Source organism: Nonomuraea sp. NPDC049625, assembly GCF_040675285.1.
GTDB lineage: Bacteria > Actinomycetota > Actinomycetes > Streptosporangiales > Streptosporangiaceae > Nonomuraea > Nonomuraea angiospora_A.
On the sequence record NZ_JBFAOQ010000011.1, the window covers coordinates 56,100 to 113,770 of the forward strand.

Sequence of the window (57,671 nt, forward strand, 5' to 3'; positions counted from 1 at the left end):
GGCCGAGGCCATGGTCTGCAACAGCCGGCGGCACGGGTTACGCGGCATCGTCATCCGGCCCTTCAACGTGGCGGGCGCGCGGCAGTCGCGGGCGGGCGGGTTCGTGATGCCCACGTTCGTGCAGCAGGCCCTGGCCGGGCGGCCGATCACGGTGTTCGCGGGCGGGGAGCAGGTCAGGGCGTTCATCGCGGCCAGTGACCTGACGGCGTTCCTCATCGGCTTCATGGACGCGGCGCTGGACGGCGACGACGTCATCATCAACGTCGGCAACCCGGCCAACGCCGTCACCGTCATGGAGCTCGCCGAACGCGTCAAGGCCCTGCTCGGCAGCCCGTCCCCCATCGTCGGCGTGGACGGCCGGACCGTGCACGGGCCGCACTACGCCGAGGCGGAGTCCTTCCACAAGATCCCGGCGCTCAGGACGGCCACCGACCTGGGCTGGCGGCCCCGCGTCACCCTCGACGAGCTCATCATGGCCACCGCCGACTACTATCGCGCCCGCGAGGACCGAAGGGCAGTGAATGCGCCGCTTTGACCGCGTCCTGGTGATCTCCCCCCACGCCGACGACGAGGTCCTGGGCTGTGCCGGCCTGATGGCCGCGCAGGCCGAGCTCGGTGCCGAGGTGCACGTCCTGTACCTGGCGGTGGACGGCATGCGCCACTACGGGCTGGCCGGCGCCACGACCTACCGGCAGCGGCTGGACGAGATCGAGGCCGTGCGGGGCCTGCTCGGCTTCACCTTCGAGATCGCGTACGGGGACCGCGGGCTGACCGAGCGGCTCGACACGCTGCCGCGCCGGGAGCTGGTGGACCTGTTCGAGCACGCCCTGAACGAGCGGCGGCCCGACCTGCTGCTCCTGCCCAGCTTCGCCGACTACGACCAGGACCACTGCGCGGTCTTCGACGCCGGGTTCGCCGCCGCCCGGCCGATCGCGCAGCAGTTCGGCAAGTGGCTGGTGCCGAACGTCTTCATGTACGAGATGTCGAAGATCCAGTGGGCGTCCGAGCCGATGCCCCGCTCGACGGCTTACTGCGATATATCCGCCTATATGGGCGCGAAGCTTGAGGCATTGCGGGCGTACGAGAGCCAGCACCGGCCCTCACCGCACATCAGGAGCGAGGATTCGGTGACGGCGCTGGCCACGTTACGCGGAGCGGAGATCGGCGTCACCCGCGCTGAGGCGTTCGGGGTGCTGAGGGAGGTCCTGTGAAGACGTTCGCGTTCGCCACCGGGATGGAGTTCGCCGCGCCGGCGGTGGACGTGCTGGTGGCGCAGGGCACCCCGCCGTCGCTGCTGATCGGCTACCCGCCCGCGCTGCAGCACCGCTCCGGGTTCGCGCCGCTGCGGGAGGCGTCCGAGAAGCACGGCATCCCGCTGCTGGAGACGGCCGACATCAACGACGGGCAGGCGTACGAGCTGGTCAAGGACATGGACCTGTTCGTGATCGCGGGATGGTCGCAGCTGGTGCGCGAGCCTCTGCTGTCGGCGTGCCCCCTGGGGTCCATCGGGCTGCATCCCACGCGGCTGCCCGAGGGGCGGGGGCGGGCCGCGCTGCCGTGGACGATCATCAAGCGGCTGGAGACGAGCGCGGTCAGCCTGTTCTTCCTGGACGAGGGGGCCGACACCGGGGACCTGATCGCGCAGCGGGAGTTCACGGTCAGCCGGCGCGACGACGTCGGCGCCGTCTACCGCAAGGTCACCGAGATCAACGTGGACCTGCTGGCGACGTACATCCCGCTGCTGCTGGAGGGCCGCGTGGTGGCGCGCCCGCAGGGGCCCGGCGGGTCGTGGTGGGAGAAGCGGCGGCCCGAGGACGGGCTGATCGACTGGTCCCGGCCCGCCTCCGACCTCTACGACTGGGTACGCGCGCTGGCCCCGCCCTATCCGGGGGCGTTCACGTCCGTCTCCGGGCGGCGGCTGTACGTCCACAGCGCAGATCTCATTGGGGCAGACCTCATTGAGCTCAGCGGCACGGAACCGGCCGGGACCGTGCTCGCCCCCGTGTGGTCGACGGGTGTCGGCGGGGTGCTGGTGGCCTGCGGGTCGGGGCTGCTGGTGGTACGCGACGTGCGGTGGGAGGGCGGCGACCGGCGCGACGCCCTGGACCTCGTCGAGTCGGGCGAGCTCACGGTTGGCGCATGCCTGGGGACGTGAACCGGGGCGTGCGGCTGAGCGGGGCCGTGATGGCGCATCCCCAGCGCAGGGAGGCGGCCGCGCGGCTGGCCGGGGGCGTGCTCGACGTCGTCACCGACCCCGATCCGGGCGGCCGGCCCTCGGCGTTCCGCACCTCGCTGCTGGCGTGGTCGAGCATCCCCGGCGACTCCACCCACCACTTCCTCCTGCACGACGACATGGTGCTCTCCAGCACGTTCTTCCAACGGGCCGAGCGCGCCGCCCGCGCCATGCCGCACGCCGCGCTCGCCCTGTTCGCGTTCTGGAACTCGCGCAACGGCGCCGCCGTACGCCAGGGGGCGCTGGCCGGGGCCCGGTGGGTGGCGGGGGCGGGCGAGTACACTCCGGTGGCCGCCCTGCTGCTGCCCAAGGAGGTCGCCGAGGGGTACGTGGAGTGGGCCGCGGGCCGGGGCGACACGTGGCCCGACGACGTGCTCATGGGGCGGTACCTGCGGCAGGCCGGGGTGCCGGTGTTCGTGGCGGTGCCCAGCCTGGCCGAGCACGAGGACCTGGCGAGCCTGGTGGACAACGACTTCCAGGGGGTGCGCCGCTCGCCGTGCTTCTTCACCGACGACCCGCTGGCGGGGCTGGGCGAGGACGCCGTGCTGGACGATCTGCCGGTGATCCCGTTCTTCAAGCGGGGCGTCGCGCAGTGCGCCGTACGGGTGCCGGGGTCGGGGCGGTGGCGGGACCTGCGGTGCGAGGACTATCTGGCCGGCCTGGGGATCGACGCGGGCGCGCTGGTGGCGCGGGCGGGCGCGGGGGCGCATGAGGCGCTGTGGCTGACGGCGTACACGATGGGGGTCGTGCATCGGGGCCGTGAGCTGGGAGACGCTCGGATCGTGGACGAAGGTCGAGGGCCGGGGGACGCTCGGGTCGTGGACGAGGCGCTGGCCACGATGGGGCCGGGCGGGTTGTGCCACGAGCTCTCGGGGCGGGAGCTGGGGCGGCTGTCGGCGGAGCTGCACGAGGTGGCGCGGGCGGGCCTGGAGGCGGGCCTGCACGACGCGGCGCGGCAGGGCCCGGAGGCGAGCCTGGGAACGGGCCCGGCGGACCGCCCGCCGCGCGCCGTACCTTCGCCGTCCCTGACGGATCACCCGCCGCGCGTCGTGACCCCGCCGTCCCCTGTCCCCTTGATCGCGACCCTGGGACCGTCTGCGACGGTGGCCGTGAGCGGTGCCGAGACGTTCGTCCGGGAGCACCTGGCGCACGCGCTCGCCGACCGGGGCCTCCGTCTCGCCGCCGGGGACTCCGGTGTACCGGTGGTGCACGTGTGCGCCCTCGGTTGGTCCCCCGACGCCGACCCGGAGGAGGAGCTGCGGCTCGCGCGGGCGGCCTTCGCGGGCGGGCGGAGCGGGGTGCTGCTCAGCTCGGTCCACGTCTACCCGCAGCGGAAGTGGGTGGACGAGGAGACACCCGCGTCGCCCGCCGCCACGCCGTTGTCGCGGGCCCTGCTGCAGGTGGAGGCGGCCGCGCCGGGAGCGGTGGTGCTGCGGCTGGGCGAGCCGTACGGGCCCGGCATGCCGCAGGGCGGGCCGGTGGCGGACCTGGTGCTACGGTCGTCGCTCAACCGTCCCGCGCCTGTCTCCGGACGTCCGGTGCAGCTGGTGCACGTACAGGACGTCGCCGGGGCGGTGCTGTCCGCGCTGGAACGGGGGGTTGCGGGGCGCGTGTACAACATCGCCGGCCGGAAGCGGCTGCGCATGGGTGAGCTGGCCGAGGCGGTGTCCAAGGCGGTGCGACCGATGGACGTCGAGACGTCCGACGAGCCGCCCGGGCCGCTGGTGAACGTCGAGCGGGCGGAGGTCGAGCTGGGGTGGCGAGAGGGTGTGACGCCGGACTACGGGCTGCACACGTTCGCGCAGTGGCTGGCCTACGAAAGCGACCGCCCTTAGGCGGGGATCGCTCCGCCGGGCAAGTGGTCCACCGCCAAGCGGACCATGGCGCCCTCGATCACCGAAGACGAACTCGGCGCCGTAGCGAGGCGGCCGGCCGCTGGTCCCCGGCACCCGCGCTGGAGCAAGCTGACCTCGTCATTCAACCTCTGACCCTTGTGTTCGTCCGAGTCCCCTGATCAGTCGGGTCACGTGGGCCGCCGCGTCGGTGGGATCGAGTGGTTCGTGTTCCACGAGCAGCCGGTACCAGAACGGTCCGAAGATCAGGTCCGTCGCGTGGCCGATGTCCAGGCCGGGGTCGAGTTCGCCGCGTTCGATGCCGCGTTCCAGGAGGTGGGCCACGATCGCGCGGCGGCTGTTCACCCAGGCGCGGAACGGTTCGCGGAAGTCCTCGTCGAGTTGGGCTTCGGCCATCAGCCCGCGCAGCGTGCGGACGCGCAGTGGATGCTTCACCACCCGATAGAGCTCGGTGACGAAAACGGTGAGATCGCTCTGCACCGATCCGGTGTCGGGCTCGGGCATCCGCCGGTCGACGATCTGGGTATAGGCCTCCATCACCAGCTCGGGCCGGGAGCGCCACCACCGGTAGATGGTGCTTTTGGCGACCCCGGAACGCGCGGCGATCTTCTCGATGGTCAGGGTCTGGTAGCCGTGCTCCTCCAGCAGTTCGGCGGCGGCGGTCAGTACCGCCTGGTGGGCCTCGGGGCTGCGGGTGCGCCCGCCCCTGCGCTCGGTTGACATGCAGATCACCGTAGCCTACTTTTCAATCGAAACGAAACGTAGCGATTCGATTGGAACCCCATGAGCCGTGTCGTCATCTCGCACGAATACGCCAGCTCCCCCGACCAGGCGTGGTACGACCACCTGGCCGCCGAACTGAGCCCCCACGACGTGCGGGTCCCGCAGATGCCCGACCCTCAGGCGCCACAGCCCGAACCCTGGCTCAAGGCCGTGACCGCCGAGGTGAACGACCCCCGCGACACCGTCCTGGTCGGGCACAGCTTGGGCGGCGTCAACCTGCTCCGCCTGCTACAGCAGCACGACGTCGGCCGCGAGGGCCCCTACGCCGGCGTCGTGCTGGTCGCCTCCATGGCCCACGAGGTCGGCTACGACCAGCTCGCCCCGTTCTTCCAGGATGGCTTCGACTGGGACCGCATCCGGCGCGCCGCCGGGCAGTTCCGGGTGCTGGTCGCCATCGACGACCCGGTGCTCACGCCCGACCCCCTCGAGCATGTGCGGCTGTTCGCCGAACACCTGGGCGCCAAGGCCCTGGTCACCCCCGATGGCGTCCACTTCAGCCGCCTCCAGGATCGGCGCGAGCTGCACGAGGCCGTCACCCTGGTCACCGACCTGCTGCCATGATCGTCCTGGTCACCCGACGGGTGCGGGCGGGCAGAGAGCAGGAGTTCGAGGCCTTCCTCGAACGCGTCCGCTCCTTGGCCGCCGCGCACGGCAGCCAGGGCATGACGGTCATCCCCCCGTCCGAGGGAGGCGGCGAGTACGCGATCGTCTACCGCTTCGCCGATGCCGAGCAACTGGCCGCCTGGAGATCCTCACCCGACCGCGCCGCCCTGATCGCCGAGTCGGCCGACCTGGTCGACTCGCCGCCCCTCGAACGCGACCTGACCGGTCTCGACGGCTGGTTCGCACCCACCGACGGCCAGGTCGTACGCCCGCCCGCCCGCTGGAAGACCTGGCTCATCACCCTCACGGCCCTCTACATCCTGCTGCTCACCATCACCACCATCGCCGAACCGCTCCTGTCCCCGCTCACACCACCGCTGCGGTTCGCGCTGCTCCTGCCCGTCCTCACCGCACTCATGACCTGGATCGTCATGCCAAGACTCAGCCGTCTCCTGGCCTCCTGGCTGTACGACTGAGCTTGGCGGACTACTCCTCGCTCCAGCCGGCCCGGAGACGATGTCGAGGGTGGCGGCCACGTCGGCCGGCACGACCGGTTGCCGGCAGTGAACCCTGGTGACCAGGGTGCCCGTTCCGCAGAGCGGCCGCTCGTCGACAGGCTTGGCGACGGTGGTCGGCGCCTGCTCTACGACAGCGACCGCCAGCGGAGGGCGCCGTCGGGTGCTGCGCCGATGAGCCGTCCTGCGGTGGCGGCCAGGATGGTGTGCCCTTCGGCGGGGCCCAGGTCGCTCCAACCGGCCTCATGCCGCTCGGCCGTCCGCACGAGGATCCGGTCGGCCGAGACGGCGAACAGCCGGCCGTTCATCGCGGTCAGGCTCACCGCGCCGGCGGCCGGGCCGACGCTCCTCCAGTCGTGGACGCCGAGCCGCCTGATGGGCAGGTGCCACAGCTCGTCCCCGGAGGTGACGGCGAACAGCCCTTCGTCCACGACGGCCAGGGCGATGGTGCCCTCTGGCGCCCGGCTGACGTCCCGCCACGGCATCGGGGCCGGCACGGGGTCGCGGTAACGGATGGTGCCGTCGGGGGCGACCCCGTACAGCCCGGCGGGCGGGCCGCCGTGCGCCTCCCGGGGTGCGGCGAGCGCGATCGCGTCGGTCGCGTCGATCGTCTGCCACGGGAGGTTCTGGCCGCATACGTCCCTAACGGCGAGCGTTCCGTCCGGGCACGCGGCGTAGAGGCGGTTCTCACAGCAAACGAGCGCCAGTACGACTGCGGCACTGCCCGGCTCGACCGCCGCGCTGGACGGTGGCACGGCTGCGGCACCGCCCGGCTCGACGGCCGCCGACAGGGCGACCTCATCGGACGGCGACGCGCCGACGTCGGAGGCCGGCGGCGCGGCTTTGACCGCCGCGAGAGGCGACAGGGCCCCGGCCGCCCGCGACGCGAGGGCCGACGCCCGCTCCGGCGGCGCGTCGGCGAGGGCCGCAGGTGGAGCAGGAGCCGAGGGTGGCGAAGCGGCCGCGATGGCCACCGGCGGGGTGGGGCCGATGGGGTCCCAGGTGGGGGTGGTGGGTGGGTGGGAGAGGCGGTTGAGGATGTTGCGGGTGATGGTGGCCAGGGTCGGGTCGTCGAGGGTGTTGCCCCAGTTGATGGTGCCGGCGTTGAAGACGGTGCCCGACCCGAGGCGGTGGAGGCCCATCGTGGCGGCCCCGCCCTTGCCGTAGCGGCGCCAGTGGGACAGGTCGGCCGTGGCGAGGACGACGAAGGACGGGGGCGTGCCGTCACGACCGGTCGCCCGGGGGACGCCGGCCACCCATTCCAGGTCGGCCGCGTCCGTCTCGTAGCCGATCGCGCCTCTCCCGAACGTGTCACCATCCGCGAGCCCCGTTCCCTCGAAGACCCAGTGGCCGGCGAATCTGGCGGTGTAGGACTCCTGAGACATGACGCGCGAGTCCACCCAGCAGCCGGCGCCGTTCCTGAAGGAGAGGCCGGTGAGGGTGTTCTCGGGCCGGTTGACGGGGTCGCTCGGCCACTCGACCGTGACCCTGCCGGGGTCGGTGGCGGCCATGGGGTCGGCGGTGGCGTCGCGGTAGCAGACCATGGTACGGAGGTCGTCCTCGAAGCGGACCTGCCACCAGCAGGTGTTGCCGGAGAATATGGCGATATTTCCGCCACGGCGGGCAAATGCCTCCGCCGCGTCCCGCATCTCCCACGACCAGTACTCGTCATGGCCGTTGATGACCAGGAGCCGGTAGCGGGAGAGGAGGTCGAGGCCGCCGTGCAGGTCCAGGCCCGAGCAGTAGTCGACGGTGTAGCCCGCCGGGCCGAGCCAGCGGAGCAGGCCGAGCTCCCACTCCTCGATCTGCGGCCCCGCGCCCGGCCGGTCGAAGGTGACCTTGACGGCGCGGTCGGGCTGCTCCGACTGGTAGAGGCCCTCGCCGGGGACGCCGGGCCGGTTGTACGCCTCCCAGGTGGGGAACGGGATCGACACGAGGATGGGCGAAGCGGGCACGGAGCTACGTACGACGAAATATGCGCTGGTGTCGCGGTAAATGGCTCGGTAGAGGGAGCTGGGCCAGTCGTCGCCTACCTTCAGGGTCCAGGAAGGGCCGCCGGAGGAGAGGTCCTCCATGACGACCCGGCCCGACGGCACGTCCTCCACCACGATCGGGCCACCGCCCGCGTCGAGGAGCCGGAAGCGGAGCTCCTCTCCCTGCGCGCACGACGTCGCCTCCGCGTACAGGCTCATGTACGGGCCGCCTCCACGATCAGGCCTTCCAGGTCCAACAGGTACTGTTCGATGCCCGGCGGGGGCAGCAGGGCGGTGTCGGCGTAGCAGGAGACCTCCATGTGGCCCGGCTCGCCGCCGACGTGCAGGCGGAAGTCGCAGATGTTGCGGTCCATCGCGTCCGTCCTGACCACCTCGGTCTTGCCCTCCAGGGCGGCCACCTGGCCGTCCTCCTGGACGAGCCGCTGGTCGTTGAAGCAGCCGAACGACCGGATCCCCGGCCCCACCCGGCTGACCGCCTCCTCCATCGCGTACGGGTCGTACTGCGCCTGCCGGTACGCCCGCAGCGCCGCCCCCCACGCCTGGCGCACCAGCGCGTCGAAGGACTCCGTACGCAGGTCCAGCACCACCAGCGCCTCCTGCGAGACCGTGGACACCACGTCGCGCCGCCCGGCCGCGAAGCGGTTGTTCACGATCACCCGCATCCCGCAGAACCGCTGCCCGGTCAGCCCTCCGGCCACCCGCATCGCCCCCGCGAGCAGCACCGTCGAGGAGCTGACCCGGTTGCGGGCGGCGACCTCCTGCGCGGCGGCGGCCAGCGCGGGCGAGCGCATCGTGGCCTCCACGAAACGCGGCTCCCCCGGTACGTGCGAGGACGGCGGCACGGGGTCCATCCGGGCGTACTCCTCCAGCCAGAACCCGATCGCCTCCCCCGACACCCGCTGCCCCTCGGGCGAGTGCTGCCAGGCGGCGAGCTCCCCAGGCGTGGCGCTGCGCAGGGGCGGCAGGGAGTCCCGGAGCAGGAGCAGGCGGAAGTCCTTGACCACGATTTCGGCCGCGTGGCCGTCGGCGGCGAGATGGCAGAGGACCAGGACGATGTGCCGGACATATCCCCCGGCCACCACGAACGCCACCCGCAGCGGCCACTCCTCCCAGTACGCGAACGGCTCGGCCGCCAGCCGCTCGCCCACCTGCTCGGCCAGAACCGAGCTCACTTCCTCGACAGGAACCGGGCTCACTTCCTCGGCCCGAACCGACCCGACCGGCCCCGACCCGACCGGCCCAGACTCGGTCGGCCCTGGCTCGGTCGGCCCCGTCTCGACCACCTCGTACGGGGGACACGCGGACGGCCAGACCCGCAGGAGCGGCGCGTCGCGCGGCCCCGTGAGGCGGGTGCGGAGCGACTCGTGCCGGGCGACCAGCCGTTCGAGGGCCAGCGCGGCGCGCTCCACGCTCACCGGACGTTTGGGCGCGGCGAAGACCCGGGCGATGTTGAGGTAGCGCTCCTGCGGCGCGGCGGCGACGACCGCCCGCCAGATGTCCTGCTGCCCCCAGGTCAGCGGCCCGTCCCTGGCCGGCACCTCACCGGGGTCAGCCATGGAGCCGGACGTAGTCCACCAGCGCGTCCAGGCTGTCGATGGCCGTGGGGTCGAGCTCCACCCCGAACTCGGCCTCCACCGCGTCGATCAGTCGTAAGTAGGCCAGAGAAGTGACGCCGAGATCGCTCAGCCGGGTCTGCCCGGACAGCACCTCGGCCGGATCGACCGCCCCGTCGGCGGCCTTGGCGATCATGTCGGCGAGCCGTTCGCGAAGCTCCCCATCCATCAGCACCTGGTGAACCCTCCCTCGTCGGGGAATCCGGGGCGAGTGTGTCACGCGGTGCCAGACGTCGGCAAGCGCCTATAGGTAAGGGCTTGACGCATGTGTGCATTTTTTCTAGCGTCAAGCGGCACGACGAAAAAAATTCTGGGGGTGGTTCCGTCGGCCCTTCCAGTGCCCGATCTCCTGACGTCCCGAGCCGCCACCGATCCCGACCACACCGCGCTGATCGTCGCCGGCCAGGGCAGCCTGACCCTGGCGGAGTGGGACGCGCGCTCCACCGCCGCCGCCCGCGCGCTCCCAGGACCGCTCAAGGGCGATCGGGTCGCGCTGGTCTTCGGCGCCCGCGAGTGGCTGGACTACGCGGTGAGCTGGATGGCCGTGCTGAAGGCGGGCGGCGTGGCGGTGCCGCTCTCGGACCGGCTCGCCCCGCCGGAGCTGGCGTACATGATCGAGGACTGCGGGGCGACGACGGTCGTCCACGGCGGCGGGGACCCGGCGCTCCCACCCAAGCAGGCCGTCCCCTTCAAAGAGCTCTTGTCAGGACCGGCCGTCCGCGAGGAGCCGGCGGCCCCGGATCCGCTCTCGCTCGCCCAGATCCTCTACACCTCCGGCACGACGGGCAGGCCCAAGGGTGTCGCCGCCACCCACGCGAACCTGACCTCCCCGCCCGTCCACCCCAAACGCCGCCCGTTCACCCATTCCCGGCATCTGGTGCACGCCTTCCCCATCGGCACGAACGCCGGCCAGGTGATGCTGCTCCACGCCCTCACCGCCGCCCCTGCGGTGGTGACGCTCCCGCTCTTCACCCCGGCCCGCTTCGCCGCCCTGATCGAGGAGTACGCGGCCGGCACCGTCTTCGTCGTCCCCGCGATGGCCGCCGAGCTCCTCAACGCCCGCGTGCAGGACCGCCACGACCTGTCCAGCGTGCTGCTGCTCGGCTCGGCCGCCGCCGCGCTGCCCCCGTCGATCGCCGCCGGCCTGACCGCCGCGTTCCCCAACGCGACCGTCGCGAACTACTACACCTCCACCGAGGCCGCCCCGGCGCAGACCATCATGATCTACGACGCGGACCGGCCCGGCTCGCTCGGCCGCGCGGCGGGCGGCTCCAAGCTCAGGATCGCGAACGCGGACGGCACCCCCGTGGCGCCCGGCGAGACGGGCGAGGTGTGGCTGCGCGCCGCCGCCCATCCCCGCGCCTACTACGACCGGACGAGCAACGGCGCCGGCCGGGAGGACGCGTTCCAGGACGGCTGGGTGCGCATGGGCGACCTCGGCCGCCTCGACGACGAGGGCTACCTGTACCTCGTCGACCGGGAGAGCGACGTGATCAAGTCGGGTGCGTTCAAGGTCTCGACGATCCAGGTCGAGTCGGCGCTGCACGAGCACCCGGCGGTGGCGGACGCGTCGGTGTTCGGGGTGCCGCACCCGGTGATGGGCACGGCGGTGGCCGCCGCGGTGGTGGCCACCGGACCGCTGGCGCTCAGCGACGTGCGGGCCTTCCTGAGCACCCGGCTGGCCGGGCACGAGCTGCCCACGGTGCTGCTCATCCTGGACGCCCTGCCCAGGAACGCCGCGGGCAAGGTCATCAAGCGGGAACTGCGCCGTATGGCAGAGGAGTGACGATGGTCCTGGCATCGCAGGCCCAGCACGGCATGTGGATCACCGAGATGATGCACGGCGGCGGCACGGCGTACCACATGCCGTTCGCCCTGTGGTTCGACGGCCCGCTGGACCGGGGGGCGATGCTGAAGGCGTGCGAGTCGGTGCTCGCCCGCCACCCGGTGCTGGGGTGCGCGTTCGAGGACCGCGACGGGGAGCTGCACCTGGTGCCCGCCGCCGACCGGCCGCCGGTCGCGTTCGCCGGGGCGGCGGACGCGGACGACCTGCTGCGCGAGGAGATCGCGCGGCCGTTCGACCTGGGGCGGGGGCCGCTGGCGCGGTTCACGCTGGCGGAGGTGGGGCCGTCGCGGCATCTGCTGCTGTTCGTGGGGCACCACCTGGTGTTCGACGGCATGTCGAAGGACCTGCTGGTGCGTGACCTGGCGGCGGCGTACTCGGGCGGGCCCCTGCCGCCGCTGCCCATGCCGTACGGGGCCGCCGCCACGATCCCGCCCGAGGCCACGGCGTACTGGCACGAGCACTGGCGCGACCGGCCGACGGTGGTCATCGACGGGATGGCCGGGACCGCGCGGACGACCGGCCGCGGCGAGACGGTCCTGCTCGACCTGACGGGCGAGATGTCGGGATGGGAGGGGGTCGGGGTCACGCGGTTCGAGCTGTTCCTGGCGGCCGTGCACGCCCTGCTCTTCCGGTACGGCAACGCCGAGCCGGCGGTCGCGGTCGCCATGTCCACCCGGCGGCCGGAGACCAGGGAGCACATCGGCCTGTTCGCCACCGAGTTACCCCTCTACTCCGCGCCCACGCCGGACACCACCCTCGCGGAGCTGGCCCACGACCTGCGGGCACGGCTGCGCGAGCTGAACCGCTTCCGCGACATCCCCGCGGCCAGGGCGGCGGGCGGCATCCGGCCGCGCCCCGCGCTGGCGCCGGTGTCGATCAGCTTCCGGCGGCGCGCGGCCGACGTGGTCTTCCCGGGGCTGGGCGTGATGGCCGAGTGGAAGATGTCCAATCACATGGTCAGGAACGTCCTGCACCTGCAGGCCGTGGACGGCGACGACGGGCTCCGGCTCACCCTGCACCACAGCCCCGACGTCATCGGGCGCGAGCACGTCGAGCGGGCCGGGGAGCACCTGCGGGCCGTGCTCGCCGCCGACCCCGGCCTCCGGCTCGCCGACCTGCCCCTGCCCGCCGTCACGCCGGTGCCGGCTCCCGGGCCGGTCGAGACCCCCGTACCGGGCGCCGCGGCGGAGGCGGTGGACGGCGAGCTGGTCGAGCAGGTACGCCAGATCTGGATGGAGGTCCTGCGGATCGAGGAGCTCGCCCCCGACGAGGACCTGTACGACCTCGGCGGCCACTCGCTGACCATCACCCAGATCGGCGCCCGGATCAGGAAACGGCTCGGCGTCGAGGTGCCGTTCGACGTGTTCCTCGACGATCCGACGGTCGCCGGGGTGGCGGCGGCGGTCAGCGAGCTGCGCGCATGATCTCCCTCGGCCAGGAACGGCTCTGGTTCCTGCACCGGCTCGACCCGGCCGACCCGGCCTACCGGGTGGCCGTCGTGCGGCGGATCTCCGGCCCGCTCGACGCCGACGCCCTGACCGGCGCGTTCGGCGACGTGGTGGCGCGGCACGAGTCGCTGCGCACCCGCTTCCCCGACCACGACGGGCAGCCGGTCGCGATCGTGGAGCCGCCGGGCCCCGTACCGGTCGAGCGCGTCGACCTCGACACGCCCGAGCAGGCCGCGCGGCTGCTCGAAGAGCGCGCGAACACCCCCTTCGAGCTGGGCTCCGCGCCGCCCCTGCGCGTCACGCTGGTCCGGCTCTCCCCCGGCGACCACGTTCTGTGCGTCGTGCTGCACCACATCATCGGCGACGGCTGGTCGCTGAACGTGCTCATGGACGACCTGGCCAGGTGCTACGCGGCCCGCCTGGACGGCACGCCGGCCGGGCTGCCGGAGCTGGCGACGACCTACGCCGAGTACGCCGACGCGCAGCGCGAGGCCGACGCGGACGTGGACCACTGGACGGCCAGGCTCGACGGGGCCGCGCCGCTGGACCTGCCGGCGGACCGGCCGCGCCCGGCCCGGCGGGGCAGCGCGGGCGGGGAGACCTGGTTCGACCTCGACCCCGGGCTGGTGGCCGCGCTGGCGCGGCTGGCCCGGGCGGAGCGGTGCACGCTGTTCATGGTGCTGCTGGCCGCGTACCAGGCGCTGCTGGCCCGCCACACCGGGCAGGACGACATCGTGGTCGGCACGCCCACGGCCGGGCGGAGCCGGCCGGAGCTGGAGCCGATGGTCGGGCTGTTCGCCTCGACGCTGGTGCTGCGGGGCGACCTGTCGGGCGATCCGGCGTTCACGGAGCTGCTGCGGCGCACCCGCCGGACCGTGCTGGAGGCGATGGCGCACGGCGAGACGCCCGTCGAGCGGGTGCTGTCGGCGCTCGACATCGAACGCGACCTCAGCCGCACGCCGCTGTTCCAGACCATGTTCGGGCTGCACAACGCGGCCGTCGGGTACGGCGAGGCCGCCACGTTCGCCGGGCTGACGAGCGAACCGTTCCCGCACGGGACGCCGCCCGCGATGGTGGACCTGCGCGTGGACCTGTGGCCGGACGGCGGCGGGCTGCGCGGCGCGTTCGTCTACAGCGCCGAGCTGTTCTCGCCGGGCACGGTGGAGCGGCTGGCGGCGCGGTTCCTCGCGCTGCTGGGCTCGGTCGTCCGCGGTCCCGGGGCGCGGGTGTCCGAGCTGGAGGTGCTGCCGCCCGAGGAACGCCGGCTGCTGGACTCCTGGAACGACACCGCGGCCGATGTCCCGTCCGGCACGGTCGTGGACCTGTTCCTGCGGCAGGCGGACCTGCGGCCGGACGTCGTGGCGGTGGAGTGCTCCGGGGAGGCCCGCACCTATGCCGAGGTGGCCGCCCGGGCCCGGCTGGTCGCGGCGGGGCTGCGTGCGCGCGGGGCGGGGCCGGGGTCCGTGGTGGCGGTGTGCCTGCCGCGCTCGGCCGAGCTGCCGGGGACGCTGCTGGGCGTCATGATGGCGGGGGCCGCGTACCTGCCGGTGGACCCGGCGCTGCCCGCCGGGCGCGTCGCGGCCATGCTCGCCCAGGCGGGCGTGCGGGTCGCGCTGGCCGGCCCGTCGGCACCCCTGCCCGAGCACGTCGAACGGATCGAGCCCGCGCCGGAGGCGTCCTTCGCCACATCACAGGCGGCGGCCGGTGCCCCCGCGTACGTGCTGCACACCTCGGGCTCCACCGGCACGCCCAAGGGGGTGGCGGTGCCGCACTCCGCGCTGGTCAACCTGCTGGCCGGGATCGAGCGGCTGCTCGGCTCCCGCCCGGAGGACGTGTGGCTGGGCAGCACGGCGCTGTCGTTCGACATCGCCGGGCTGGAGCTGTACCTGCCGCTGGTGACGGGCGGGCGGCTGGTGCTGGCCGGCGACGACGCCGTGCGCGACGGGGTGGCGCTGGCCCGGCTGATCGGCGCGTCAGGGGTCACCCACGTGCAGGCCACGCCGTCGGGGTGGAGCATGCTGCTGTCCGCCGGGCTGGACCCGTCGGGGCTGGTGGCGCTGGCCGGGGGCGAGGCGCTGCCGCTCGCGCTGGCCAGGCGGCTGCGCAGGCGGGTGGGGCGGCTGCTCAACATGTACGGGCCGACCGAGACCACGATCTGGTCCACCGCCTGGGAGGTGCCGCCCTCCCCCGACCGCGTGAGCATCGGGCGGCCGCTGGCGAACACCACGGTACGGGTGCTCGACCGCTCCGGCTCGCCCGCGCCCATCGGCGTCCCCGGGGAGCTGGTCATCGGTGGCGCCGGGGTGGCCCTCGGCTACCTGCGCTCGCCGGGCGAGCCGCCGGAGGCGTTCCCGGACGGGTGGTACCGGACGGGCGACCGGGTGCGGTGGCTGGCCGACGGCACGCTGGAGTTCCTGGGGCGCGGGGACGGCCAGGTCAAGCTGCGGGGGCACCGGGTCGAGCCGGGCGAGATCGAGGCAACCCTGGAGCGGCACCCGGGGGTGCGCCGGGCCGCCGTGGTGGTGCGGGGCGGCGACCTGGTCGCCTACGTGGTGCCCGCCGTCCCGGACGACCTGCTGGAGCGGGCGGCCGAGTGGCTGCCCCCGTACATGCTGCCCTCGGTCGTCGTGCCCCTGGAGGCCCTGCCGCTGACCCCCAACGGGAAGGTGGACCGGCTGGCGCTGCCCGAGCCCGCGCGGCCGGCGGCGGGCCGGGGCGGCGCGCCGGTCACCGCCAGGGAGCGGCAGGTGGCGCGGATCTTCGCCGAGGTGCTGGGCACCGGCGACCTCGGCGCGGACGACGACTTCTTCGCGCTCGGCGGCCACTCGCTGCTGGCCACCCGGGTCATCGCCCGGCTGGCGGCGGCGGGGACGGCGGCGCCGCTGCGGGAGCTGTTCACGCATCCCACGGTCGCCGGGTTCGCCGCGACGCTGGACGAGCTCGCGGGCGAGCCGGGCAGCCCCCTCGTGCCGCGCCCGGCCGGCACGCTGCCGCCGCTCTCCCCCGCCCAGGAACGCCTGTGGTTCCTGCACCGCCTGGATCCCTCCGACGCCTCGTACAACATGTACATCGTGCGCAGGCTCCGGGGCCCGCTCGACGAGGCGGCGCTGGAGCGGGCCCTGACCGGCCTGATCGCCAGGCACGAGTCGTTGCGGACCCGCTTCCCCGAGGTGGACGGGCGGCCGGTGGCCGTGGTCGAGCGGCCCGCACCCGCCAGGATCGAGCGGCTGGAAGCCCGCGACGAGGCCGAGGCCCGCGCGCTCGTCGCCGCCCGCACGAACACCCCGCTCGACCTGGGCGCCGCACCGCCGCTGCGCGTCACGCTCGTCCGGATCAGCCCGGACGACCATGTGCTCTGCGTCGTCCTGCACCACATCGTGGCCGACGGCTGGTCGATCACCGTCTTCCTGGACGACCTGGCCGCCCTGTACGCCACCGCCGAGCTCGCGCCGCTGGCCGTGCAGCACGGGGACGTCGCCGGGTGGCGGCGGGAGCAGGACCGCGGCGCGGCCCTCGACTACTGGCGCGCGCAGCTTGCCGACCCGCCCACCCTGGACCTGCGCACCGACCGGCCGCACCGCCCCGGGGCGACGCGCGGCGACTTCCACCTGCTGGAGGTGCCGGGCGAGCTGCTCACCCAGCTGGAGTCGACGGCTCGCCGGCATCGGGTGACGCTCTTCATGGTGCTGCTGGCGGCGTACCAGATCCTGCTGTCGCGGCACACGGGGCAGGACGACGTGCTGGTCGGGTCGCCGACGGCGGGCCGGGACCGGGTGGAGCTGGAGCCCCTCATCGGCTACCTCAGCACCACGCTCGTCCTGCGCGGCGACCTGTCGGGCGACCCGGCGCTGGAGGAGCTGCTGGCCAGGACGCGCAGGACCGTCCTGGACGCGATGGCCCATCACGACGTGCCGTTCGAGCAGCTGCTGGCCGAGCTGGACGTGGAACGGGACCTCGCCAGGAAGCCGATGTTCCAGACCCTGTTCACCCTGAACAGCCAGACCGCCGACGGCGAACGCGACCGCCTCGGCCCGGTGCGGATGTCGTACTTCGACGACGGGTACCGGCAGGCCAAGTTCGACCTGACCGTGGAGGCGTGGCGGTCGCCCGGGCGGCTGCGGGTGGCGTTCGGGTACGACGCGGGGTTGTTCGACGCGGAGACGGTGGCGGAGCTGGCGGAGCGGTTCGCGGTGGTACTGCGGGGGGTGGCCGACCCGGGCAACCGGCGGGTGCCCCTGTCGCGCCTGCCCGTGCTGACGCCGTCCGACGAGGCCCTGCTCGCGTCGCTGGACCGCCCTCCGGCGGGCGTGGTGGGGACCGTCGGAGGGCTCATCGCCGAGTCGGGGTCGGCGCACCCCGGCGAGGTGGCCGTGAGCTGCGGCGCCGAGGCCGTGACGTACGCCGAGCTGGAGCGGCGGGTGGCGCGGCTGGCCGGTGAGCTGGCCGGGCGGGGCGCGGGCGAAGGGGACCTGATCGGGCTCCGGACGGGCCGCTCGGTCGAGGCGGTGGTGGCCATGCTGGCGATCTGGCAGGTGGGCGCCGCCTACGTGCCCCTGGACCCCGAGTACCCGCCGGAGCGCCTGCGCACCATGGCCGCGGGGACGTCCCTCGTCGTCACGGCGGGGATCGAGCCGGGGCCGGGCTCCGCGGAACGCCGGCCGGGCCTGGCGTACGTGATCTACACCTCGGGCTCCACCGGCACCCCCAAGGGTGTCGCCGTCGAGCACGCCGGGCTGGCCGAGCGGGTCCGGTGGATGCGCTCCGCGTACGGGCTGCGTCCCGGCGACCGCGTCGTCCAGCTCGCCTCGCTGAGCTTCGACACCCACGCCGAGGAGATCTTCCCGGCGCTGGCCGCGGGCGCCACGGTCGAGCTGCTGCCCGGAGGCGGCGCCACCCTGCCCGACCTGCTCGCCCGGCGGCCCGACGTCACCGTGCTCGACCTGCCCACCGCCTACTTCCACCACCTGGTGGACCTGATCGACGAGATCCCCTGGCCGGACGGGCTCCGCCTGGTGATCCTCGGCGGCGAGCAGGTGCGCGCGCAGGCCGTGGCCCGCTGGCGCGAACGCTTCGGCGACCGGGTGCGGCTGGTCAACACGTACGGCCCCACGGAGGCGACGATCATCGCCACGTACGCGGAACTGGAGGGCGGGGACCCGCACCCGCCGATCGGCCGCCCCGTGGAGGCGACTCCCGTCCAGGTCCTCGACCGCCACGGGGCGCCCACCCCGCCGGGCGCGCCCGGTGAGCTGTACGTCGGCGGCCCCGGCGTGGCCCGCGGCTACCTCAACGCTCCCGACACGCCGTTCGTGACCCTGCCGGAGGGCCGCTACTTCCGGACGGGCGACCGGGTGCGGCTGCGGCGCGACGGCCGGTTGGAGTTCCTCGGGCGCCTGGACGCCCAGGTCAAGGTGCGCGGGTTCCGCGTCGAGCCGGGCGAGGTCGAGCACTGCCTGCTCGCCCATCCCGACGTCCGGCAGGCGGCCGTGCTCGCGCGAGAGGGCGACCTGGTGGCGTACGTGGTATCGCGTGGGGAGACCAGCGCCGGGGGCCTGGCCGAGCATGTCGCGCGGGCGCTGCCGCCGTACCTCGTGCCCGCGCACTGGGTGCTGCTCGACGCGCTGCCCCTCACTCGCAACGGCAAGCTCGACCGGGCCGCGCTCCCCGAGCCGGACGCCCCGGTCGGGAGCGACGACACGCCGCCCAGGACGGACGCCGAGGAGTTGGTGGCCGACGTCTGGGCGGAGGTGCTGGGCGCGGACAAGATCGGCGCGTTCGACGACTTCTTCGCTCTCGGCGGCCACTCGCTGCTCGCCATCCGGGTGGCCGCCCGGTTGCGCGCCCTGGCGGGGGTGGATCTGCCGATCCGCACGCTGTTCGACCGCCGTACCGTGGCGGCGCTGGCGCAGGCCGTCGAGGAGGCGCTGGTGGCCGAGGTGGCGGGGCTGTCCGACGAGCAGGTCATGAGACTGACGGAGGAAGGCCCATGACCGAGTTGACGCAGGCCCAGCGGGCGCTGCTCACCCAGCGGCTCCGCAGGCGCGGCGGATCGCGGCCGGCCATCCCCGCGCTGCCCGCCGACCGGCCCCCGCCCCTGTCGTACGCGCAGGAGCGGCTGTGGTTCATGGAGCAGTACGCCCCCGGGAACGCCGCCTACACGATCCCGCTGGTGCGACGGGTACGCGGGCCTCTCCAGCCCGACGTCCTGGCGGCGGCGCTGCGCAGGGTCTGCGAACGCCACCAGCCGCTGCGCACCCGCTTCCCCGCCGGCGCGGACGGGCAGCCAGACGTGCTGGTGTCGGACGAGACCGAGGTCCCGCTGACCGTCGCCGAGGCCGGGTCGGCGCAGGCGGCCAGGGAGCTGGTGGGGCCGTTCCTGGCGGAGCCGTTCGACCTGGTGGCGGGCCCGGTCATGAGAGCGCTGCTGGTACGGCTGGCGCCCGACGACCACGTGCTGGCGCTGGCCGTGCACCACATCGCGGCCGACGGCTGGTCGGCGAACCTCCTGCTGCGCGAGATCCTGGCGTTCTGCACCGGCGGGACCGCGCCCGAACTGCCCGTCACGTACGGGGACTTCGCCGCCTGGCAGCGCGAACGCGCGGACGGCGACGTCGGCTACTGGCGCGACCGGCTGGCCGGGCTGGAACCGCTGGAGCTGCCGGCCGACGCGCCGCGGCCGCCCGAGCTGACCTACGCCGGGGCGGCGCACCACTTCGCGATCGCCCCCGAGCTGGCCGAGCGGCTGGACCGGCTGGGCAGGGAGCATGGCGCGACGCCGTACATGGTGCTGCTGGCGGCCTTCGCGGTGCTGCTCGGGCGGTACGCGGGGCAGGACGACGTGGCGATCGGCTCGCCGGTGGCCGGGCGGTCGCTGCCCGAGCTGGACAACCTGGTCGGGTGCTTCGTCAACATGCTGGCGATGCGGGTGGACCTGTCCGGGGACCCGTCGTTCGGGGAACTGCTGGGACGGGTGCGCGAGCTGGCCACGGACGCGTACTCGCACCAGGAGGTGCCGTTCGAGCGGCTGGTGTCGGAGCTGAACGTGGCGCGGGAGCCGTCCAGGTCTCCGGTGTTCCAGGTCATCCTCGCCATGCAGAACTACGGCGGCGAGCCGGAGCCGGGGCCGCTGACGCTGGAGGGGTTCGAGCCGGGGGTGTGGGCGACCCGGTTCGACCTGGAGCTCTACACCGGGGGCGGCGGGGCGTTCCTGTTCGTCTACAACACCGCGCTGTTCTCCGCCGAGCGGATCGAGCGCATGGCCGGGCATCTGGCCACGCTGCTGGAAGGGATGGCGGCCGATCCGGCGGCGCCGGTGTCGGAGCTGGAGCTGCTGACGCCGCAGGAGCTGGACGAGCGGCGGCGCTGGAACGACACCGCCGTCGACCTCGGCCCGCCGGGACTGCTGCACGAGCCGGTCATGACCGGTGCGGAGAGCGGGGCCGTGGCGGTGCGGCATCCCGGGGGCGAGATCACGTACGGGGAGCTGCGCCGCCGGGTGCGGGCGCTGGCCGCCGAGCTCAGGACCGCCGGGGCCGGGCCGGGACAGTTGGTGGCCGTCGTGATGGAGCGGGGCTGGGAGCAGGTCGTCGCGGTGCTGGCGATCAACGCGGCCGGGGCGGCGTACCTGCCGATCGACGCCGACCTGCCCGACCGGCGGCGCTTCGAGCTGATCGAGCGCGGCGGATGCGCGATCGCCGTCACCCAGCCCTGGCTGGACCTGTCCTGGCCGGACGGCGTGACCCGGCTCGCGGTGCTCCCGGACGCGGACGCCCCGCCCTTCGACTGCCCGGCCTCCCCCGCCGACCTCGCGTACGTGATCTTCACCTCCGGCTCCACCGGCGCCCCCAAGGGGGTGATGATCGAGCACCGGGCCGCCCTGAACACCGTCCGCGACCTCAACCAGCGCTTCCGCGTCGGCCCCGCCGACCGCTTCCTCGCGCTCTCGGCCCTGAGCTTCGACCTGTCCGTGTACGACGTCTACGGCGCGGCGGCCGTCGGCGCGACCCTCGTCATGGGCGACCCGGCCGCCGACAAGGACCCCGCCGCCTGGGCCCGCCTCGTGGAGCGGGAACGCGTCACCGTCTGGAACTCCGTGCCCGCCCTCATGGAGCTCCTGGTGGACCACGCCGAGCACGAGGGCACCGACCTCGGCTCCCTGCGCCTGGTCCTGCTGTCGGGCGACTGGATCCCGCTGACGCTCCCCGACCGCATCCGCGCCCTCGCCCCGGACGCCGAGGTCATCAGCCTGGGCGGCGCCACCGAGGGGTCGATCTGGTCCATCTCGTACCCGATCGGCCGGGTGGACCCGTCCTGGACCTCCATCCCGTACGGCCGTCCCCTGGCCAACCAGACGTTCCACATCCTCGGCCCCGGGCTGCGGGACACCCCCGTCGGCGTGCCCGGCGACCTGTACATCGGCGGCGCGGGCGTGGCCACCGGCTACTGGCGCGACCCCGAGCGGACGGCCGCCTCCTTCCGCACCCACCCCCGCACCGGCGAGCGCCTCTACCGCACGGGCGACCTCGGCCGGTACGCCGCCGACGGTGTCATCGAGTTCCTCGGCCGGGCCGACGCGCAGGTCAAGATCCGCGGCTACCGGATCGAACTCGGCGAGATCGAGACCCATCTCGCCCGCCACCCCGACGTGACCGAGTGCGTGGTCACGACCGACGGGCGGGGCACGGGGGCGCAGCTCGTCGCGTACGTGGTCACGCCGCACCCGGACCCGGTGCGCCTGCGCGCCCACCTCGCCGAGACGCTGCCCGCGTACATGATCCCCGCCCGTTTCGTCGCCCTCCCGAGCCTCCCCCTCACGGCCAACGGCAAGGTGGACCGCCGCCGCCTGCCCGCTCCCTCGGCCGCTCCGGCCGGAACGCGCACCGCGCCGGAGACGGACACCGAGCGCCTGGTGAGCGCCGTCTGGGCGGAGGTGCTCGACGGGGCGGACTTCGGCATCGACGACGACTTCTTCGACGTCGGCGGGCACTCGCTGCTGGCCATCAAGGTCGTGGCGCGCCTGCGCAGGCGGCTCCCGTCGCCGGTCGCGGTGGTGGACCTGTTCAAGCATCCGACGGTGCGCGAGCTGGCGGCGTTCGCCGACGGCGGCGCCGCCGGGCCGCGCGGGCTGCTGCACGAGCTGACGCCGCGCCGCGTCCATGCCGAGCTCACGTACGTGTGCGTCCCGTACGGCGGGGGCGCCGCGGTGGCCTACCAGCCGCTGGCCGACGCGCTGCCCGCCACGCACGCGCTGTGGGCGGTCGCGATCCCCGGGCATGACGTGGGGCTGGACGAGGACCGGCTGCCCCTGGAGGAGGTGGCCGACCGGTGCGTGCGGGAGATCCTGGAGAAGGTACGGGGGCCGCTCGCGCTGTACGGGCACTGCGGGGTCGGGTCGGCGCTGACGGTCGCGATCGCGCGGCGGCTGGAGGCGGCCGGGCGGCGGCTCGAAGCGGTCTACATCGGGGCGATCTTCCCGTTCGCCCGGCCGGGGAACCGGGTGCTGGCGGCGCTGTCCCGGCTGGCGCGGCGGGAGTACCTGCGCAGCGACCGCAGCTACGCCAACTGGCTGACCTCGATGGGGCTCGACATGAGCGAGCTCGATCCGGGGCAGGCGCGGCACATCATCAGGAACATGCGCGAGGACACCGAGGCGGCGGAGGAGTATTTCACCGGGCTGTTCGAGAGCGCGGTGGAGCCGTTGCGGGCGCCGGTGATCAGTGTGGCGGGCGAGCGGGATCCGGCCACCGAGTATTTCGAGGAGCGGTATCGCGAGTGGCACTTCCTGAGTCCGACGGCCGCCGTGGTGGAGTTGGATGAGGCCGGACACTTTTTCCTGAAATATCGGGCGCAGGAGCTGGCCGAGATCGTCACCCGCACCCACCTCGCCCTGGACACGGGCGAGCCGCTCTCGGGCCCGAACTGGCGCCTGCACGACACCTCCCACCTCACCTCATCGCCCCCGGCCACAGTCCCATCCGCTCCGCCAACGGCAGCTCCGGCGGCAACCCCATCCGCACGCCCCGTCCCCGCCACTCCCCCGGCTCCGGCCCCATTCGCTCGGCCGGTCCCCGCCACCGGCCCGACCCCGGCTCGGATCCCGCCCGCAGGGCCGCTCGCGGGGCCGCAACCCAGCATGCGGCGGTTCCTGGTCGTGGCCGGGGGCCAGCTGGTGTCGATCATGGGCTCGGCGCTGACCGAGTTCGCCATTCCCCTCTGGATCTACCTCACCACCGGCTCCCTGGCCCAGTTCGCCCTGCTCGCCGTCCTCGGCCTGGTGCCGGGCATGGTGGTGGCCCCGCTGGCGGGCGCCATCGTGGACCGCAGCGACCGCCGTACCGTGATGCTCGGCGGCGACTTCGCCGCCTTCGGGACGCAGCTCCTGCTCGGCGTGCTGCTGTGGACGGGCAACCTGCAGACCTGGCACATCTACCCGCTGCTCGCGCTGCTGTCGGTGGCGCTCACGTTCCAGCGCCTCGCCTACAGCTCGGCGGTGCCGCAGCTCGTGCCCAAGCGGCACCTCGGCCACGCGAACGGCATCGTGCAGATGGCAGGGGGGATGACGCAGCTCATCGTGCCGCTGGCGGCCGCCGGGCTGATGGCGGTCGTCGGGCTCGGGGGCATCCTGGTCCTGGACGTGATCAGCTACGTGTTCGCGATCGCCGTGACGCTGCTGGTGCGCTTCCCTCGGACGATGGCCTGGCGACGCAAGGAGCCGGTCATGACGGAGCTGGTGGCCGGGTTCCGGTATTCGTGGGGGCAGCTCGGGTTCCGGCGGATGCTGCTGTTCTTCGCGGTCCTGAACGTGTTCCTGTCGCCGCTCTTCCTGATGATCTCGCCGCTGGTGCTGTCGTTCGCGGGGCTGCAGGACGTGGGGCGGATCTCGTTCCTGTCGGGGCTCGGGGTGCTGCTCGGCGGCCTGGCCATGACGGTGTGGGGCGGGCCCGGTCACGGGCGGATGCGGGCGGTGCTCTGGTGCACGCTCGCGCTGGCCGCGTTCTGCCTGGTCACGGGGTTGCGGGCGGATCTGGTGACGATCGGGGTCGGGGCGTTCGGGATGTCGTTGTGGGTGACGCTGCTCAACGGGGTCTACGCCACGATCGTGCAGGTGAAGGTGCCGCAGCGCTTCCACGGGCGGGTGTTCGCGCTGAACACGCTGATCGCCTGGTCGACGCTGCCGCTGGGGTTCGGGCTCGTGGCGCCGTACGGGGCGGCGGTGTTCGACCCGCTGCTCGCCCCGGACGGGCCGCTCGCCTCGACCGTCGGCGCGCTGATCGGGACGGGGGCGGGGCGGGGTGTGGGATTGATGTACGTCCTGTTCGCGGTCGCGATGGCGGTGCTGGCGGTCGTGGCGCTCCGGTCCCGGCTGCCGTCCCTGGTGGACGACGCCGCCGACGCCGCCCCCGACGACCTGGTCGGCCTACAGTCCCTCGAACGACGCCGCCTCTAGCGCTTCCTTGAGCGCCTGGAGGAACAGGACGGCGTCCCTGCCGTTGACCAGCCGATGGTCGTAGGCCAGCCCGATCACCGCCACCGTGCGCTCGCCTTCCCGCTGCGGCGAGGTGAGCGCGAGGGCGCACGCCTGGCCCGGGAAGACGATGGGGATGGCCATGACGATGTCGCGGTCGTGGTGCAGGGTGACGACGATGTTGCCGCCGTCGAAGTGCTCCTGCCTGAACCCGCCGCGCTGGGCCAGCCGCCGGAACCCGGCCAGTTCCCCGGCGATCTCCTCGATCCCCTTGCCGTGGGCGTCCCGGATGACCGGCACGTACAGGCCGGTGCCGAGATCGATCGTGACGCCCACGTTGGGGGCGTCGGGGACGGCGGCCGTGCCCTCGTCCATGAGGGTGGCGAAGCACAGCGGGAAGTCCTGGTGCAGGCGGGCGACGGCGGCGATGAGGAGGTCGGGCAGGCCGACGAGCTTGCGCAGGCGCTTGGTGAGGTCGCGGGCGGTTGTGGTGGCCTTGCCCACGTCCACTTTGATGGCGGTGTAGGCGGCGGGGATCGTCCGATGCGAAAGGCTCACCGTCCTTCCGACGGCCTGCTGGTTCCCGCTCAACCCCCGCACACTCCCCCCGACCGCCGCGACGGAGGCGGGCGGCACCGCGGTGGGCGAGGCAGCGGGCACGGGCGGTGGGGGCGTCTCCGCGACGGAGGCCTCCGCGGACGGCGAGGGTCCTTCGACGGTAGGCGACGCCGGCGGGCGGGGCGGAGGTGAGCCCGCTGCGGCCAGGCGCTCGACGTCGGCGCGCCGCACCACCTTCACGGGCAGGTCGCGCACCCGGGCGGGGTCGATGCCCAGCTCGTCGATGAGCGCCTGCGCGGGCGCCGTGATCAGCGGCGCTTTGGCGGGCAGGCCGTCACCGGAGACCGCCGCAAGCGCGCCCGAGGCGGGCGAGGGCACGGCCGAGGGAAGCGCGAACGAAGGCGGGGCGCACGCGGGCGTGGGCGTGGGCGAAAGCGGGGCGGGGGTGGGTGGAGGTGGGGTGGGGGGTGGTGCGGGGTGGGGGGTGATGTGGGCGATGGGCTGGCCCGGGGTGCAGTCGGCGCCCGCCGGGATCAGCTGGACCAGGATCCCGTCGTGCCCGCTGACCAGCTCCTCCACCGTCTTGGACGTCTCCACCGACGCCACCACGTCATCCCCCCGCACCGGCGCGCCATCCGCCACCAGCCATTCCAGCAGCACGTACGCCGAGTCGTTGGTGTTCAGCTTCGGCACCCGGATCTCAGCCATCCAGCCCCTCCAGCCCTTCCAGCACGGCACGGCGGATCGTGGAGTCCTGGACGAGCACCTCGCGCTCCAGGTGGGCGGCCGTGGGGATCACGCTGTCCGCCGAGCTGACCAGCCGGACCGGGCGCCGCAGGCGGCCCCAGAGGCGGGTGTGCAGGTCGGCGGCCACGTGGTCGCCCCAGGTGCCGCCCGCGCTGCCGTCCTCGGCCACGCACACCAGCGGCGCCCGCCCGAGCAGCGGCAGCAGCTCCGACGGGTCGAAGGGGTACAGGCGCGAGGGGACCATCAGGACGCCGGTCAGGTCGTGGTCGAGCAGCAGGGTTCGCATGGCGGCCAGCGCGCGGTGGGCGACCCCGCCGGGGGTGATCAGCACGTAGTCGAGATCGCCGGAGGGGATGTCGAGGCCGCCGGGTCCCCCGGTGTCGAGGCGGACCACCGCCACGTCGCCCACCAGCTCCCACGTGAACAGCTCGTCCACCTCGTACATCCGCCGCGTGTACAGCACCTTGTCCTCGAACAGCAGGCACGGCTCGCCCAGCGCCAGCATGCGGTCGAGCACGGCCCGGTTGTCGTGGAAGGGCGACATCTCGAACAGCGACAGCCCGGGGATCCCGATGAAGTGCTTCTGCGGGCTCTGGCTGTGGGTGGGGCCGTAGCCGCGGTGGCCGCCGGACGGGCACCGGATCACCAGCGGGAGGGGTACGCGGGTCCCGTACATGGTGACGGATTTGCCGGCGAAGTTGAGGATCTGGTCAAAGGCGAGTGCCACGAAGTCGGCGAACATGATCTCCACGACCGCCTTGCCGCCCGCCAGCGCCAGCCCCGAGGCCGCGCCGACGATGGCGCCCTCGCTGAGCGGGGTGGTGAGCACGCGGCCGGGGAAGCGGGCGGACAGGCCCTTGGTGATCTTGAAGGCGCCGCCGTAGGGGTCGAGGAGGTCCTCGCCCAGGACGTACACGGAGGGGTCGTCCTCGAGGAGCCCGTGCAGCGCGCGGTTGAGGTTCTCACCGACCCGCACCCTGCCCGCGGGCACCCCGCCGACCGTCACGCCGGCGTCCAGACGGATGGCGGCCGGGCGGCGACCTCGGCCGCGATCCGGTCGATCCGGGTACGGGCCTCCGCCTCGATCCCGGCGGACTGTACGGGGTGCGCGGCCTGGTAGGCGGCGTACCAGTCGAAGCGGGGGAAGTCCGGCGGCCGGGTGTCGTCGCCCTTGCTGTGGGGGCCGAGGCGATGGGTGGCGAACTCCACGACCAGCGGGAGTGACTCCGTCCGTACCCGGTCGACGAGCGGCGCCAGCTGGGTGCGGATTTCGTGAATTTCCGCGATATCCACCCGCTTGTGCGCCACGCCGAACGCCCGCGCCCGCCCCTCCACCGTGCCCGCCATCTGCAGCCCCGTCGGCGTGGACTGGGCGATGCCGTTGTGCTCGACCACGACCAGGAGCGGGAGCCGCCAGAGCTGGGCCAGGTTGAGCGCCTCGTACACGGCTCCCTCGCCCCAGGTGCCGTCGCCGATGTAGACGCACGCCAGCGCGCCCGGCTCGTGCCGCTTCAGCCGCAACGCGACCCCGGCCGCCACGGGCAGGCTCTGGCCCTGCACGCCGGTGGACAGGTAGCGGCCGCGCTTGAGGTGCTGGCTGCCGCCGACGCCGTCGCAGATCGCCCCCTTCCGGCCCATGATCTCGGCCAGCAGCCCCTCCGGGTCCTCGAACCTGGCCAGATAGTGGCCATGGCCCCGGTGGTTGCTGAAGATCCAGTCGCTCTCGCGCAGGAGCGTCCGCAGGGAGACGGGGACGTACTCCTGGCCGAGGCAGGTGTGGGTGGTGCCGTTGAGCTCGCCGCGCTCGAAGAGCGAGAGCAGCTTCAGCTCGAAGAATCGGATCAGCAGTAACAGCGCCAGGTCGTCGTCAGAGAGTTTGTCCATTGAGTCTCTCGAGCACCAGGAGAACCTCCTGAAAGGCTAACAATCCGCATATTTCCCGTCCAGGGCAGCATTCAAGCCTCGATGGATGTTCTACGTCGGCCTGGTGGTCACGGTGTCCGACGTGGTGGTCGCGGTGGCCCTGGCTCGCAGCGGCGCGAAGGCGGCCGCCAGGAGCGCCGCCCTGGAGCGGAGCGGGGTGCTGACGCTCGCGCAGATCACCGGCATGTCGGAGACCGGCACCAGGATCAACGACCAGCCGCTGATCAGGCTCGGCCTGCGCATCGAGGGCCCGGGGTTCGCGTTCGACACCCAGGACCGCGTGCTGGCCAGTGTGACGCGGCCGAGGAGAACAGGACCTACGACCTGAGCGGCCAGGCCGGACCGCTCATGGAGATCCTGCAACTCCTCAAGGCCAACGGCATCCCGCTGAACGGCATGATGGACGTGCGCTCCAAGCCGGAGCTGCGTCAGCAGATCCAGTCCGTGGTGCGCCGGGCCGCCGCCCGACCGGCGGCGGGTGCAGCCTCGCCGTCCGAGCGGTCCGCCGCCCAGCGCCTGGAGGAGCTGGAGGCGCTCCGCACGACGGGGGCGATCACGGACGACGAGTACGCCGCCAAACGCCGGCAGATCATCTCCGAGATCTGAGGGCGCCTACTTCGACAGGTAGAGGGTCTTCCAGGTGCCCGCGTACTGGCAGACGAGGGACGGCTTGGCGGACTTGGACTCCGAGCAGACCTTGAGCTCGACCTGGTAGACGTCCCGGTAGGAGAACGAGAACCGCTTCGGGGTGCGGTACGAGCAGTCGCGCACCGCGTGCTGCCGGAACGGCAGGTTGCTCCCGGAGCGGTACGTGATGCGGAAGACCGCCCAGCCGCAGGTGGCGGCGGGCCGCGTGTGGTCGTACACCTTGCCCGAGACCCGGACGACGTCGGCCGTCGGCAGGTCGGCGTGGTCCTCCCCCGTGGCCGTCAGCGTGCCCACGGCGTGGGCGGCGCGCCCCGGCGCGTAGTACGGGCCCCACGCGGCCGAGTCCGCCGCGGTCGCGGCCTGTGCGGCGGGGGCGATGGTCGTGACAGCGGCGATGGTGGCGGTGGCGGCGATGGCCAGACCGGCGAGGGTGCGGGGGATCGTCATCAGGGGCCGTCCTTTCGTGGCGAGATGACGACAATGTGCGATACGCCGATTTCAGCTGACTTGCCGCGGACCGACGTACGCTTTCAAGAGCCTTGCGGGCTCTGCCCGGCGGTGGGGCGCGGGGCACGCAGGTGGGCCCGCTGCGCCAGCTCCGCCTCGTCGACGTACGTCAGCATCGGCTGACCGGGCGCGCACAGCATGAACACGACGAACTTGGTCGGAGCGTCCGGCAAGGCGTTGCCGTCCTGGTAGTGGATCACGTCGCCGCCCGGCTCCCAGAACGTCTCACCGGCCTCGACCACCCGCTCCGGCTCACCTTCGAGCTCGAACCGTATCGCGCCCTCGATCACGTAGCCGAAGGCCGGCCCCGCGTGGCGGTGCGGAGCAAGGCCGGGGTGGCCGGGAGACCACTCGACGAGGATGGTCATCCCCGAAGCACCCTCGGGGATGAAGGGCGGCTTGATGTCCGCCAGCATCTTGAATCCGGGCTCCGCCGCCGAGTCCTTGTTCGACATGGTCACCACACCTCCATGGGCCTGTTACCCGCATACGCGCAGGTCAGGCCATCAACCGGGCAGCCTCGTCCCGACCCGACCGGTCACGGCCGACTCCGGCGGCAAGCCGCACCATTCCGCCAGGGCGGAACGCAGGCCGAGGACACGGGTGGCGGGATCCGCGGCGGTGCTCGCCCAGGCGATGTAACCGTCCGGACGGACCAGCATGGAGGGCAGGCGAGTGCTTCTCGGCGTGGCGTGCCTGACCCGCGCCGGCGGAAGCACGGCGGGCTCGTCGGCGGGGGCCAGGAGCACGAAGCGCCCGTCGCGCAGCGCCTCGTACAGCCGGCTCGCGTCGCCGGTCAGGAGGACGTCGGGGACCCGCCGCCCGACCAGCGGGTGCGCTCCCCGGGGCGCGGAGTAGGAGATCGCGAGGCCGGAGATGGCCTCCCGCAGCCGGCGGGCGGCCGGCGGGAACCGGTTCATGATGATCGGGAGCGTCGCCCGCAGGACCCTGTCACGCCGCGTACGGGCCAGGGCCGTGGTGAGCAGGCGGCCGCTGAGCCGTACGATCATGCCGCCCACCGGATGCCGTTCGGCGTGGTAGGTGTCGAGCAGGCCCTCCGGCGCCCAGCCCTGGACCGCCGCGGCGAGCTTCCAGCCGAGGTTGGCCGCGTCCTGCATGCCGGTGTTCATCCCCTGCCCGCCCGCGGGGGAATGCACGTGCGCGGCGTCGCCCGCCAGGAACACCCGGCCCACGCGGTAGCTGGGAACCTGCCGCTCGTCGCTGTGGAACCGCGTCAGCCAGCGCACGTCGTGCAGGCCGAGGTCGCCGCCCATGACGCTGCGGGTGATGTCACTCACCTCCTGGAGCGTGACCGGCGCGCTGCTGGGAAGCTGCCGCCGCCGGTCCCAGGCGATGATCCGGAAGCGCCCGTCCCCGAAGGGGGCGACGAAGCAGAAGCCCTCGGCGCCGGTGTTGAGGCCCAGTTCCCGCGTCGGGGGCCGGCTGAGGCGCACGTCGGCCAGCATCACCGAGTCCACCGCGGAACGCCCGAGGAACGGAACGCCGAGCGCGTCCCGTACGACGCTGCGCACGCCGTCGGCGCCCACCACGAACTTCGCGCGCCGGCTGTGGATGGTGCCGTCGATGCGCATGCTCACGTCCACGCCGTCGGCGTCCTGGCGGAGACCGACGACCTCGACCCCGCGCATGACCTCCAGGCCGAGCCTGGAGGCACGGTTCTCCAGCACGTGTTCGGTGTTGTACTGCGGGGTGCACAGCAGGAACGGGAACCGCGACCGCAACCGGGACAGGTCGATCTCCAGGTTGCCGAACATCGACATCGTCCCGAAGATCGCGCCCGTCTCGATCAGCTCGTCGGCCACGCCCCGGGCGTCGAGCTGTTCCAGCGTCCTGGCGTGCACGACGAACGCCCGCGACAGCTTCGACCCTCGAAGCTCCCGATCCACGATCATGCACGCGACGCCTCTCGCGGCGAGGTCGCCCGCGAGCAGCAGGCCCGTCGGGCCGGCTCCGACGATCATCACATCGGTGTCAAAGAGCGCCATCAGCGTCTCCCGTCTCCTCTGAGCGCCTTGCGACGCGATCGCCCGGGAGGAGACGGCGACTCGCTGTTATGAATGCATTCCCTTCATGGTACGACCGGGCTGTTCAGGAGCCCGGGTGGGCCGCCGCGGCGGCCCACCCGGAGAGAGGTCAGGCGGCGGCCTTGGCGGCCAGCGCCACGGTGGCCTGGCGGGTGACGCCGCTCACCGTGACGGCGACCGTCACCTGCCCCCGCCGCAGCGCCGTCAGCGTCCCCGTCGAGGGGTCGAAGTAGGCCACGTGCCACGGCTTGACGCCGTCACGGCCGCCGACGTACAGGTTGGGCGAGCCGGACCACGCCGCCGAGACCGGGTAGGCCGCGGGGACCGTACGGCTCCCCTGCTTGACCGCCGCCGTCACCGCGCCGGGCGCGCCGATCGCGACGGTCGCGGGGGCGGTGATCACGAGGTCGTCCAGGTGCGGCCGGACCTGCGTGCCGATCCAGTCGGGCGCGTCGGCGAACCAGTTCCGCCGCACGTGCTCGGCCTCGGCCGGCGACACCGGGTCGACACCCCACAGCGACCACCCGGTGAACCCGCCGTCGTCGGCCGCGGTGGCCGGGTTCTTGCCGGAGTTGCCGTTGATGAAGTACGGCACCGCGTCCACGTGCGAGGCGTGGAACGTCCCCACGTGCGCCCCGATGTACGCGGCCCCCTTGCCGGTGGTGCGCTGGAAGTCCGCCAGCCAGCCCTCCACCAGCGCCGCCTCCTTGCGGTCGCCGAGCTGGCTGCCCTTGCCGGGCGTCGGGTCGTGCGGCGGCACGTGGAACAGCACCGCGACCGAGCCCACCGACGCGTCGCCGGCGGCCTTGTCCAGCTCGGACCGGAGCATGGCCACCTGGTCGTAGCCGCCGCCGCGCAGGTTCAGGCGCGAGGTGTCCAGGGTGACGAAGCGCGTGCCCTTGTGATCGAAGGTGCTGTACGTGTCGCCGAAGACGGCCTTGAAGTTGTCGATCTTGCCGCCCATGACCTCGTGGTTGCCGGGAATGTAGTGATATTCCAGGGTTCCGCCGAGCTCCTCGTCGAGGATCTTCTTCGCCAGCGCGAAGTCCTCGGGCGACGCCTCGTCCACCAGGTCACCGTTGATCAGCAGGAAGTCCGGCTTGGCCGCCTTGATCTCCCGCAGCGTGCGGCGCGCGTTCTTGACGATGTCGCTGTCCGGGTCCCGGGCCACGAACTGCGCGTCCGACATGACGGCGAACCGCCACGGCATCCGGCCCACGTCGGCCTTGACCACCGGATCGGCGACCTTCGGCGCGGCGGGCGCGGAGATCGACGGCGGCACCTTGGCCACCAGGCCGTCGATGAGGATCTCGTTGGTGTACTTCGCGTCCGCCTTGGTCTCGGCCACGTAGAAGCGCCGCAGCTTGAGTGGGTAGTTCACGCCCGGAGGCACGGCGAACTCGACGTACTTCCATCCGGTCCACGTCATGTACGGCCCGCGCAGGATCTGCGACTGGCCGAGCGCGTCGTACAACTCCAGGCTCGGCCACTCGCCCTTGCCGGTGGAGTTGATCCAGAGTCCGAACGCCTGCGGCTGGCCGTCCACCACGATCTGCTGCGGCGGGCTGGCGTACGCGGCCCGGGTCGCGGTCGAGGTGGTGAAGTCGTACGAGAGCTTGAGCCCTCCCCCGCTCTGACCGGGCGCGGCCGACAGCGAGCCGGTGGCGCGGGCGGCGGCGAACGTCCACTTCGCCGCGTCCTCGAAGTCGGCGACCGGCTTCTCCTCGAACCCGACGGTCACCGGCACCGCCGTGCCGATCTTGCCGACCTTGGCGGTGATCAGGCCGGACCCGACGGCCTTCTTGGCCTTGACGGTGAAGTAGCCGTGCTCGGCCGCGGTGACCTCGAACAGGCTCTTGTCGTAGTCGAGCGTGAGGTCGGAGGGCTCGACGGGCGCGGAGTTGCCGTTGCGGTCGTAGCCGACCACGCCGAACGTGGCCACTCCGTCCGCCCCCGCGAGACCGAGCCGGTCGGCGGTGGCGCCGAGCCGCTGGAGCGGCTGCAGGACGGTCAGGTCGATGGTGCCCTTGGCTCCGCCGCGGGAGGCAGTGACGGTGGTCTGGCCGGGCACCAGCGCGTGGAACTTCCCGTCGCGGACGACGCCGTGCAGGGCCGGGTTGGCCCGCCACGACGGCGTGCCGGCGGCCGGGCCGTACGTCTCGTCGTATCCGGCGGCGGTCAGCCACCGGGTGAGGCCGGGGAAGACGCGGTCGGGGCGGCCACCCGCGACCGGGCCGACGCCGGGCGCCTTGGCGGGGTCGCTCGCGGTCTCCAGCCAGAAGCCCTTGAGCTTGCCGCTGCCCTCGGGCGCGTAGAGCGCGAGGCCGTTGGGCACGTGGCGCTCGCCGCCGTCGGAGGGGCTGTTCTCCACCTGGACGTCGGCGGCGCCGGGCTCGCGGGCGAGCATGGTGGAGGAGCCGCCGCCGTCGAGGTTGAGGGCGTTGGCGGCGCCGAGGTCGACCATCATGGCGGCGAGCTCGTTGAGCGTGACGCCGCGGCTGTCGACCTGGCGGCCGTCCACGGTCAGCAGGTACATCTTCCTGCCGTCGGCCGAGAACCCGACGGCGGTGCGGGGGTGCGCGGCGGGGTCGGTGGAGTTCTGCACGACCCCGTCCTTGACCAGCACCCAGTTGCCGCCCACGGCCGCCTTGACCTGGCTGCCGTCCGACGACTTCGGCTGGTACTTGACGTCCACGCGGTCGCCGGCCTTCAGCGCGGACAGGGCGGTGGCCCCGGCGTCGCGGCCCAGCAGGATCGTGGTCCCGGCGGGGATGGGGCCGGTGCCGGCGGACGTGCGTACCTCGGAGACCACCCCGTCCACCAGGACGACCTCGGCGACGGACGTGGCGCCCTCGATGGCGCGGGCCCGGTTGAACGAGCCCCACAGCGGCGTGAACAGCCCGACGCCGCCGCTCTTCACGATCTGGTTGAACTGGGTGAGCGCGATGGGCGAGCCGCCGGCCGGGGTGGCGGTGCCCTCGAAGTACATCTTGAGCACGCGGCCGAGGCCGTCACCGGTGATCGCGACCGCGTTCTCGTGGCCCGTGACGGGCGACTGCACCAGCGAGCCGTCCTGCACGCCGATGCCCTGGGCGGCGCCGGAGTTGTTGATGTCGAAGAAGTCGCCGTTGACGGCCGCGACGGCGTGCGCGCGCTTGGCGGGCCCGGACAGCGGCTCGGTCTTGGACACCTCGCCGGAGTACAGGTAGTCGGCCTTCGCGCCGCCGAGGTCGGCGGTGACCGCGTCCGCGCGCAGCCAGCCGAGCGCGTCGTAGGTGTCGAACGAGGTGAGCGAGATGCCCGGCGCCACCGGCCGGGTCCTCTTGGCCGTCTCCAGCCGCTGCCCGGCATCCTGGGCGAGCAGCGTGGACGGCGGCGGGTAGGACGACGCCTTGAGCGCGTCCTCTACGGGGGGCGCGGGATCGGCCTGCGCCGGGGCCGTGGCCAGGGCGAGGGGGCCTAACGCCAGCACCGACGCTGTGAGGATTCTGAGGGACTGCACGACCGAACTCAATCGCTCGTGGATATAACTTTCAAGACTTAAGAGTGAACTAAAAGAAAATTTCAGATCTTGTCGGCCCTCCCTCAAGGCTTGCAGGATGGTACGCGTGGATCGAGAGGCGCTCTACCGCGACCCGTATCCCGTCTACGCCCGGGCTCGCGCCGCGCCGGGGCTGACCTTCGTCGAGGAGCTGGACGCCTGGCTGGTGGCCCGGCACGCCGACGTGCGCGAGGTGCTGGGGCGCCCGGACGACTTCTCCTCCAAGGGCGCGCTGCGGCCCGACGTGATCCCGGGCCCGCGGGCGTTCGCGGAGCTGGCGGGCGCGCCCGGCGGCGCCCCGGTGGTGCTGAGCACGGACGGCGAGGCGCACGCGCGCTACCGCCGGCCGCTCACCCGCGGCCTGTCCCCGGCCAAGGTGGCGGCGGCGCTGCCGTTCGTCCGGGCGACGGCGGGCGACTTGGTCGCGTCGTTCGCCAAGGCGGGGCACGTGGAGTGGATGTCCGGGTACGCCAGGCCGCTCCCGGCCGCCGTGATCGGCCACCTGCTCGGCCTCGACCCGGCCGACGTGCCCGCCGCGATCCGGGCCGGCAACCGGGCCGAGGACCTGCTGTTCACCCCGATGTCGGAGGACGACCAGGTCGCCGCGGCCCGCGAGGTGGCCGCGCTGCGGCACCTCTTCGCGGCGCACGCGACCAGGTCGAGGACCGCCGAGAGCCTGACCGGCGAGCTGTCGCGCGGCCTGGCCCCGGGCCCCGGCGAGCCGACGCCCGAGCAGCACGACGAGATCGTGGCCAACACCCAGAACGTCATGCTGGCCGGCCACCTGACCACGACCGCCCTGCTCGGCACCGTCGTGCACCGCCTGCTGCGCGAGCGCGGCCAGTGGGAGCTGCTGTGCGAGCGGCCGGAGCTGGCGGGCGCGGCGATCGAGGAGGCGGCCCGGTACGAGGCGCCCGTGCAGGGCTTCCGCCGCACCGTCACCAGGCCGCTGGAGCTCGCGGGGACCGCGCTCGGCGAGGGCGACACGGTGTTCGTGTCGTTCGGCTCGGCCGGGCGGGACGAGGCGGTGTTCGAGCGGCCGGACGAGTTCGACATCGCGCGGGAGCCGGTGCGGCACCTGTCGTTCGGGCACGGCGTGCACGGCTGCCCGGGCGCGCTGCTGGCCCGCGAGCAGCTCAAGGTCACCCTCGAGCTGCTCGTACGCGAGCTGCCCGGTCTACGTCTCGCCGGCGAGGACGTCGTCATGGCGGCCACGTTCATCCACCGGGCCCCCGAGGAGCTCCACCTCGGCTGGTGAGTCCGGCTCCTCCGCCGAGCGCACGCCCGCGTGCAGCACCAGCGGCACGGCCAGCGCGACCGCCATGGACAGCACGGCCGTGCCCGAGTCGTTGACCAGCATGCCGACCACGCCGCTGACCAGCGCCCCGACGAGCCCGGCCCGCAGCATCGGCGCCCGCGCGAACGCCTTCGGCACGATGCCGGCGCTGATCTGCCCGGGCCGCAGCACCGCGAAGATCAGGAACGCCAGGCCGGCCAGCACGATCGGCATGAGGTTCGGGGAGAGCATGGTGTTCAGCATGGCGCCCAGCTTGCGCCCGATCATGGGCAGGAACGTTCCGTCGATCACCTGCCCCACGAACCGCCCCAGGTGGGTCTGCGAGGCGGGCGGGCGCAGGTGGTCGAGCACCGCGATGATCGACACCGCCACCCCGCCCAGCGCGCAGAACGCGGCCAGCTTCAGCACCGACACCCGCTTGCCCGCGACGAGCAGCGCGGTCACCGCGATGCCCGGCACGAACGCGATCACGCCGCCGAAGTCGCTGCCCACGCCGGGCCAGCCGGCCAGCAGCATCGCCACCACGCCGAGCCCCGTCACCCCGGCCACGGCCAGCCGCTTGCGGCCGACGCGGACGAAGTGCTCGGCGGCCACGGCGGTGACCATCAGCACGGCCGTGGCCAGCAGCGCGAACGGGATGTTCGCCAGCCCGTAGTAACGGCCGCCGACCACGGCGGTGTAGCCCATCAGGCTGTTGAACTGCAGCGTCGTCCCGGTCAGCAGGTCGCCCACGAGCACGGCGGCGGTGGTGGCCGCCACGGCCGCGGGCGGGCCCAGCGGGTGGCGCCGCCACGGACCGCCCAGCGCGACGGCCGCGATGATCGCCGTGCTCGCCAGCACCCCGCCGATCAGCGTCGGCACGGGGTACGGGCTGCGCTCCCACGGCACCAGGTTGACCGCGTACGTGGAGACGGGGATGGCGGCCAGCACGATGGCGGCCACGCCGACCGCGCCCAGCCGCCTGCGCCTGGACAGCAGGAAGTAGGCGAGGGCGTAGAAGGCGACCTGGACGATGGCGAAGGCGGTGAAGAAGACGCCGGTCGTGCCGCGTACGGCGGTGCCCTTGAGGTCGGCCCTGCGCAGGTCGTCGATCGTGGTGCGCTCGCCGAGCTGCCACGGCAGCCCGATCACGGTGGAGGGCGGGGCGATGCCCGCCGCGGTGAGGAGCGTGGGCGTGATGTCGGGCAGCACGACGATGTCCGCGCGCCGGGTGGAGTTGGCCCCCACCGACGGCCCGGCGACCTCACCGCCCGGCGCGGCCACCATGCCCGCGCGCTTCCACATCGCCACGCGCAGGTGCGGCACCGAGCCGTGGTCGCCGATCCCGGCCAGCACGATCTCGGTGTCCGGGGGCAGCTTGTCGAGCGCCGCGCCGACCTTGGCGTCGGCCTCGCGGACCAGGGCGCGCCGCCGCTCCGGCGCGAGCAGCTCGGGCTCCAGCGGCAGCTTGCCGTCCACGATGTACGGCTTCACCAGCACGTCGACGTCCACGGCCAGCATCCGGCAGCGCGACCAGTCGGCCAGCCCGGCGGGCTCGGCGGCGTACAGGTCGACCTTGCCCGTCCGGTCGGCGAGGGCCAGCGCCGCACCGGGCCCGACGGCGGCCGTGCACTGCCCGGCGGCGTGCACCGCGGTCCCGAGCGTGCCCGCGAAGGTCCCGTCGCGCAGCTGCAGCAACCCGGGGACCTCGGAGACCACGGCCCCGGACCCTTGAACGACCGGCTCGGGCGACATCCCGCACCGGCGCCCGACCGCCGACCGCACGCCCGACGCCACGGTCAGCCATCCGTCGTACGCGCAGGTCACGGTGCCCACGGCCTTGACCGACAGGGACCCGATCCCGCTCTGCCCGGCCAGCCGCCACAGGCGGGGCGTGTCCGCCGGGTCGAGATCGTCCCACATCAGCCCCGGCACCCCGATGAACGCCACCCGCCCTCCGGCGTCCTCCTGCGCCGCCTGGGACGACGCCGCCTGGGCGGGCGGGGCGGCCCACCACAGGGCGGACGACACCAGGAGCAACAGCACCCACCTCACCGACCGACCCCCGCTCTTGTTGGAAACGCCCGAAACCCTACCGGGCCGGGGGCTCAGGCGAAGGGCTTCGCGACGATCAATCGGCTCAGCGCCTCGTCGTACTCCGGGTCGAGCCAGTAGTCCGAGTGCCAGCGGGCCTCCGGCAGGGGCTCGCCGGGGGCGGGCCGGTGCGGGTCCCAGCAGAAGACGTCCACGCCGTTCGGGGCGCCGGGGGCCAGGGGGTCGACGCGGCCGAAGACGGGCCCGCCGATGGGGTCGCTCAGCCGGTAGAGGTTGTACCAGGGGACGGCGTCGCGTACGGCCGACAGCCCGGCGGTGCCGAAGTAGGCGGGGAAGAAGGCGGCGTACAGGCGGCGCAGCGGCGAGCCGTGCGTGAGCATCCTGACCCGGGCCCGCGCCTCGGGGCCGAGCTGCAGCACCAGGGCGGCGGTGATGACGCTCCCCTGGCTGTGCCCGGACAGGACCACCTCGTCCCGCTCCTGCTTGGCCAGCCGGCCCACGCGGTCGATCAGCTCGGGGATGACGCGTTCGGTGTAGCACGGCGGGGCCAGCGGGTGGATGGCGCGGGGCCAGAAGGTGGAGATGTCCCAGAGGATCCCGATCGTCCGGCGCAGCCCGGAGTCGCTGTACGTGCGGCGGCCGAGGAAGACCAGGCCCACGATGACCGCCGCCATGGCCCAGCTGCCGAGGGTGGCGAGCAGCCCCACGATCCCGCCGTCCGGGGTGAACAGGTGGAACTGGTAGATCACGGTCACCGCGGCGAACCCGGCGACGCCGATGCCGGTCAGCACGGCCAGCACGAGCCCGGCGCGGTCGGTCAGGGCGGCGAGCGCCCACTTCTCGGCCACCGCGCCGCCGTCGCGCTCGCCGTAGAGGGGTGTCAGCTCGGGGGTCAGCCGGCCGGCGTCGGACCCGCGGATCGCGTACAGGGTGACGGCCAGGCCGGCGAAACCGACGGCCAGCAGCGGCACCAGCGCGGCCGTCCACCACACCGGGTCGTCGAGGAAGAGCTTCTTGCCGACCGGCTCCGGGGAGGCGGAGGTGCCCGGGACGCCGAAGAACGTGGCGGTCCAGAACAGCAGGCCGAGCCCCAGCACGTTCGCGCTGCCCGCGGCCACCATCAGCACGAACCACGCGGCGATCCCGCCCATCGCCCGGGGCTCGCCGGAAGCGCGGTCCATCCAGGCCAGCACGCAGGTGGCGACCAGGATGAACGCCCCGATCCCGACCGTGAGCGCGAACTGGAACGTCCCCACCCCCACGCCGGGCAGCTGCCGTCCGGGCGCGCCCGGCGCCATCCCGGCCAGCGCCGCCCCGAGGGTGGCCAGGCACACCAGCGGCGCGAGCACGCGCAGCGCCCGGCACGCGAACGTGAGCCAGCCGGGGATCCGCTCGTCAGAGCCGGGGTCCAGCCGCCGGGCGATCCCCGGCAGCACGACCAGCACCACGGCGGCCAGTTCCACGGCCGCGTTCGCGACGGTCAGGGCCAGCCCCAGCGGGGTGCCCGCGAACGGCGCGGCCACGGCGACCCCGATCGAGGCGATCGCGAAGCAGACGTGCACGACCCGCAGCCGCCACACCGGCTCGTCGCCGTGCCACAGGCGCGGCCGGGCCAGCGGCAGCTCGGTGCCGCCGGCGCCGTCGGGCGGCACGGCCGTGCGCTCGTCCCGCTGCCAGGTGCGCCGGGCGATCCACCACAGCAGCGCCACGACCAGCAGCGGGACGAGCGCGGTGACCGCCAGCCGCCGGGACGGCTCGTTGCCCCACAGCGCGCCGAGCCAGTGCACCCACACGGGCGCGGTGTCGTAGGTGCAGGCCCGCCCGGCCGCGGTGCACTGCCAGCCGACGAGGTCCACGCCGGCCCGCGTGACGGCCCCGACGAGGGTGCCGGTCAGCAGCAGGGCGAACAGCCGCTGCGCCGCCTCGGTCACGTGCCGCAGGCCCGTGCCGCGCGCGGGTCTGGGGAGCATGAAGTACGACAGGTTCGCCAGCGCGAACGGCAGCAGGAGCAGCCACAGGGCGATCGTCTTACCGCCGGAGGTGAGGCCGCCCCACGCGTACGCCTCGCGATGGCGGGAGTCCGGCACGTCCGCGTGCTCGCCGTCCGGCGGCCCGTCGGTCCACCAGCGCCGGTAGAAACCGGTGGTGCCGTCGCCCGCGACGATCCAGGGGTGGGGATGGTTCAGCATGCCCTCGGGGGGTGTGCCGGAGACGCCGTGGACGCGCAGCTCGGTCACTCCCGAGCGGGTCTCGTCGAGGAATCCGTCCATGCCGACATGATCCGCCCAGGGGGCCGTCACGTACAGTCACGAGAATGTCACACGTTCCCGGTGGGGCTCACGAGACGGTGACGCCCAGAAGATGTCCGAGCCCGAACGTCACGGCGGCGGCCCCCGCGCCCAGCGCGAGCTGGCGCAGCCCGCCCAGCCACCACGGGCGCGCGGTCATGCGCGCCACCGCCGCCCCGAACCCGAACAGCGCCAGCACGCTCACGATCGTGGCGACCACCAGCCCGGACGCCCCGAACAGGAACGGCACCAGCGGCACCAGCGCCCCGGCCGCGAACGCTCCGAACGACGACGCGGCGGCCACGTACGGCGAGGGCAGGTCGTCGACGTCCACGCCCAGCTCCTCCCGGACGTGCACCCGCAGGGCCTGCTCGGGATCGGCCGACAGCCCCTCGGCCACCCTCCGCGCGAGGTCCGCGTCGAGCCCCTTCGCCCGGTACATCGCCGCCAGCTCCGCCTGTTCGCCCTCGGGATTGCGGGCCAGCTCCCGCCGCTCGACGGCGATCTCCGCCCGCATCAGCTCGGTCTGGGACTTCACCGAGGTGTACTCGCCGGCCGCCATGGAGCAGGCACCGGCGATCAGCCCCGCGACCCCGGCCACCACCGCGCCGCGCCCGGCGCCGGCCGCGCCCACGACTCCGGCGATCAGCGCGAGGTTGGACACCAGCCCGTCCATCGCCCCGAAGACGGCGGGCCGCAACCACCCACCGGTGACGTCACGGTGGCTGTGGTGCTTCTCCGGCGAATAAGGATGAGTCAGCTCAATAGTCACGAAAGTGCCTCCATTCCCAATATTTCATCTGGAAATGTAGGCACAAGTCACCAAGATCCGCAACGAAGGAGAGGCTTCCCTGAGCTGCGAAGAAGCCCGATCGCGGGCGGCGCCCGGCACCCGGGCGCCGCCGTGAACCGTCAGGCGTGGGCCGGGGCCGGCGTGGTGCGCTCCGGGGTGCGGATGAGGGTCACGCAGTCGTCGATCGCCTCTTCCAGCAGGCGGCGCAGCAGCGCGTCCGGGTCGGCGATGCAGGCCTGGACGATGCCCACCACCGACAGCTGCACCGCGTTCGGCGCCGCGTACCGGCGGAAGCCCTTCTCCGTGATCCGGGCCGCGCGGCTGAAGCGCCTGGCCTGCTCGGCCGCGTGCGGCACCTCCTCCATCGCCCGGCGGCTCCGCTCGCTGAGCTGACCCGACGGGGCTCCTTCGAGCCTGGCGAGCATCTCCTCGGCCGCCAGCACCGACACCGCCAGCGCGAGCTGGCGCTCGGCCGCCGCCACCGGCAGGGCCGTCGTGGCGCAGCGCAGCGCGATGCGGGCGTCCAGCCTCAGGTCGTCACTGGTCAGGCCGATGATGGTCGGGACGAGGTGGACGAGCTGGGCGCGGCTTTCGTCGCTGGTGTTGTCGTTGACCAGGCGGGCGAGTGCGGCCAGCAACGGGTGGGTGCAGGCCGGGTGGTCGCTCCACCGCTCTCCGGCCAGGTAGGAGGCCAGTTCCATGAAGCAGGCACCGCGTTTCGGATTGCGATGTCTGCCGCGGGACAGGACCGGCATGTGATCAAGGTGATTGTCCACGGGTGCTCCACTGCTCCACGCGATCGCCGTCCATCCAGTTTGCGCTGTCGCGATCGCCAACGCCAGTGATGTATGTTCTTCGTCCTGAATGTTCCCCCTACCCGAGCCGTCCCACCTCTATCCCGGGTGGGTTTTGGCTATCCCGGGTGGGTTTTGGCGACAAACACCGCCACCGTGCGGGCCGGGACCGTGAGCGTGCCGATGTCCGGGTCGAAGGTGGACTCCCGGACGACGGGATCCCCGGAGGCGGCCTGCACGGGGTGCAGCGTCACTGATCCCTTGGACCGCCCCGCCAATTGCTCCATCGGCTGGGCCTGCGTGGCCGGGGTGGCGTTGAAGACCACGGTGACCGACGACCAGCGCGGGTCCAGCCCGGACGTGTCCACGTGCATCGCGATCACGCCGTCCACCGCGTCGGCGAACGTCAGCCGCTCGCACACCTCGGATCCCAGCGCGAACGCCGGCGACGAGGCCCGGATCCGCAGCAGCTCCCCGAACCGGGCCCGGCACTCGCCGATCGCCGCACATCCGGGGAGCAGGGCCGGGTCCGCCAGCAGCGGCCCGGCGTAGGGCCATCTGGGCTCGTTGTCGGCCCTGGGCGGCAGCCCGCCCCCGAACCCGTTGCCCAGCGAGCAGTCCCACAGCAGCCGGTTGAACCAGTCGCCGGAGTCGAAGGAGTTGCGGTCGAGGGACTTCGAGCGCAACCGCTCGCTGCCCGCGTGCACGAACGCCGCCCCCTGCGCCAGCAGCACGGTGGCCAGCGACAGCACCTGCATGCGCACCCGGTCGGCCATCGGCGTCGGCTGCGGCAGCTTGTACACCAGCGCGTCGAACAGCGTCTCGTTGTCGTGCGCGTCCACGTACGACACCGTCTCGCCCGGCTCGGCCGCGTACCCGGCGGGTGCGCCGTTGTAGTCGATCTCCGAGCCCTTCTTCCCGGAGGGCAGTACGTAGTCGCGCAGGTTCCCGGCCAGCCCGAGCTTGATCAGGTCGGTGTAGCCGGCCAGCCGGGCCCGCTGCTGCTCGGCCGTGCCGTTGACCGGGGCGCCGTTCGGCGCGCCCGCCAGGCCCGAGCCGAACCCCTGCACGCGCGGGTCGGCCTCGAACGGGGTGCCGCCGCGCACCGCGTCACGCAGCCGGTCGGTGAACGTGCCGATGCCGGTCCCGGCCAGGTTGGCCTGCGTGGCCTGCTCGAACCTGGCCCCGTCGGCCACCTCGCCGAAGTTCCAGCCCTCGCCGTAAAGGATGATCGACCTGCCGTCCACACCGTCCCCGTCCACGGTCAGCTCGTCGAGGGCGCGGCGCACGGCGAGGAGGTTGGCCTTCGGGTGGTGGCCCATGAGGTCGAAGCGGAAGCCGTCGATCTTGTACTGGCGGGCCCAGGTGACGACCGAGTCGACCACCAGCCGGCCCATCATCGTGTGCTCGGGCGCGGTGTTGGGGCAGCACGTGGAGTCGGCGACCGCGCCGTCCGCCAGCAGGCGGTGGTAGTAGCCGGGCACGATCGGGTCGAGCACGCCGGTGGAGTGGGTGTGGTTGTAGACCACGTCCATCACCACGCGCAGCCCGGCCCCGTTGAGCGCGGCGACCATGGCGCGGAACTCCTTGATCCGCTCGTCGGGATCCGTCGCGTACGAGCCCTCGGGCACGGTGTAGTGCAGCGGGTCGTACCCCCAGTTGAAGGAGTCGGTCGCGGCCGTGCGCGCCACGCACTCCTGCTGCCGCCGCGAGTCGGGCGGCAACGCGGCGAAGTCACAGTCGGGCTCGGTCCTGTCGGCCCTGCGCTCGGGCACCGTGGCGAAGTCGAACACCGGCAGCAGGTGCACGTGCGTCAGCCCGTCCTCCGCCAGCGCCCGCAGCTCCCGCATCCCGGCGGAGTCGAGGCCGAAGGCCGCGTACGTGCCGCGCAGCCCGGCCGGGACGGTGGCGTCGGAGGCCGAGAAGTCGCGCACGTGCAGCTCGTAGATCGTCGCCCGGTGCTGGGGGACGGCCGGGGGCTTGGCGAGCCGGTCCCAGCCGGGCGGCTTGAGCGCGGGGCCGTCGAGGTCGACGAGCCTGCTGCGCCCGCCGTCCGGGGTCACGGCCAGGCCGTACGGGTCCGTGACCTCGTTCGTGCCCGAGTGGTGCGTGACCAGGAACGTGTACTCGCGGCCCCACCAGGCCGGCAGCCCGCGGATCGACCAGACGCCGGTCTCGTCGTCGCGCCGCATCGGGTGCACGCTCCGGCCGCGCCCGTGGGTGGGGCCGTACAGGGCCAGCTCGACCTTGCGGGCGGTCGGCGCCCACAGCGACAGCCTCGGGGTCACCCGTCCCCTGGGGCCGAGCGGCGCGGTGGCGGCCCCGGCGTAGAGGTCGTCGAGCACGCCGGGGAGCTGCACGCCCGTCGCCGCCGCGAGCTCGCCCGAGCCGTCCCGCGCCACGGCCAGGACCCGCTCGCGCAGCGCCTCGCGGACGAGGCCGGCGTCGCGCGGGTCCACCTTCAGCGCGGTGTACGACGCCAGGTGCGGCCACGTGCTCCGCTGATCGTCGCTCAGCGTCCCGGGCGACAGCCGGATGACCCGCTCGGCGCCGCACGCCAGGCTGTGCTGGAACGACGGGTCGACCTGCCACGCCACCGTGTCGCGGTCGATCCAGTGGGCCCTCGCCTCGCCCTCGCGGATCACGACGCTTTGCAACCCTTTCTGGAAATTTCTGAAACCGCTGGGACCGCTCCCTGACCGGAGGGCCGGCGGACGCGCGGCGGGCAGGGCTCCACCATAGGAGATCACCTGCGAAAACGTCGGGGAACACGCGGTCCGGCGGCCGATCCGCCAGATCCGTGGATCAAGGTAACAACTTGCAAAACCTTACGTACCCATCTTTCAAGGAGCGTCACCTCGGCGTAACGTCCGGCGTGTTCCCCCTCGGAAAGATGAGGAGAAGGACATGCGACGACTCTTACCCGCCGCAGCGGTCGTTGCGGCACTCGCCTTGGCGGTCTCCGCCTGCGGCGGTGGGACCCCGGCACCCCCGACCGCGACCGTCTCCGATCCGTCGAAGGTCAGCGGCGAGATCACGTGGTGGGACACGACGCGGCCGGACAGCGAGGGGCCGACGTTCCAGGCGTTGATCAAGGCATTCGAGGCGAAATACCCGCAGGTCAAGGTCAAGTACGTGAACGTGCCCTCCGACCAGGCCCAGGGGCAGTTCCAGACCGCCGCGCAGGCGGGGGCGGGGGCGCCGGACGTGATCCGCTCGGAGGTGGCCTGGACCTCGCAGTTCGCGTCGCTGGGCTACCTGCAGCCGCTGGACGGCACGCGGGCGGTCGACAACGAGGCCGACTTCCTGCCGGGGCCGCTGAGCAGCACCAAGTACAACGGCAAGACCTACGCCGTGCCGCAGGTCACCGACACCCTCGCGCTGCTCTACAACAAGCGGCTGCTGAAGGAGGCGGGGCACGAGGAGGCGCCGAAGACGATCGCCGAGCTGAAGCAGACCGCGCTCGACGTCAAGGCCAAGACCGGCGCCGAGGGGCTGGCGCTCAACGTCGACTCCTACTTCCTGCTGCCGTTCATCTACGGCGAGGGCGGCGACCTCCTCGACGTGGCCAACAAGAAGATCGTGGTGAACTCGCCGGCGAACGTGCGGGCGATCCAGACCGTGGCCGACCTGATCAGCTCGGGCGCCGCGCCCAAACCCGCCACCACGGAGAGCTACGCCAACGCGATGACCGCCCTCAAGGAGGGCAAGGCGGCGATGATCTACAACGGGCCGTGGTCGTTGTCGGAGATCTACCAGGGCAAGGAGTTCAAGGACAAGACGAACCTGGGCATCGCGCCGGTCCCGGCCGGCTCGGTCAAGGCCGGGGCGCCGACGGGCGGGTGGAACCTGGCGATCTACGCGGGCTCGAAGAACATCCCGGCCGCCTACGAGTTCGTCCGCTTCATGACCACGGTGGAGGCCCAGGCGAAGATCGCCAAGGAGATCAGCCTGCTGCCGACCCGTACCTCCGCCTATGCCAACCCCGACGTGCAGGGCAACTCCGACGTCGTGGTCTTCAAGCCGATCATGGACACCGCCGTGCCGCGGCCCTGGATCCCCGAGGGCGGGCAGCTGTTCCAGCCGCTGCTGGAGGGCTACCAGGCGCTCGTCGGCGGCAAGTCCGCGCCCGCGGACCTGCTCAAGAAGGTCGACGAGCAGTACCGCGGGATCATGAAGGACTGGAGCTGACCGGTGGCGGTCTCGACCGGACGGGTGGCGGCCGCGGGCGAGGGGGCTCGCGGCCGCCACGACAGGCCAGGGCGGTTACGGCGCGCGCTGTCGGCCCACTGGTACGCGTGGGCGATGATCGCGCCGGTGGTGGTCGTGATGGCGGTGCTGATCGGCTGGCCGCTGGCGCGCGGGGTGTACCTGTCGCTGACGGACGCCACCGAGGCGAACATCGGCCGGACCATCGGGGTGAACGTCATCCCGGCCACCTATGAGTTCGTCGGCCTGGACAACTACCTGCGGATCCTGACCTCCGGCCTGTTCTGGGACAAGCTCGCCTGGACCGTCGTGTGGACGGTGGTCTGCGTGGGCCTGCACTACGGCATCGGCCTCGGCCTGGCCGTGATGCTCAACCGCCGGCTGCGCTTCCGCTCCGTCTACCGCGTGCTGCTGATCCTGCCCTGGGCGGTCCCCGCCTTCGTGGCCGCCTTCGTCTGGCGCTACCTGTACAACAGCGACTACGGCGTGATCAACGGCATGCTGAAGGCGGCCGGACTGCCCGCGGTGGGCTGGCTGGACGACCCGACCACGGCCAAGATCGCGGTGATCGCGGTGAACGTGTGGATCGGGGTGCCGTTCATGATGGTCGCCATGCTCGGCGGCCTGCAGTCGATCCCGGCCGAGCTGTACGAGGCGGCCGAGGTGGACGGGGCGAACGCATGGCAGCGGTTCCGGGCGATCACGCTCCCGGGGCTGCGCCAGGTGTCGTCCACGGTGATCCTGCTCGGCACGATCTGGACGTTCAACATGTTCCCGATCATCTTCCTGGTGACGCGGGGCGGCCCGGGCAGCGAGACCGAGATCCTGGTCACCTACGCCTTCCGCGAGGCCTTCACCGGCGTGCGCGACTACGCGGGCTCGGCCGCCTGGGGCGTGATCATCCTCCTCATGCTGGTGGTGCTGGCGGTCGGCTACCGCCGCACGTTGCGTAGTCAAGGAGATCCCTGGTGAGCACGACGACGCGCGGGCACGGTCGAGGGCACGGTCGAGGGCGCGGTCGAGGGCGCGGCGAGCGCGGCCCGCTGGCCTCGATCGGCCTGCACGCGGGCCTGCTGCTCGCCGTGGCCGTCTCGCTGTTCCCGGTCGTGTGGCTGGTGCTGACCTCGCTCAAGCCGCGCGACAGCTGGCTGTCGGCGGAGCTGCGGCTCTTCGACCACTCCTCGCTCGACAACTACGTCCGCGTGCTGACCGCGACCGAGTTCCCGCGGTGGCTGCTCAACAGCGTGCTCACCGCCGGTCTGACCATGCTGGCCGGGGTGTTCCTGGCGGCGACCACGGGGTACGCCGTCAGCCGGTTCCGCTTCCCCGGGCACCGCTCGGTCATGTGGCTGCTGCTGATCACCCAGATGTTCCCGGTCGCCATCCTCATCGTGCCGCTCTACAACCTGATGGCCGGGCTCGGGCTGCTCAACCAGATCCCCGGGCTGGTGATCGCGTACATGACGATCTCCGTGCCGTTCTGCGCCTGGATGATGAAGAGCTACTTCGACACCGTGCCGGTGGAGATCGACCAGGCGGCGATGGTGGACGGGCTGACCCCGTTCGGCACGTTCTGGCGGGTGGTGCTGCCGCTGGCGCGGCCGGGGATCGCGGTGACCGCGTTCTACTGCTTCATGACCGCCTGGGGCGAGGTCGGCTACGCCACCGTGTTCATGTCCCAGGAGGACAAGCGCACCCTGGGGGTCGGGTTGCAGCAGTTCGTCGGCCAGCACTGGTCCGACTGGGGGCTGATGACCGCCTCGGCCGTGCTCATCGCCATCCCGGCCGGCGCCGTCTTCCTCCTCGTCCAGCGCCACCTCATCACCGGCCTCACGGCCGGCGCGACGAAGTCCTGAGGGTGGCCTGATTCTTTCGCATAGTGGCTCACCGGCCACTGGTGAGAGTCAGGCAGCGCTGGCAATAATTGCAGACGCCGCATAAAGGCGGACGCACTGCAATGGAGGATTTGACATGCCTGTCGGGCTTCTCGCCCTGGCACTCGGGGGCTTCGGCATCGGGCTCACCGAGTTCGGGATCATCGGTCTGCTGCCCGAGGTCGCGGCGGACTTCGGCGTCAGCGAGCCGGTCGCCGGATATCTGGTCTCGGGTTACGCGCTGAGCGTGGCGGTCGGCGCCATCGCGCTCACCGCGGCCATCGCCCGGTTCGACCGCAAAAAGGTGCTGCTGGCGCTGATGGTGCTGTTCGTCGCGGGCAACCTGATCTCCGCGATCGCGCCGGTCTACCCGGTGCTGATGGCGGGCCGGGTCGTGGCGGCGCTGTGCCACGGCGCGTTCTTCGGCGTCGGCTCGGTGGTCGCCGCCGACATGGTCGCGCCTAACCGGCGGGCGGGCGCCATCGCGCTGATGTTCGGCGGGCTGACCGCGGCCAACGTGCTCGGGGTCCCGCTGGGTACGCTGCTCGGCCAGCAGCTCGGCTGGCGCTCGACGTTCTGGGCGATCACGGTCATCGGCGTGGTCGCGCTGGCCGGGATCCGGCTGCTGGTGCCGCCGACGCCGGCGCCGGCCGGGACGAGCCTGCGCGCCGAGCTGGGCGCGTTCCGCCGGCCGCAGGTCTGGGTCTCCGCCGCGGTCACCGTGCTCGCCTTCGGCGGCATGTTCGGCGCGTTCACCTACATCGCGTTCACGCTCACCGAGGTCAGCGGGTTCGCCGGCGCCACGGTGCCCTGGCTGCTGGTGCTGTTCGGGGCCGGCACGTTCGCGGGCAACTTCCTCGGCGGCAAGTTCGCCGACCGGGCGCTGAACACGTCGCTGGCCGCGATCCTGGCGCTGCTCACCGCGGTGCTCGCGATGTTCGCGCTGACCGCGCAGAGCAAGGTCATGACGATCGTCTCGCTGCTGCTGATGGGCGCGGTCGGCCTGGCCACCGCGCCCGGGCTGCAACTGCGGATCATGCGGTACGCCCAGGACGCGCCCACGATGGCCTCCGGCGCCAACATCGCGGCCTTCAACGTCGGCAACGCGCTGGGCGCCTGGCTGAGCGGGCTGGCCCTGGGGTCCGGCTTCGGGTTCGTCTCACCGCTCTGGGTCGGTGCCGCGATCACCCTCGCCGGCCTCGCCGTCCTGGCCGCCGGCTCGGCCCTCCCGAACCGCCGGACGCCGAGCGCCGCCTGACCGCCGGACGCCACCGGACCGGCCCTCCCGGACCACCGGACACCGAGCACCGCCTGACCGCCGGACGCCAAGCACCGCCGGACGTCGCAGAGGTCATGGCGCCCACCTTACGAGGACCCGCCCCTCGGGGATCAGGGCCGACCGCTCCCACGTCCAGGTCGGCACGGTGATCATCTCGGCGGGGCCGCCGAGGGCGACGGGCGTGTCCAGGAGGACGGAGTGCGGGGTGAGCCGCAGGCCGCCCTCGGGGATGACGACGCTCTCCAGGGGCGTGCGCAGGCTTGGGCCGTCCGGCTCGTCCAGGTCGCTGGGCACCCAGGTGTCCTCACCGGCGAAGGCCGTGAACGCCAGCGCGCCGCCGGGGGCCGCGCCGGAGTGGCGCAGCGTCCCGGCGGGCAGCCAGCCGTGCTGCCCGGCCGCGTACGTGATGCCGGAGACGGACAGCTCGCCCTCCAGCAGCACGAACTCCTCCCCCGCCAGGTAGTGGCCGCGCTGGGACCGGGCCCAGCCGGGCGGGAAGCGGACGAGCGAGGACATGCCGTCCAGCCGGGCCTGGCGCACCGGCAGGTTGGAGCCCGGGACCAGGAAGTCCCGGGCGGGCAGCTCAGCGTCGAGCAGGTCGATCAGCACGTCAGCGCCCGCGCCGCCGCTTCTTGAGAATGGAGCGGACGGTCAGCGCCGCCACGATCAGCACGATCTGGCCGCCGAGCACGATGCGGTTGACGTCGACGGCGGGCCGCCAGCTGACCTCGCCGTCCTTCAGCACGTAGACGCCCGCGGGCGTGGCGCTGAAGCCGAAGCCGCCGCCGCTGCCCCCGCCCTCGCCGCTCTCCCCCTTGCCCCGGCCGTCCCCGCCGCCGCCCCCTTGGACGACCCGGGCGACCGGGATGACGACGACGTCGCCCTGCTGGACGGGCTCACCGAAGACGCGTTTGACGGTCGCGGCGTCCTTCGCCTGCTCGACCACCTTCATGATGTCCATCCCACCATCGTCAACCACAGCTCGCCCCTCTCGCCACCGGCGTGCTCCCGCGTCAGTCGAACGTCGTCGAGATCTCGTGCCAGCCGCCCGGCGCGATCTTCGCGGCCGCCTCCGGCCCCCAGGAGCCCCGCTCGTACGGCAGCGGCCGGTCCGGCAGGTCGAGCACCCGCCGGACGATCCGCCACGACTCCTCCACCAGGTCGAACCTGGCGAACCGCCGCGGGTCGCCGCTGACGGCGTCGGCCAGCACGCGCTCGTAGGCGGCCTCCATCGGCCCGAGCACCTTGGTGAAGTCGACGCTGACCGGCACCGGCCTGGTGTGCTGCTTGCCCGGCTCCTTGGCCAGCAGGTCGAAGGTGACCCCCGCGTCCGGCTGCAGCCGGAACCTGATGAGATTGGGGCCGGGGGGCGCGTCGCCGCCGTGGAACATCGTCACCGGCGGCTTGCGCAGCTCGGCGACGATCTCCAGGTCGGTGGTCGGCAGCCCCTTGCCGGAGCGGATGCACCACGGCACGCCGGCCCAGCGCCAGTTGTCGATGTAGGCACGCAGGGCGACGAACGTCTCGGTGGTGGATTCGGGCCGGACGCCGTGGGTGTCGAGGTAGCCGGAGTATTGGCCGCGTACGACGTCGGCGGGGTCGATGGCCTGCACGGCGCGCAGCACCCGCCACTTCTCGTCGAGCTGGGCGCGGGCGTCGGTGGACGGCGGCGGGTCCATGGCGAGGATGGCCAGCAGCTGCAGCAGGTGATTCTGCACCACGTCGCGGATCGTGCCGTTGGCGTCGTAGAAGGCGCCGCGGTCGCACACGTCGAAGTCCTCGGCCATGGTGATCTGGACGCTGCGGATGTGGCTGCGGTTCCAGATGGGCTCCAGCAGCGTGTTGGCGAACCGGAACACCATGAGGTCCTCGACCGGCTCCTTGGCCAGGAAGTGGTCGACCCGCCGCACGTGGTCCTCGTCGAAGTGCTTGAGCAGCTCCTCGTTGAGCTCGCGGGCCGAGGCGAGGTCGTGGCCGAACGGCTTCTCCACGACGAGCCTGGCGTCGTGGTTGAGCCCGGCCCCGGCCAGGCCCTCGGCGACCGTGGCGAACAGCGACGGCGGCACCGCGAGGTAGTGGACGAGGAAGCCCTTACCCGCCGCCTCCTCGCGGAGCGTGGCGAACGTCTCGGGGTCGCGGTAGTCGCCCGCGACCAGCCGCAGGTTTCCGGCGAGCTTGTCGAAGGCCGCGTCGCGCACGCCGCCGACGGCCTGGCGGACGTGCTCGCGCAGCCCGTCGAGGCCGAGGTCGGTCTTGGCCACGCAGATGACGGGCAGGTCGAGCCTGCTGTCGGCGGTCAGGCGGTAGAGGGCGGGCAGGATCATCTTGCGCGCGAGGTCGCCGGTGACGCCGAACAGCACCAGCGCCCCCGCCCGCTCCGCGCCCCTCCTGTGCTCGGTCCCGGACGCGTGGCGCATGTCAGACACGCCTTCCGCGCAGCTCGCGGTATTTCCGCACGAGCTGTTCGGTGGAGGCGTCGGGGAGCCCGGTGGGCGGGTCCTCAGAGGTGAGCGCGGGCGCCAGGTCGAGCGCCATCTTCTTGCCCAGCTCGACGCCCCACTGGTCGAAGGAGTCGATCCCCCAGATCGTGCCCTCGACGAACACGATGTGCTCGTAGAGCGCGACGAGCTGGCCCAGCGTCGAGGGGGTCAGCTTGGGCGCGAGGATCGTGGAGGTGGGCCGGTTGCCGGGCATCACCTTGTGCGGCACGATCTCGGGCGGCGTGCCCTCGGCGGCGATCTCCTCGGCCGTCTTGCCGAACGCCAGCGCCGAGGTCTGGGCCAGGAGGTTGGCGATGAGCTGGTCGTGCATGCCCTCGCGGTCCTCGAACGGCTCGGCGAAGCCGATGAAGTCGGCGGGCACGAGCCGGGTGCCCTGGTGGAGGAGCTGGTAGAAGGCGTGCTGCCCGTTGGTGCCCGGCTCGCCCCAGAAGATCTCGCCGGTGGCGACCGGGACGGGGGTGCCGTCGGCGCGCACGGACTTGCCGTTGGACTCCATCGTGAGCTGCTGCAGGTAGGCGGGGAAGCGGTGCAGCCGCTGGCTGTAGGGCAGCACGGCGCGGGTCTCGGCGCCGAAGAAGTCGTTATACCAGATCCCGAGCAGGCCCATCAGCACCGGCATGTTGGCCTCGAACGGGGCGCTGCGGAAGTGCTCGTCGATGAGGTGGAAGCCGGCCAGCATCTCGCGGAACCGCTCGGGGCCGATCGTGATCATCAGGGACAGGCCGATGGCGCCGTCGTAGGAGTAGCGGCCGCCGACCCAGTCCCAGAAGCCGAACATGTTGTCGGTGTCGATGCCGAACTCGGCGACCTTGGCGGCGTTGGTGGAGACGGCCACGAAGTGCTTGGACACCGCGTCCTCGCCCAGCGCCTCGACCAGCCAGCGGCGGGCGACGCGGGCGTTGGTGAGCGTCTCGAGCGTGGTGAAGGTCTTGGAGCTGACCACGAACAGCGTGGTCGCGGGGTCGAGGCCGGCGAGGTTGCCGGTGATGTCGGCCGGGTCGATGTTGGAGACGAACCTGGCCGCCACGCCCGCGTCGGCGTAGTCGCGCAGCGCCTCGTAGGCCATGGCGGGGCCGAGGTCGGAGCCGCCGATGCCGATGTTGACCACGGTCTCGATGGGCTTGCCGGTGGCGCCCTTCCACTCCTTGGACCTGACCCGGTCGGCGAAGGCGCTCATCTTCCCGAGCACGGCGTGCACGTCGGCGACCACGTCCTGCCCGTCCACGACCAGCTCGGCGGCGCGCGGCAGGCGGAGGGCGACGTGCAGGACGGCGCGGTCCTCGCTGACGTTGATGTGCTCGCCGCCGAACATCGCGGTGATCCGCTCGCGCAGCCCCGCCCGCTCGGCCAGGGCCACCAGCAGGTCGATCGTCTCGCCGGTGGCGCGCTGCTTGGCGTAGTCGAGGAAGAGATCGCCGGCGGTCACGGTCATGCGCCCGGCACGGCCCGGGTCCTCCGCGAACAGCTCCCGCAGCCGCCTGCCCGCCAGCTCCTCATGGTGCTTGCCGAGAGCCGCCCACTCCTGGCTCTGGGTGATGTCGCCGTTCACGCTTCCTCCTCGTGTCGCCAAACCGGATCACCATTGTCCCTGCCAATGGGAAACCTGCTCGTCTGACCGCCGCACCTTTGTCGTGCTCCGTTAAGACCGTGGCGTCAGCCAGCTTCGCAGATCTCCCACTGGAACCGCTTACCCACAGGGCCTCATTCCGCGCACGGCGGAGCGGAGTTTTTGGGGCTCAGTGGGATTCTCGGCCCACGTGGTCCCCGCTGGAGCCGATGAGGAAGTCGAGGTCGGCGCCGCGGTCGGCCTGGGTGACGTGCTCGACGTAGAGGCGCTCCCAGCCGCGTACGGGCCGGGCGTACCCGATCTTCACGGGCTCCCTGGCGGCCAGCTCGGCGTCGGGGATGTCCACGTCGAGCCGCCGGGCGGCCACGTCGAGCACGATCGGGTCGCCGGTGCGCACCTTCGCCAGCGGGCCGCCGGCCGCCGCCTCGGGCGCGGTGTGCAGGACGACCGTGCCGTACGCGGTGCCGCTCATGCGGGCGTCGCTGATGCGCACCATGTCGCGCACGCCCTTCTCCAGCAGCTTGGCGGGCAGCGGCAGGTTGCCCACCTCGGGCATGCCGGGGTAGCCCTTGGGGCCGCAGCCGCGCAGCACGAGCACCGAGGTCTCGTCGATGTCGAGGCCGGGCGAGTCGAGGCGGGCGTACACGTCCTCGATGCTGTCGAAGACGACGGCCCGGCCGCGGTGGCGCAGCAGCTCGGGCGAGGCGGCGGCGGGCTTGATCACCGCGCCGCCGGGGGCGAGGTTGCCGCGCAGGACGGCGATGCCGGCGTCGGGCAGCAGCGGGTCGGAGCGGCGCCTGATGACGCTCTCGTCCCAGATCTCGGCCTCGGCGAGGTGCTCGACGAGCGGGCGGCCCGTGACGGTGATCGCCTCCGGGTCGAGCAGATCCTCGACCTCCTTGAGCACGGCCGTGAGGCCGCCCGCCCGGAACAGGTCGTCCATCAGGTGGCGTCCGGCGGGCTGGAGGTCCACGAGTAACGGCACCCCGGCGCCGGTGCGGTCGAAGTCGTCCAGGCTGAGGTCCACGCCGAGCCGGCCCGCGACGGCCAGCAGGTGGACGACGGCGTTGGTGGAGCCGCCGACGGCGGCCAGGGTCACGATGGCGTTGAGGAACGCGGCCCTGGTCATGACCTGGCTGGGGCGGCGGCCCTCCAGGACGAGGTCCACGGCCAGGCGGCCGGTCTCGTGGGAGCGTTCGAGCAGGCGGCTGTCGGGGGCGGGGGTGCCCGCGGTGCCGGGGATCGTCATGCCGAGGGCCTCGGCCATGCAGGCCATGGTGGAGGCGGTGCCCATCGTGTTGCAGTGGCCGCGGCTGCGGATCATGGACGACTCGGACCGCAGGAACGCCTCGCGCGACAGCGTGCCCGCGCGTACCTCCTCGCTGAGGCGCCACACGTCGGTGCCGCAGCCGAGCGGCGCGCCGCGGAAGTGCCCCGTCAGCATGGGGCCGCCGGGCATCACGACGGCGGGCAGGTCCACGGAGGAGGCGGCCATGAGCAGCGACGGGATGGTCTTGTCGCACCCGCCGAGCAGCACCACGCCGTCGATGGGGTTGGCGCGCAGCATCTCCTCGGTGGCCATGGCGGCCAGGTTGCGCCAGAGCATGGCGGTGGGGCGCACGTTCGTCTCGCCCAGGGAGACGACCGGCAGGTTGAGCGGCACGCCGCCGGCCTCCCAGACGCCGTTGGCGACGCTCTCGGCGACCTCGTTCAGGTGGGAGTTGCAGGGGGTGAGGTCGGAGGCGGTGTTGGCGATCGCGATGTGCGGCTTGCCGCCCTCGAACGCCTCGCGGGGCAGGCCGCGCCGCATCCATGCCCGATGGATGTAGGAGTTGCGGTCGTTCCCCGAGTACCAGCGCGAACTCCTGAATGCCATATTCGGCACCTTATCCGGCGTTTGGTGGATTCAGCATGTTCTGTGGAGGAAGCAGCAGAGGATGGACCATATCGACGCGTACTGGCGGGCGGCGAACTACCTGTCCGTCGGGCAGATCTACCTGCTGGACAATCCGCTGCTGAGCGAGCCGCTGCGGCCCGAGCACATCAAGCCGCGCCTGCTCGGCCACTGGGGCACCACGCCTGGGCTGACCTTCTGCTTCGCCCACCTCAACCGGGTGATCAGGGAGCGGGACCAGGACATGATCTACATCGCCGGCCCGGGGCACGGCGGCCCCGCCGCGGTGGCGCACGCGTGGCTGGAGGGCACCTACTCGGAGCGCTATCCGGACGTCTCGCAGGACGTGGAGGGCATGCGGCGGCTGTTCCGCCAGTTCTCCTTCCCCGGCGGGATCCCGAGCCACGTGGCGCCCGAGACGCCGGGGTCGATCCACGAGGGCGGGGAGCTGGGCTATTCGCTCGCGCACGCGTACGGGGCCGCCTTCGACAACCCGGACCTGGTCGTGGCCTGCGTCATCGGCGACGGCGAGGCCGAGACGGGCCCGCTCGCGGCGAGCTGGCACTCCAACAAGTTCACCGATCGCGACCGCGACGGCATCGTGCTGCCCATCCTGCACCTGAACGGCTACAAGATCGCCAACCCCACCGTGCTCGCCCGCATCCCCGAGGAAGAGCTGCTCAAGCTCATGGAGGGCTACGGCTACCGCCCCCACGTGGTGGGGCCGGACCACGAGGAGATGGCGCGCGCCCTGGACACCGCCTTCGACCAGATGGCCGCGTACAAGCAGGGCAGGGCCGACCGGCTGCCGATGATCGTCCTGCGGACGCCGAAGGGCTGGACGGGGCCGCGCGAGGTGGACGGCAAGCAGGTCGAGGGCACCTGGCGGGCGCACCAGGTGCCGCTGGCCAACGTCCGCGAGAACGCCGCCCACCTGGGCATGCTCGAGCAGTGGATGCGCTCGTACCGGCCGGAGGAGCTGTTCGACGCCGGCGGCGGGCCCGTGCGGGAGGTCCTGGAGACCGTGCCGCGCGGCACGCGCCGGATGAGCGCCAACCCGCACACCAACGGCGGGGAGCTGCTGGAGCCGCTGCGGCTGCCGGACTTCCGCCGGCTCGCGGTCGAGGTCAAGGCGCCCGCCGGGCAGTCGAGCGAGCCGACGCGGGTGCTGGGCGGGTTCCTGCGTGACGTGATCATCGCCAACCCGCGGACGTTCCGGCTGATGGGGCCGGACGAGACCGCGTCGAACCGGCTGTCGGCGGTGTTCGAGGCCACCGACCGGGCGTGGAACGCCGAGATGCTGCCGACGGACGAGCACCTGGCCCCCGGCGGCCGGGTGATGGAGGTGCTGAGCGAGCACCTGTGCCAGGGCTGGCTGGAGGGCTACCTGCTGACCGGCAGGCACGGGCTGTTCAACTGCTACGAGGCGTTCATCCACATCGTGGACGCCATGTTCAACCAGCACGCGAAATGGCTGGAGTCATCGCGGAAGATCCCCTGGCGGCGGCCCATCGCCTCGCTCAACTACCTGCTGTCCTCGCACGTGTGGCGCCAGGACCACAACGGCTTCAGCCACCAGGACCCCGGCTTCCTCGACGTGGTGATCAACAAGAAGGCGTCCGTGGTGCGGGTCTACCTGCCGCCGGACGCCAACACGCTGCTGTCGGTCGCCGACCACTGCCTGCGCTCGCGCGACTACGTCAACGTGATCGTGGCGGGCAAGCAGCCGGTGCTGGACCTGTTCACGATGGAGGAGGCCGTCGCGCACAACACGCGCGGCCTGGGCATCCTGCCGTGGGCCTCCACCGACGAGGGCGCCGAGCCGGACGTGGTGCTGGCCTGCGCGGGCGACGTGCCCACCCAGGAGACGCTCGCCGCCGCCGCGATCCTGCGCGAGCACCTGCCCGAGCTGAAGGTACGCGTCGTCAACGTGGTCGACCTCATGCGCCTCCAGCCGCCCACGGAGCACCCGCACGGCATGTCGGACGCCGAGTTCGACGCCCTCTTCACCGCCGACAGGCCGGTCGTGTTCGACTTCCACGGCTACCCGTCGCTGATCCACCAGCTCACCTACCGCCGCCACGGCCACGCCAACATCCACGTGCGCGGCTACAAGGAGGAGGGCACCACGACGACGCCGTTCGACATGGCCATGATGAACGACATCGACCGTTTCCACCTGGTCATGGACGTCATCGACCGGGTGCCCGGGCTCGGCACCACGGCGGCGCACCTGCGCCAGCGCATGAGCGACGAGCGGCTGCGGGCCCGCGCCCACACGCGCGAGACCGGCGAGGACACCCCCGAGATCAGGTCGTGGACGTGGCCGGGCGCATCCTCGTACTGAACACGGGCTCGTCGTCCATCAAGTACGAGCTCGTCGACGTCCGCACCCGCGAGCGCCCGGCCAGGGGGCTGGTGGAGCGCATCGGCGAGGAGCGCGGGCGGCTGACGCACCACGCCGGGGACCGGCCTCCTTACGTGTCGGAGGAGCCGTTCCCCGGGCACGAGGCGGGGCTGGCCGCGGTCATGAAGGCGTTCGAGGCGGCGGGGCCCGAGCTGGACCCGGTCGCGGTCGGACACCGCGTCGTGCACGGCGGTACCCGGTTCACCGAGGCGGTGCTCGTCGACGACGGCGTCATCGGGGCGATCGAGGAGCTGGCGCCGCTCGCACCCCTGCACAATCCGGTCAACCTCGCCGGGATCCGGGTGGCGCGCGGCGCCTTTCCAGGGGTGCCGCAGGTGGCGGTGTTCGACACCGCGTTCCAGCTGGCGTTGCCGCCCGAGGCGTACACGTACGCGGTGCCGCGCGACTGGCGC

At 72.7% G+C, this 57,671-nt stretch carries 40 protein-coding genes (2 of these 40 cut by a window edge); 19 read left to right on the plus strand and 21 right to left on the minus strand.

The window, feature by feature from the left end; genetic code table 11:
- The 4 genes in view from AB0J87_RS39130 to AB0J87_RS39145 are tightly spaced (each overlapping or abutting the next) and all read left to right on the plus strand, a layout consistent with a single transcriptional unit that may run on beyond the window.
- Positions 1-535, plus strand: the 3' portion of a protein-coding gene (locus AB0J87_RS39130) for an NAD(P)-dependent oxidoreductase (protein ID WP_363974213.1). 470 nt of this gene lie to the left of the window's left edge; 535 of the gene's 1,005 nt are visible here — the last part of the coding sequence; the start codon falls outside the window, past its left edge; its stop codon occupies positions 533-535.
- The gene (locus AB0J87_RS39135) at positions 522-1,211 is read left to right on the plus strand and encodes a PIG-L family deacetylase (RefSeq protein WP_363974215.1); all 690 of its coding nucleotides are present in this window, start codon (positions 522-524) and stop codon (positions 1,209-1,211) included. The genes AB0J87_RS39130 and AB0J87_RS39135 overlap by 14 nt, the downstream gene beginning before the upstream one ends.
- On the plus strand, positions 1,208-2,155 hold the full coding sequence (locus tag AB0J87_RS39140) for a methionyl-tRNA formyltransferase (RefSeq protein ID WP_363974218.1): 948 nt from the start codon (positions 1,208-1,210) through the stop codon (positions 2,153-2,155). The genes AB0J87_RS39135 and AB0J87_RS39140 overlap by 4 nt, the downstream gene beginning before the upstream one ends.
- A complete protein-coding gene (locus tag AB0J87_RS39145; protein WP_363974221.1) occupies positions 2,140-4,068 on the plus strand; it encodes an NAD-dependent epimerase/dehydratase family protein in 1,929 nt (642 codons plus the stop codon). The genes AB0J87_RS39140 and AB0J87_RS39145 overlap by 16 nt, the downstream gene beginning before the upstream one ends.
- Positions 4,069-4,206: 138 nt before the next feature.
- Here the strand turns inward: AB0J87_RS39145 and AB0J87_RS39150 are convergent, their stop codons facing one another.
- Positions 4,207-4,809 (minus strand): TetR/AcrR family transcriptional regulator, encoded by a 603-nt coding sequence (locus AB0J87_RS39150; protein ID WP_363974224.1) that lies wholly within the window; start codon positions 4,807-4,809, stop codon positions 4,207-4,209.
- Between the two features lie 60 nt (positions 4,810-4,869).
- Here AB0J87_RS39150 and AB0J87_RS39155 point away from each other — a divergent pair, with 60 nt between their 5' ends.
- Together AB0J87_RS39155 and AB0J87_RS39160 are read left to right on the plus strand one after the other, a co-directional pair.
- Complete coding sequence (locus AB0J87_RS39155; RefSeq protein WP_363974227.1) at positions 4,870-5,430, plus strand: alpha/beta fold hydrolase; 561 nt, start codon at positions 4,870-4,872, stop codon at positions 5,428-5,430.
- Positions 5,427-5,948 (plus strand): antibiotic biosynthesis monooxygenase, encoded by a 522-nt coding sequence (locus tag AB0J87_RS39160; RefSeq protein ID WP_363974230.1) that lies wholly within the window; start codon positions 5,427-5,429, stop codon positions 5,946-5,948. The genes AB0J87_RS39155 and AB0J87_RS39160 overlap by 4 nt, the downstream gene beginning before the upstream one ends.
- Before the next feature lie 167 nt (positions 5,949-6,115).
- Here AB0J87_RS39160 and AB0J87_RS39165 read toward each other — a convergent pair whose 3' ends face one another.
- From AB0J87_RS39165 to AB0J87_RS39175, 3 genes are read right to left on the minus strand one after another with little or no spacing between them, the layout of a single operon-like run.
- Complete coding sequence (locus AB0J87_RS39165) at positions 6,116-8,179, minus strand: N,N-dimethylformamidase beta subunit family domain-containing protein (RefSeq protein WP_363974233.1); 2,064 nt, start codon at positions 8,177-8,179, stop codon at positions 6,116-6,118.
- A complete protein-coding gene (locus tag AB0J87_RS39170; protein WP_363974236.1) occupies positions 8,176-9,537 on the minus strand; it encodes a hypothetical protein in 1,362 nt (453 codons plus the stop codon). Before AB0J87_RS39170 ends, AB0J87_RS39165 begins: the two co-directional genes overlap by 4 nt.
- Complete coding sequence (locus AB0J87_RS39175; protein WP_355196023.1) at positions 9,530-9,763, minus strand: acyl carrier protein; 234 nt, start codon at positions 9,761-9,763, stop codon at positions 9,530-9,532. Before AB0J87_RS39175 ends, AB0J87_RS39170 begins: the two co-directional genes overlap by 8 nt.
- Before the next feature lie 168 nt (positions 9,764-9,931).
- Between AB0J87_RS39175 and AB0J87_RS39180 the strand changes: the two genes are divergently transcribed.
- From AB0J87_RS39180 to AB0J87_RS39195, 4 genes are read left to right on the plus strand one after another with little or no spacing between them, the layout of a single operon-like run.
- The gene (locus tag AB0J87_RS39180; RefSeq protein WP_363974239.1) at positions 9,932-11,380 is read left to right on the plus strand and encodes an AMP-binding protein; all 1,449 of its coding nucleotides are present in this window, start codon (positions 9,932-9,934) and stop codon (positions 11,378-11,380) included.
- A 2-nt stretch (positions 11,381-11,382) separates the two neighbouring features.
- Positions 11,383-12,864: a condensation domain-containing protein gene (locus AB0J87_RS39185; protein ID WP_363974242.1), complete on the plus strand. Its 1,482-nt coding sequence runs from the start codon at positions 11,383-11,385 to the stop codon at positions 12,862-12,864.
- Positions 12,861-18,878 (plus strand): amino acid adenylation domain-containing protein, encoded by a 6,018-nt coding sequence (locus AB0J87_RS39190; RefSeq protein WP_363974245.1) that lies wholly within the window; start codon positions 12,861-12,863, stop codon positions 18,876-18,878. Before AB0J87_RS39185 ends, AB0J87_RS39190 begins: the two co-directional genes overlap by 4 nt.
- Positions 18,875-24,334 (plus strand): amino acid adenylation domain-containing protein, encoded by a 5,460-nt coding sequence (locus AB0J87_RS39195; RefSeq protein ID WP_363974248.1) that lies wholly within the window; start codon positions 18,875-18,877, stop codon positions 24,332-24,334. Before AB0J87_RS39190 ends, AB0J87_RS39195 begins: the two co-directional genes overlap by 4 nt.
- Here the strand turns inward: AB0J87_RS39195 and AB0J87_RS39200 are convergent.
- From AB0J87_RS39200 to AB0J87_RS39210, 3 genes are read right to left on the minus strand one after another with little or no spacing between them, the layout of a single operon-like run.
- A complete protein-coding gene (locus AB0J87_RS39200; RefSeq protein WP_363974251.1) occupies positions 24,305-25,618 on the minus strand; it encodes a 2-oxo acid dehydrogenase subunit E2 in 1,314 nt (437 codons plus the stop codon). The genes AB0J87_RS39195 and AB0J87_RS39200 overlap by 30 nt on opposite strands.
- Positions 25,611-26,663 (minus strand): transketolase C-terminal domain-containing protein, encoded by a 1,053-nt coding sequence (locus AB0J87_RS39205; protein WP_363974254.1) that lies wholly within the window; start codon positions 26,661-26,663, stop codon positions 25,611-25,613. Before AB0J87_RS39205 ends, AB0J87_RS39200 begins: the two co-directional genes overlap by 8 nt.
- Positions 26,660-27,541 (minus strand): thiamine pyrophosphate-dependent dehydrogenase E1 component subunit alpha, encoded by an 882-nt coding sequence (locus tag AB0J87_RS39210; RefSeq protein ID WP_363974257.1) that lies wholly within the window; start codon positions 27,539-27,541, stop codon positions 26,660-26,662. The genes AB0J87_RS39205 and AB0J87_RS39210 overlap by 4 nt, the downstream gene beginning before the upstream one ends.
- 85 nt (positions 27,542-27,626) lie before the next feature.
- On the opposite strand from AB0J87_RS39210, the gene AB0J87_RS39215 reads away from it, so the two are divergent.
- Positions 27,627-27,908, plus strand: coding sequence for a hypothetical protein (locus tag AB0J87_RS39215; RefSeq protein WP_363974260.1), 282 nt, complete (start codon positions 27,627-27,629; stop codon positions 27,906-27,908).
- Between the two features lie 20 nt (positions 27,909-27,928).
- Complete coding sequence (locus AB0J87_RS39220) at positions 27,929-28,186, plus strand: SHOCT domain-containing protein (protein WP_363974263.1); 258 nt, start codon at positions 27,929-27,931, stop codon at positions 28,184-28,186.
- A gap of 6 nt (positions 28,187-28,192) precedes the next feature.
- On the opposite strand, the gene AB0J87_RS39225 is transcribed toward AB0J87_RS39220, so the two are convergent.
- The 4 genes from AB0J87_RS39225 to AB0J87_RS39240 form a co-directional block, all read right to left on the minus strand.
- Positions 28,193-28,675 (minus strand): hypothetical protein, encoded by a 483-nt coding sequence (locus AB0J87_RS39225; RefSeq protein ID WP_350727900.1) that lies wholly within the window; start codon positions 28,673-28,675, stop codon positions 28,193-28,195.
- 83 nt (positions 28,676-28,758) lie between these two features.
- Positions 28,759-29,190 carry a cupin domain-containing protein gene (locus AB0J87_RS39230; protein WP_350727965.1) on the minus strand — a complete coding sequence of 144 codons (432 nt, stop codon included), beginning with the start codon at positions 29,188-29,190 and terminating at the stop codon, positions 28,759-28,761.
- Between the two features lie 51 nt (positions 29,191-29,241).
- Positions 29,242-30,741 carry an FAD-dependent monooxygenase gene (locus AB0J87_RS39235; protein ID WP_363974266.1) on the minus strand — a complete coding sequence of 500 codons (1,500 nt, stop codon included), beginning with the start codon at positions 30,739-30,741 and terminating at the stop codon, positions 29,242-29,244.
- Positions 30,742-30,889: 148 nt separating this feature from the next.
- A complete protein-coding gene (locus AB0J87_RS39240) occupies positions 30,890-34,282 on the minus strand; it encodes a phosphodiester glycosidase family protein (RefSeq protein WP_363974269.1) in 3,393 nt (1,130 codons plus the stop codon).
- 106 nt (positions 34,283-34,388) lie between these two features.
- Between AB0J87_RS39240 and AB0J87_RS39245 the strand changes: the two genes are divergently transcribed.
- On the plus strand, positions 34,389-35,579 hold the full coding sequence (locus AB0J87_RS39245; protein WP_363974272.1) for a cytochrome P450: 1,191 nt from the start codon (positions 34,389-34,391) through the stop codon (positions 35,577-35,579).
- Here the strand turns inward: AB0J87_RS39245 and AB0J87_RS39250 are convergent.
- From AB0J87_RS39250 to pulA, 5 genes are all read right to left on the minus strand, one after another.
- The gene (locus AB0J87_RS39250; protein ID WP_363974276.1) at positions 35,499-37,643 is read right to left on the minus strand and encodes a hypothetical protein; all 2,145 of its coding nucleotides are present in this window, start codon (positions 37,641-37,643) and stop codon (positions 35,499-35,501) included. The two genes, AB0J87_RS39245 and AB0J87_RS39250, sit on opposite strands and share 81 nt — an antisense overlap.
- Positions 37,644-37,705: 62 nt before the next feature.
- On the minus strand, positions 37,706-39,922 hold the full coding sequence (locus tag AB0J87_RS39255; RefSeq protein ID WP_363974279.1) for a hypothetical protein: 2,217 nt from the start codon (positions 39,920-39,922) through the stop codon (positions 37,706-37,708).
- 67 nt (positions 39,923-39,989) lie between these two features.
- On the minus strand, positions 39,990-40,712 hold the full coding sequence (locus tag AB0J87_RS39260) for a VIT1/CCC1 transporter family protein (protein ID WP_363974282.1): 723 nt from the start codon (positions 40,710-40,712) through the stop codon (positions 39,990-39,992).
- 140 nt (positions 40,713-40,852) lie between these two features.
- Positions 40,853-41,434 carry a hypothetical protein gene (locus AB0J87_RS39265; protein ID WP_350727893.1) on the minus strand — a complete coding sequence of 194 codons (582 nt, stop codon included), beginning with the start codon at positions 41,432-41,434 and terminating at the stop codon, positions 40,853-40,855.
- Positions 41,435-41,646: 212 nt separating this feature from the next.
- Positions 41,647-44,172: a pullulanase-type alpha-1,6-glucosidase gene (gene pulA / locus AB0J87_RS39270; protein ID WP_363974286.1), complete on the minus strand. Its 2,526-nt coding sequence runs from the start codon at positions 44,170-44,172 to the stop codon at positions 41,647-41,649.
- A gap of 262 nt (positions 44,173-44,434) precedes the next feature.
- Between pulA and AB0J87_RS39275 the strand changes: the two genes are divergently transcribed.
- From AB0J87_RS39275 to AB0J87_RS39290, 4 genes are all read left to right on the plus strand, one after another.
- Positions 44,435-45,718, plus strand: coding sequence for an extracellular solute-binding protein (locus tag AB0J87_RS39275; protein ID WP_363974289.1), 1,284 nt, complete (start codon positions 44,435-44,437; stop codon positions 45,716-45,718).
- Positions 45,719-45,721: 3 nt separating this feature from the next.
- On the plus strand, positions 45,722-46,708 hold the full coding sequence (locus AB0J87_RS39280) for a sugar ABC transporter permease (RefSeq protein WP_350727890.1): 987 nt from the start codon (positions 45,722-45,724) through the stop codon (positions 46,706-46,708).
- Positions 46,705-47,592 carry a carbohydrate ABC transporter permease gene (locus AB0J87_RS39285; RefSeq protein ID WP_363974292.1) on the plus strand — a complete coding sequence of 296 codons (888 nt, stop codon included), beginning with the start codon at positions 46,705-46,707 and terminating at the stop codon, positions 47,590-47,592. The genes AB0J87_RS39280 and AB0J87_RS39285 overlap by 4 nt, the downstream gene beginning before the upstream one ends.
- A gap of 115 nt (positions 47,593-47,707) precedes the next feature.
- The gene (locus AB0J87_RS39290) at positions 47,708-48,868 is read left to right on the plus strand and encodes an MFS transporter (protein WP_363974295.1); all 1,161 of its coding nucleotides are present in this window, start codon (positions 47,708-47,710) and stop codon (positions 48,866-48,868) included.
- A 93-nt stretch (positions 48,869-48,961) separates the two neighbouring features.
- On the opposite strand, the gene AB0J87_RS39295 is transcribed toward AB0J87_RS39290, so the two are convergent.
- From AB0J87_RS39295 to AB0J87_RS39315, 5 genes are all read right to left on the minus strand, one after another.
- A complete protein-coding gene (locus tag AB0J87_RS39295; protein ID WP_363974298.1) occupies positions 48,962-49,498 on the minus strand; it encodes a hypothetical protein in 537 nt (178 codons plus the stop codon).
- A gap of 1 nt (position 49,499) precedes the next feature.
- Positions 49,500-49,850: a spore germination protein GerW family protein gene (locus AB0J87_RS39300; protein WP_350727886.1), complete on the minus strand. Its 351-nt coding sequence runs from the start codon at positions 49,848-49,850 to the stop codon at positions 49,500-49,502.
- 52 nt (positions 49,851-49,902) lie between these two features.
- Positions 49,903-51,306, minus strand: a complete 1,404-nt coding sequence (gene zwf, locus AB0J87_RS39305; protein ID WP_363974302.1) for a glucose-6-phosphate dehydrogenase — start codon at positions 51,304-51,306, stop codon at positions 49,903-49,905.
- A 1-nt stretch (position 51,307) separates the two neighbouring features.
- The gene (pgi, locus tag AB0J87_RS39310) at positions 51,308-52,939 is read right to left on the minus strand and encodes a glucose-6-phosphate isomerase (RefSeq protein ID WP_363974305.1); all 1,632 of its coding nucleotides are present in this window, start codon (positions 52,937-52,939) and stop codon (positions 51,308-51,310) included.
- A gap of 187 nt (positions 52,940-53,126) precedes the next feature.
- Entirely contained in the window at positions 53,127-54,833 is a 1,707-nt protein-coding gene (locus tag AB0J87_RS39315; RefSeq protein WP_363974308.1) for an IlvD/Edd family dehydratase, read from the minus strand.
- A 61-nt stretch (positions 54,834-54,894) separates the two neighbouring features.
- On the opposite strand from AB0J87_RS39315, the gene AB0J87_RS39320 reads away from it, so the two are divergent.
- Positions 54,895-57,198, plus strand: coding sequence for a phosphoketolase family protein (locus AB0J87_RS39320; protein WP_363974311.1), 2,304 nt, complete (start codon positions 54,895-54,897; stop codon positions 57,196-57,198).
- A protein-coding gene (locus tag AB0J87_RS39325; RefSeq protein WP_363974314.1) for an acetate kinase crosses the window boundary here: on the plus strand, positions 57,174-57,671 show its 5' portion. Its footprint extends 687 nt past the window's final position; 498 of the gene's 1,185 nt are visible here — the first part of the coding sequence; it begins with the start codon at positions 57,174-57,176; its stop codon lies beyond the right edge, outside the window. The genes AB0J87_RS39320 and AB0J87_RS39325 overlap by 25 nt, the downstream gene beginning before the upstream one ends.

What these genes read in the sequence shown, in the direction of transcription:
- zwf (WP_363974302.1), bottom strand. Translation starts at nt 51,306, where the DNA reads ATGCGCCACGCGTCCGGGACCGAGCACAGGAGGGGCGCGGAGCGGGCG.
- AB0J87_RS39175 (WP_355196023.1), bottom strand. Translation starts at nt 9,763, where the DNA reads ATGGATGGGGAGCTTCGCGAACGGCTCGCCGACATGATCGCCAAGGCC.
- AB0J87_RS39185 (WP_363974242.1), top strand. Translation starts at nt 11,383, where the DNA reads ATGGTCCTGGCATCGCAGGCCCAGCACGGCATGTGGATCACCGAGATG.
- AB0J87_RS39145 (WP_363974221.1), top strand. Translation starts at nt 2,140, where the DNA reads ATGCCTGGGGACGTGAACCGGGGCGTGCGGCTGAGCGGGGCCGTGATG.
- AB0J87_RS39135 (WP_363974215.1), top strand. Translation starts at nt 522, where the DNA reads ATGCGCCGCTTTGACCGCGTCCTGGTGATCTCCCCCCACGCCGACGAC.
- AB0J87_RS39265 (WP_350727893.1), bottom strand. Translation starts at nt 41,434, where the DNA reads ATGGAACTGGCCTCCTACCTGGCCGGAGAGCGGTGGAGCGACCACCCG.
- AB0J87_RS39255 (WP_363974279.1), bottom strand. Translation starts at nt 39,922, where the DNA reads ATGGACGGATTCCTCGACGAGACCCGCTCGGGAGTGACCGAGCTGCGC.
- AB0J87_RS39200 (WP_363974251.1), bottom strand. Translation starts at nt 25,618, where the DNA reads ATGGCTGAGATCCGGGTGCCGAAGCTGAACACCAACGACTCGGCGTAC.
- AB0J87_RS39290 (WP_363974295.1), top strand. Translation starts at nt 47,708, where the DNA reads ATGCCTGTCGGGCTTCTCGCCCTGGCACTCGGGGGCTTCGGCATCGGG.
- AB0J87_RS39275 (WP_363974289.1), top strand. Translation starts at nt 44,435, where the DNA reads ATGCGACGACTCTTACCCGCCGCAGCGGTCGTTGCGGCACTCGCCTTG.
- AB0J87_RS39300 (WP_350727886.1), bottom strand. Translation starts at nt 49,850, where the DNA reads ATGGACATCATGAAGGTGGTCGAGCAGGCGAAGGACGCCGCGACCGTC.
- AB0J87_RS39320 (WP_363974311.1), top strand. Translation starts at nt 54,895, where the DNA reads ATGGACCATATCGACGCGTACTGGCGGGCGGCGAACTACCTGTCCGTC.
- AB0J87_RS39210 (WP_363974257.1), bottom strand. Translation starts at nt 27,541, where the DNA reads ATGGACAAACTCTCTGACGACGACCTGGCGCTGTTACTGCTGATCCGA.
- AB0J87_RS39235 (WP_363974266.1), bottom strand. Translation starts at nt 30,741, where the DNA reads ATGGCGCTCTTTGACACCGATGTGATGATCGTCGGAGCCGGCCCGACG.
- AB0J87_RS39165 (WP_363974233.1), bottom strand. Translation starts at nt 8,179, where the DNA reads ATGAGCCTGTACGCGGAGGCGACGTCGTGCGCGCAGGGAGAGGAGCTC.
- AB0J87_RS39215 (WP_363974260.1), top strand. Translation starts at nt 27,627, where the DNA reads ATGTTCTACGTCGGCCTGGTGGTCACGGTGTCCGACGTGGTGGTCGCG.
- AB0J87_RS39220 (WP_363974263.1), top strand. Translation starts at nt 27,929, where the DNA reads ATGGAGATCCTGCAACTCCTCAAGGCCAACGGCATCCCGCTGAACGGC.
- AB0J87_RS39195 (WP_363974248.1), top strand. Translation starts at nt 18,875, where the DNA reads ATGACCGAGTTGACGCAGGCCCAGCGGGCGCTGCTCACCCAGCGGCTC.
- AB0J87_RS39190 (WP_363974245.1), top strand. Translation starts at nt 12,861, where the DNA reads ATGATCTCCCTCGGCCAGGAACGGCTCTGGTTCCTGCACCGGCTCGAC.
- AB0J87_RS39150 (WP_363974224.1), bottom strand. Translation starts at nt 4,809, where the DNA reads ATGTCAACCGAGCGCAGGGGCGGGCGCACCCGCAGCCCCGAGGCCCAC.
- AB0J87_RS39170 (WP_363974236.1), bottom strand. Translation starts at nt 9,537, where the DNA reads ATGGCTGACCCCGGTGAGGTGCCGGCCAGGGACGGGCCGCTGACCTGG.
- AB0J87_RS39315 (WP_363974308.1), bottom strand. Translation starts at nt 54,833, where the DNA reads ATGGCATTCAGGAGTTCGCGCTGGTACTCGGGGAACGACCGCAACTCC.
- AB0J87_RS39155 (WP_363974227.1), top strand. Translation starts at nt 4,870, where the DNA reads ATGAGCCGTGTCGTCATCTCGCACGAATACGCCAGCTCCCCCGACCAG.
- AB0J87_RS39225 (WP_350727900.1), bottom strand. Translation starts at nt 28,675, where the DNA reads ATGACGATCCCCCGCACCCTCGCCGGTCTGGCCATCGCCGCCACCGCC.
- AB0J87_RS39230 (WP_350727965.1), bottom strand. Translation starts at nt 29,190, where the DNA reads ATGTCGAACAAGGACTCGGCGGCGGAGCCCGGATTCAAGATGCTGGCG.
- AB0J87_RS39160 (WP_363974230.1), top strand. Translation starts at nt 5,427, where the DNA reads ATGATCGTCCTGGTCACCCGACGGGTGCGGGCGGGCAGAGAGCAGGAG.